The sequence below is a fragment of the Polynucleobacter sp. Fuers-14 genome (assembly GCF_018882045.1).
Classification (GTDB): domain Bacteria; phylum Pseudomonadota; class Gammaproteobacteria; order Burkholderiales; family Burkholderiaceae; genus Polynucleobacter.
Window position 1 is genome coordinate 226,897 of the sequence record NZ_JACVPG010000003.1, and the last position, 57,427, is coordinate 284,323.

Sequence of the window (57,427 nt, forward strand, 5' to 3'; positions counted from 1 at the left end):
ATTGCCAGTTCTTGCAAACCATTTTCAAAAAATAGAAGTGGGCTTGTATTGGGCGAAGGTGCAGCTGCATTAATTCTGGAGAATCTAGAGGATGCTCAAAAACGGGGGGCTAATATTCTTGCTGAAATTGTAGGTTACGGATCTTCATCAGATGCAATGCATATTACCAAACCTGATTTTATGGGACAGGCTAGGGCAATGCGTTTAAGTTTAGAGGATGCACAAGTAAATCCGGGGCAGATTGTCTATATCAATGCTCATGGCACTGCCACCGGTGTTGGAGATATTTCCGAAACGCAATCAATTAAGGCGGCATTTGGTGATGACTTAGCAAGAAGCCTTCATATTAGCTCGACCAAAGCAATACATGGGCATACATTGGGGGCTGCAGGCGCGCTTGAGTTATTAATTACCGTGCAAGCCATGCAAAACAATATTGCCCCTGGTACTGCGTTCTTAAAAGTGCCAGACCCAGAGTGCGATCTGAATTACCTGCCTGAGAAATCGTTGGAATTACCTATTCCGTATGCAATGTCAAATTCATTTGCTTTCGGTGGGTCAAATGTATCCCTCTTGTTGGCAAGAGAAGTTGGCTAATTTAAGAGGCTTTGGTAAGCCTCTTGGTGAGTTCGTAATGCCAGAGTGCGCCTAGCGACATCCCAGTTAATAGCACCTCGGAATCACTTATAAAGCCATGAAAGTTATCGGCCGCATAGGAATCGGCAGTTGCATTAATGGCTATTTCCACAAAGATCAACGTTAAGGTAAAGACTAAACGTATTTTTTTGATCTTAGGGCTTAGATCCCCATAAAGCTGGCGATAGTGAAGTATCAAAAGTGCGCATGAAGCAGAGTTAATAAGCCAGAAAAAGACTATTGCGGCATTTAAGTTAAAAGGGGACGTTAAATAATAGACGGCCGAGGCAATTAGTTGCAAAGCCAGCAATAGTCTGATCATCGATATTTACTTTTTAGGAGTTGTGATAGAGGCGGCCATTGCATCGTAGTAAATGACTTTAACCTGCTCACCAACATTAACATCTGCTAGTAACGCGGGATTTTTGACAGTTACAACGGTGATTTTGCCGCTAGGCCCTTTTACCGATACCAGTTTTTTTTCGCGATTAACTTCAACAATATCCGCAACAATAGTTGTTGTATTCGCGATTTTTTCTGAAGGCTTCTCATCCGCCTTTGAGCGGGTAACGGTATTGGTTTCTACTTTGGTGCGAACACCATCACTCTTAGTCTTAATTAACTCAATGGCAACAGCTAGTTCATAACTCACGCTAACGCGGTCACCCTTTTTGATTTGTGCAAAATTGGTAATTTCAGGACCAGCAATAAATTTAGATTCACCCTCTTTATTTTTGAAGGTAATGGTGCGAGTCTTCTTATCGACCCTCACCACTTCACCTTCGTATAGCTGGAAGTGATTATCAGTAATCGCTGCATCAATTACCGCTGGCTTGGCCGTTCCCATTGCTGGAGTCGATTGGGCATTCACAGCGGATGTTCCAGCAAATAATGTAGCAAGCATCAAGGCAATTGGGGCATATTTCATATTGATTATTTCCTTATAGTAAAAGTGACTAAATTCAATCTTAGCCTATTTTTATGGTGAAATTGCCATAGATGCTGAGATATTGTGCTGTAGAGCCCAAATACACTTCTTTTGTTAAGATCCCTCACTACTTTGATTTGCCTATAAGGATTCGAAATGCCACAGTTTGCAGCAAACCTCACCATGCTATTTAATGAGTTACCTTTTATGGATCGATTCGAAAAGGCCTCAAGCTCTGGTTTTAAGGCAGTTGAATTTCTCTTTCCTTATGCATATTCTGCGCAAGAAATTTATCAAAAGCTAGTTCAAAATAAACTGGTATTAGTCCTTCATAATTTGCCGGCAGGGGACTGGGATGCTGGCGAGCGTGGCATAGCTTGCCTGCCAGATCGAGTGGAAGAATTTCAGGCTGGCGTGACTAAGGCGATTGACTATGCAAAAGTTCTCGGTGTGAATCAACTTAATTGTCTGGCTGGGAAAATGCCGAACGGAGTTGACGCTGACTCATTGCGTAAAACATTAGTTGCGAACTTACGTTATGCAGCTGCTGAACTTAAAAAGGCTAATATTAAACTTCTGATTGAGCCTATTAATACTTTCGATATTCCTGGATTTTATCTATCTAAAACCCATCAAGCTTTAGATATTCTGGATGAAGTAGGTTCTGATAACTTGTTCATTCAGTATGACATCTATCACGCCCAGCGGATGGAGGGCGAACTCTGTAAAACCGTTGAGGCAAACCTTTCTAAAATTGCCCATATTCAATTAGCCGATAACCCTGGGCGCAATGAACCCGGTACAGGGGAAATTAATTACATGCATCTATTCGCATTCATTGATAGCATCGGCTATCAAGGTTGGATTGGGTGTGAATACAAACCAGCATCCAATACGGAAGCTGGATTGGGCTGGATGAAGTCAATCAAATAACAATACGGAGACAAAATGAGTAATCAATTAAAGTTAGGATTTGTTGGTTTAGGCATCATGGGTGCCCCAATGGCTGGGCATCTGTTGAATGCAGGTCATGAGGTATTTATCAATACCCGCAGTAAGGTACCAGAAGCTTTGGTGTCCTCAGCCGCCATGCAGTGTGCCTCACCGCAAGAGGTTGCCAGTAAAGCCGATATTATTTTCATCATGGTTCCTGATACACCTGACGTAGAGAAGGTGCTTTTTGGAGACAAGGGCATTGCTGCGGGATTATCCAAGGGTAAGGTTGTGGTCGATATGAGCTCTATTTCTCCCATTGCTACAAAAGAGTTTGCACAGAAAATCAATGCTTTATCTTGTGATTACCTAGATGCACCTGTATCTGGTGGTGAGGTTGGTGCCAAGCATGCAACTCTTTCTATCATGGTTGGTGGTGAAGAGGCGGTTTTTGAGAGGGTTAAGCCTGTACTCGAGTTAATGGGGAAAAATATTAATCTTGTGGGCCGAAATGGTGATGGCCAGACAGCAAAGGTAGCCAACCAAATTATTGTCGCCTTAAATATTGAAGCAGTTGCGGAAGCTCTCTTATTCGCCTCCAAGGCTGGAGCAGATCCTGCAAAAGTGCGTCAAGCCCTCATGGGTGGGTTTGCTGGATCCAAGATCCTGGAGGTTCACGGCGAAAGAATGGTCAAGCGCACCTTTGATCCTGGCTTTAGGATTGAACTGCATCAAAAGGATCTTAACCTGGCCCTGAATAGTGCCAGAGCTTTAGGGGTAGCACTACCCAACACAGCAACAGCGCAAGAATTATTTAACTCATGTTCAGCGCATGGCGGTAAAGCTTGGGACCATTCTGCCATGGTACGAGCTCTAGAAAAACTGGCCAATTTTGAAATTGGACAAAAAGCTTAATCATCAATATATGTCTTTAACATTATTTGTTTATCTACACGGCTTTCGTTCATCCCCTCGCTCTAGCAAGGCGGTAATGACGGGGGAGGCAATTAAAGCCTTAACAACCGAAGACCATGCTGTTCAATGGTATTGCCCACAACTCGTGGCGTCACCAAAAGACAGTATGGATACGGTTTTAAAGCATATTGAAAACACTGCTTACGATCGCTTAGTGGTGATTGGATCCTCATTGGGTGGCTACTATGCGAATTATCTTGCTGAGAAATATGGGTGCAAGGCCGTAGCCCTTAATCCGGCGGTAAGAGCCCCGAAAGAATTAGCTTCGCATGTTGGCATGCTGACTTCCTATGATGCTGACGAACCATATGATTTTCGCCCTGAATATATTGATGAATTAAAAGCGCTGCAGGTCCAGAGCATAAGCAACCCCTCACGTTATTTTTTAATGGCTGCCAAGGGTGATGAACTCCTAGATTGGCAAGAGATGGTTGATTTTTATCGGGGTGCTGAACAACTAGTGCTCGAGGGCGGTGATCACGGTATTACTGATTATCCCACCCACCTACCCAAGGTCCTAAAGTTCATTTCTGACTAGTTCGATTGATTGCTGAGGGCTTCTTCTGTAGTATGAACTGAACATCTGCCGACCAATAGGCGTTGTTAAAAAAGGAGAGTTTGTGCTGAGCATCTTGAAACTAGACGCAGGTGGAATTCCCCAAGGTTGGGTGACTGCAGAAGAGGCTACTAAGCAGTATGCCGATAATAGTGTTTTGTGGACGCTAGGTGAACCCATTTTTCAAATGCGCGGCGGAATATCTCGCGCCACCGGCATGCAATCTATCATCGAACTTCATTCCATTATTGCCGTTAAAGGTAGCGCGAAGATCAATCTTTTTGATATGGTGCCTGTTATTACAAAACATAAACTCTTCAAACGTGATCGAGGCTTATGTGCATATTGCGGTGACTTCATCCATGAGAATCAAGCAGAGGCTGAGCACATTACTCCCAATAGCCGAGGCGGAAAATATAGCTGGATGAATTTAGTGATTTCCTGCAGGCCATGCAATCAACGTAAAGGCAATAGAACGCCAGAACAAGCAGGAATGGGGTTGCTATACACCCCGTATTTATTGAGCCTCTATGAAGATATGATTCTGAAAGGACGCAACATTTTGGCTGATCAAATGGGCTATCTAACTGCAAATCTTCCAAAAAGTAGCCGCCTTCTGGAGTGTCTGTCCTGAGACTGCAGCTAGGGCGAGACAGCATTATTAATTTACCCCGTTTTAAATCTCTACGAATTATTGCTGCAGCCTTACTACTTTCAGTAGTTGGCCATTTCATTCTATTTTTTGGTCTTCCGTTTATTTCCTATCATGAGGTGCAACCTACTGCTGATGATCTTATTATTAGGACGCATTTAAAAGTAGAGCTACCTAAAAAAATTGCAATGTCCAAAATGCCAATTAAGAAGGTCGAAAAACAAACCTTGGCGACTACTGGAAATGATATTAGCAATCGTAATGGGCTGGGTGAGCAGGGAGTCGTGGGAGATCAATCTGGGGTTGCGTTCAAGCTTCCGCAGTCAGGAATTATTTTCTATGACTCTTATGTTGATGGTCAACAATATCAAACTGGTGAGATTGATTGGATTGTCGAGGGGAATAACTATCGACTCTATGTCAATATTGCCTACGCATTTGTTGGCCCCTTTATTTTTGAATCCCGCGGTTCGGTAGATGCTTATGGGATTGCCCCTAGCGTTTATTGGTCACAACGAGGTACTAGGCAGCCACGGTATTCACGCTTTGATCGAAATGAAAAAGGGGAAGGGCAGATGTTCTTTTCTGAAAAACCCGAGTTCACACCCCAAATATTGCCAGGCACTCAGGATCGCTTTAGCCTCATGTTTCAGTTAGCCGCACTATTAAATGGAGACGGCAAAATGGATGAGGCGGGGAGTATTAGGGGAATCCCAGTGGTTGATTACAACACTCTCGAAATGTGGAATTTCAAGAGTTATGGAGAGTCGGTCTCTGATGATATTCCAAGTCTCGGGAGGTCTGTAAACCGACATTACGCCTTAATGCAGCGTGAAAATGACCCTTATAAGCGTCAAGTGGACATATGGCTTGCAAAGGATTTGGAATGGCTGCCTGGTCGAATTCGGTCGCAAGAGTCCAGTGGCAGGGTGCTTGAGCTTGTTTTTAAGCAAAAGAACCCCGTTCCCGTAGGAATAATGCCTTAGGGCTGGGCGCTATCCTCGGATTTTGAACTTGGATTTGTGTGCCCTAATAACGCGCCCATCATGGAATAAAGTGCGGCACCTGACATGGATACTGCGAAAATACCCGAAAAGGAAATGATGATGGGCAGAATTCTCCAATGCTCTGAAAGCGTGTAGTCACCATATCCTACCGTTGTGTACATTTCACCAGCAAAGTAAAAGGTTTGCGGGTTAGTTGCGAAAACCTTTAGTGCAACGCAAATATAGGCCCATGCAATGATTTCAATGAAATGGGTGCCGATGATCATGAGGATCGCAATAAAGTAGGAAAGGAAATTTGCCCCATGAATGCGTTTGTTTTCTAATTTGCGATCAATCCAATGAAATGCTCCTGCAACTAACAGAACCGCTACACCATGAAAAGTGAGCATTAAGCATGCAATGATTAATACAATCCAAATCTGGCTATTGCCCATATCCGTATTGATCTGGGAGAAAAGACTATGGAGGCTAGGGAGATCTGCGCTCTCTAATAGATTAACTACAGGGGTCTTGCCGTCATGAAGAAAGTGAATTGCCATAGGAAATAGTGGTTTGTACTACAAAGATATCTTATTTGACATAATAATGATTATACGCAGATTGGGATATCAGGATTTGGGTTGGGCAAGGACCTTTGGAGCAACATAAGGCTGCTTATAAAGCTTCTGCCAGCGTGAAATCAAGCCCTCAGTAATCCATGGTTTCTCATAAATCAGTGCGATATCAATGGCCGTAAATCCTTGCGAGTTACGCACCTGTAGATCGGCCCCTTTATCTAGCAATAACTTAACCAATGCTTCATTGCCAGACTGAACAGCCATCATTAGCGGCGTAGTATTGCCAGGGCTAGGAGCATCAACAAATGCTCCGTTGGCGAGCAAATACTGGGCAACCTCTAGATGACCCCTTGAACAGGCGTAATGTAAAGGAGTCCAGCCTATGTGATTAAGTTGAGCCTTTTGTACCTGTATGAGACTCTTTACAAGAGGTAAATTGCCTTCAATGGATGCAATCATGAGTGGTGTTTCACCAAATTTATTGGAAATATCCACATCAGTAGCCTTATTGGCCACTAGAAACGTGATGACATCCTCAGACTTGTCCTTTATTGCTAGATTCAGCATTAATTCGCCCTTGGAGTCGATTGAATTCGGGCTAACACCTTTAGATACTAGAGATCTTATGGTGGAAACATCGTTGAATTTTGCTGCTTTAGCGAAATCATCAAGTTCGGCATCTGATTGGGCCAAGGCATTGTTATTTAAATTAACTGAAACGATAAAAATACAGACAATTTTATTAATTTTATTTCTCATGAAAATTTCCTATCTATTTGAAAACATTCATAAAAATTACTTGAGGTTTGTTTGGCTAGATCTTCAATAAGTACACCTTTAAGATCGGCAATATATTCACCGACCTTAGATACCCATGCAGGCTCATTTGTCTTACCGCGATATGGGATGGGTGCTAAATAAGGTGAATCCGTCTCAATGAGCATTCTATCTAAGGGAACCTGTTTACAGGTTTCTTGGAGTTCTTTAGCGCTTTTGAAGGTCACAATGCCCGAAAAAGAGATGAAAAATCCCATTTCCATAGCTGCTTTTGCAACATCGTAGGATTCAGTAAAGCAATGCATCACCCCGCCAATTTGTTGGGCACCCTCCTCTTTGAGGATTTTGATAGTGTCCTCAGAGGCGGCCCTTGTGTGGATGATGAGAGGCTTCTTAGATGCGATGGAAGCTCTAATATGGGTTCTAAACCGGGCTCGTTGCCACTCCATGGACTCATAACTACGATCTCCCATACGGTAGTAATCAAGTCCTGTTTCGCCAATTGCAACGATTTTAGGGTGCTTTAAAGCCGTCCCAACCAGAAAATCAAAGGTAGGTTCAGGAGTGTCTTCGTAATCAGGGTGAACGCCAACAGAAGCAAAGAGGTTGGGATGATCTTGCGCCAATTTGAGTACGTTAGGAAAGTCCGGCAAATCAACCGATACACACAAAGCGTGACTCACTTTGGCCGACTGCATATTGCTCAATACTTCCGGTAAACGGGATTGAAATTCCGGGAAATCGAGGTGGCAATGGGAGTCTATGAACATGACTCGTTATTTTAGACTGCCTGGGTTGATTCTATGAGCCAAAAATCTGCTGGTATTGGGAAAGTAATGCTTCTAATTGGATGCGGTTGGCTAGAGGATGATTCTCATGACGACGAGCCTGTACCAGAGACTTCCATAGCTGGAGCATTTTTTGAACGTTCACTCCTTTTGAAAGGCCCTGAAGCGTAGATACGTGCTTTGGGTAATACCGTGGCGCACCGCCTTGGGCAACTGACTGCAAATCTGAAACCCAGCGTTGCATGCTTGCCAAAAGAAAGCCATATTGAGCCTTGTATGTCTTCTCGGCTGTATCTAACCAATTTATTCTCGCACCCTGAGCCATCGATTGCAATAAGTAGCGTGATGCCTGAATTGATATCGTGAGCTCATCCTTCTCATCTTTATTATGTCTTGCGATCAAAGAGCTCAACACTGAGAATGGCGCCCCACCCTGCTCATCGTAAATGGTCTCGACATCCCCATCATTCACTTTTAGGCCGTCAATATTATTCAACTGGGATTTTAGCCAAGCCAATCCTTGCACGCGATCAGGGCGTGGCGCAGTCAGAAGTCGGCAGCGCGATCTAATCGTAGGTAAGACGCAATCAACACGATCGGCTAACAATATAAAGATAGTGTTGGCTGGAGGCTCTTCAAGAGATTTTAATAAGGTGTTAGCGGAGTCCGTGCGCAACATTTCTAAGGGGTAAATCAATATCACACGATTACCACCACGATGTGAGCCAATCGAAAGATTTTCTATGGCATGACGGGTTTCTTCAATAGAGATATTTTTCTTCTCCTTTTTTTCGCTTGAATCACCGTCATCATCACGTGCCGCTTTACCTCTTTTAGGTGTGTCGTCACCCTCATAATCAGCGTGAGGTAGGAGTTTTCGATGCGTTTCAGGAACTAAAGCAATAAAGTCCGGATGGTTGCCCGTATCAAACCAGTGGCAGGCTTCGCATTGATTGCAGGGTTTTATTGCTGCATTTAAATTCTCGCAAAGAAGTGCCTTTGCAAGCTCAACAGAAAATGCAAACTTACCGATACCAGACTGGCCATGCAGCAAAATCGCATTGGGAAAGTTGGCAAAATCCAAGCTTTCCCATAATAGCTTAAGCCAAGGCGCCATAAAATTATCTTGCTTCACTTAAATCGCAATCTGAATAAGCTTCAGACCGTCCCAAATGGCTTCAGGGGTTTTCGTTGCATCGACTAGATGAAAGCGCGATGAATCATCCTTGGCTCTTCTCAAGTATTCCTGACGAACTCTTTCGAAAAAATCTAGATCCATCTTTTCGAATTTATCTGGGGCACGAACCTTGGAGCGACGGGCCTCTGCAACCTCTCCAGGTAAGTCAAACAGGATTGTTAAGTTGGGTTGCAAAAGTGAACCATCGGGGCGACCCTGAACCCAACGCTCTAATTCATTTAACTTTGACAAGCTCAAGCCGCGGCCACCACCTTGGTAGGCGAAGCTAGCATCCGTAAAGCGATCGGAAATAACAATCTTTCCTGCTGACAGCGCTGGCTCAATAACCTGTGCAATATGTTCACGACGTGCAGCAAACATTAATAATGCCTCAGTCTCCAAATTCATGGGGGCATCTAAAAGTAGATTGCGCAATTGCTCACCCAAACTAGTTCCACCAGGCTCACGTGTCATCACCACCTCTTTGTTTGGGTAGCGTTCTTGCATCAAATTTCTAAAGGCGTCGACGTGCGTACTCTTTCCTGCGCCATCGATGCCTTCGAAACTAATGAAATATCCGTTTTGTGCTGATGTCATAGTCAAATGAATTTAGTTGGCGCCCTTCCCAGGCGCAATTTTGCGTTGATACCGGTCTACTGCTGACTCATGCTCTTTTAAGCTTTGAGAAAAGTGACTACTGCCATCGCCCTTTGCCACGAAAAATAAGGCCTCACTTTTAGCAGGATGCGCAGCTGCCAAAATAGACTCTTTACTAGGCATTGCGATGGGGCTAGGAGGTAAACCTTTATGCATATAGGTATTGTAGGCAGTGTCTTTGCGTAAATCCGCTTTCCGCAAATTTCCATCAAATTTAGGGCCTATTCCGTAGATAACCGCGGGATCCGTTTGGAGAGGCATTCCTTTATTGAGACGATTTATAAATACAGCCGAAATCTTATCCCGATCGCTGGAGCGGCCAGTTTCTTTTTCGATGATAGAAGACAGAATTAAGAGTTCATAGGGTGTTTTTAAGGGATGCCCAGGCTCCTTTTGCTCCCAAGCCTGGTTTAGCTGCTTTTGCATGGCTTGTGCGGCTCTGCGATAAATATTTAAATCCGGTTCATCTGGGTCAAATATATAGGTATCAGGAAGAAAAAGTCCTTCGTCGCTGGGATAGCTAAGATTGAGGGATTGCAACAAGTCCTTATTGCTCATTCCCTTAGTTTGGTGAATTAGAGCTGCGTGCATATCGATGATGCTCCGCAGTTGCCAAATAGTCATACCCGGAATAATCGCAATACTTTCCCTCACCCGGTCACCGCGTGCTATTTGCAGCAACACTTTACCGAGACTTCCTCCCACTGGGAGCATATAAGTGCCTGGCTTTAGTTTTGATCCTACAAAAAGACTTCTAGCTCCTACCTGGATAGTGAATTTATTGATCGATAAGCCTTGTTCACCCAACTGATCGGCAATGCTAGAAAGGCTGGAATTCGGATTAATCTTCACTTTATAAACAGGTACGCTATCGACATTGGGGGTGTTGGGCACCACTGGCAGTAAAAAAATACCGCCATAAATGAGACCTAGGAAGATTGACAGAAGGGCAAACCAATACTTGAGACCTCGATCTTTTGACTTTTTCTTAATAAATAGAGATCTGCTCTGAATTTTTCTGCTCATCAGGCTATGATAAAAGGGTCATGATAAATACCCCCAAAATTGAGCAAAACTGGCTAAATAACCCCACTTCCCTGCCCTGCAATTTGCAGCAGTGGGGGTTCATCCTGGTTGAGGGCTCAGATGCTGCAAGTTTTTTACAAAATCAATTAACAAATTCAGTGTTGGGGCTTAGCCGCACCCTTCCCGGTCAAATGGCCCAAAATTTTTCGGGTGTCCGCCTAGTAGGCTATTGCAGTCCTAAAGGAAGGTTGCTTGCAAGTGCATGGCTTGGATTATTTCCATCTGGCGAGAATGCCGAAGATCGGTTTGCTTTATTTATTTCAAAAGATATTGCCGCAAGTACAGCAAAACGTTTATCCATGTTTGTACTGCGCTCAAAGGTCAAGGTTACCGATGTATCCGAGGATTGGATTATTTCTGGGCTGCATGGTTCCGAGGAGCAGATTGTCGAATTTAAGCTTGATCCTAGCGCTATAGCTTTACGCATGCCCGATGTTTTGGCAAACAATCAATCTGTTGCACGTCTTTTGTTAGCAATGCCCATTGATAAGCAATCAAGTGCACGCGACTCTAATGAAATGCTTGAAGCATGGAATGAGCTTGAGGTCTTAAGTGCTATCCCTAGAATTGTTCAAGCAACACAGGAGCAATTTGTTCCCCAAATGATTAATTTTGAATCTGTGGCCGGCGTTGATTTTAAAAAAGGGTGTTATCCAGGCCAAGAAATCGTTGCTCGTAGCCAATATCGTGGCGCCATCAAGCGTCGACTGCAAATTGCCCATATAGATAGAAGTAGTTCAGATGAAAAATTGGCCGTGCCGGGCGCTGAACTTTTCCACTCCAATGATCCCTCCCAGCCAGCAGGAATGGTTGTTTTATCTGCACATTCTCCAGAGGATCGGGAGCGCATTGACCTTCAGATCGAGTGCAAGCTAGAGGCGCTTGAAAATGGGGAAATTCATCTTGGTAGCGCTGAAGGACCTGTGTTAAAAATAGATGTATTGCCCTACCCTTTGCGCGAAATTTAATAACCCTTATGTGCCTTATTCTCTTCGCTTGGAATTCTCACCCAGAATATTCGCTGGTCGTAGCAGCGAACCGTGATGAGTTTTATGAGCGCAATACCGACGGCGTTTCATGGTGGTCTGAACATCCTCATGTTTTAGCAGGCAGAGACCGCGCTGATGTATTGGGTAGTCCTGGCACCTGGCTTGGGTTTACCAAGACCGGAAAATTTGCAGCCTTAACGAATGTTCGAGCGCCTAGCGAAAAAAATCCCGATTCTAGAACGCGTGGTGAACTATCTTTGATGTACCTCACCGGCAATGAGCGCCCCTCTGAATTTATCCAAGGCAATGCAAAACGTTTTCAGCAATACAACGGTTTTAATCTTTTGATGGCGGATTTAAGTGATCCAGCCAATGCCGAAATGCATTGGGTAAGCAACCGCATGATGATGGGGCAAAGTATTCGTCCACGCAAAGTTTTTCCACAGCAGACGTTAGAGCCAGGGGTTTATGGTTTGTCCAATGCCATGCTTGATACCCCGTGGCCAAAAGTAAATCATCGTGTAGCCGCATTTGCTCAGGCTTTGGCTATGGATCAAGGGCAACTTAAAAATGCAGATCCGTATTTAAAGCTATTAGCGGACACCCATCACGCCAGTGATAACGAGCTTCCTAACACGGGGGTTAGTCGTGAATGGGAGAAGGCACTTTCCCCTGCATTTATTAAAACCCCCGCTTATGGAACGCGCTCAAGTACAGTTTTACGGGTGCGGAAAGACGGTCAGTTTGAGATGGTGGAGCGTCGCTTTGATGCTTCAGGAACTGTAGGCCATGACGTTGTTACAGGTGCCCTTAGCTCTGCATCAGATTCAAATTTATCCGTCTAGCATTACTCAAAGCGACCATCATCGTTTATAACTCGATCACCATCCGCATTACGAGCTACTAAGCGCTTCAGATACTTAAAGGTGCCGGTAGACATGCAGCAAATTTCACCTTGATCGTTATAAAGCTTGGCTTCACAAAAAGCCATTGTTGCAGTTCTGCGAACCGTATCAGCCTTCACTCTCAGCACACCGGTTGCAGCTTGCATGAAATTATTTTTCATCTCAATTGTCACCACACTGCGATCACCGGGATCGCCGGAACGTGCTGCAACAGCCATAGCCACATCCATCAGCGTTAACAAAACACCTCCATGTGCAACTTCCCAGGTGTTGTTATGCTCAGGTTTGAGGGCCAGCAAAATCTCCCCTTTGCCCATTTCAGCGCTTAAACAACGAACACCCAAAAGCTTTAAAAAAGGCACATTCAATTCCTCGCCTAAATTAGCTAATTGGGTTTGTGGATTCATTTGGACTTGTTTGTTCATAGATTAATTTTAGAGCCATGCACGTGATTTAGTAAATCCACCTAGAATACCTCTATGGTCTTTACTTTAGGCGGCGATGATGCCTGCCAAGCAACCCTCCCCACCCCGATACCCAATCCCTACTGGGTCGCATTTTCACCCACATCCGCCAAATTGGTGGGTATCGACCTGGACGAAAATAATCTGCCCGTAGATAAAACATGGCTAGAGGTATTGTCTGGGAACGGCTTAAATACAACCAATCATCAATTTCCAAATCCTATAGCAACAGTCTATAGTGGACATCAATTTGGGGTGTGGGCTGGTCAACTGGGTGATGGACGCGCAATATTGTTAGGCGATATTGCTGAGCAAGAATTACAGCTCAAAGGAGCTGGGATAACGCGATTCTCCCGCATGGGTGATGGTCGCGCTGTATTGCGCTCATCTATTAGGGAATTCTTATGCAGCGAGTCAATGCATGCTTTGGGAATTCCAACTACAAGAGCGCTATCAATTGTTGGCTCAGACATGCCTGTCAGAAGGGAAACTTTAGAGACTGCAGCCGTTTGTGCTCGCTTAGCACCAAGCTTTATTCGAGTTGGTCACTTTGAGCATTACGCTTCGCTACAAAACCATGCAAGGTTAAAAGAGCTCGCAGATTACCTCATAGAAATACATTACCCAGAATCCCTACAGGCTAACGAGCCCTATTTAGATCTATTCAAAAGAATTAGTGCGCGCAATGCCAAATTAGTCGCTCAATGGCAGGCTGTGGGCTTTTGTCATGGGGTTCTCAATAGCGACAATATCAGCGTACTTGGATTGACTATTGACTATGGCCCTTTTGGATTTTTAGACCAGTTTCAGATCGATCATATTTGCAACCATAGCGATCAAGGTGGTCGTTATGCCTACCATCGTCAACCACAAATCATGCATTGGAATATGGCTTGCTTGGCCAGCGCTATGATTCCATTGCTCGAGCTCCGCCATAGCGAAAAAGAAGCGCAAGAGCAATTACGTGCTGCCCTTGAAGAGTTTCCGGTTATTTATGCGAAAAATTGGCAAGCATTGTTTCGTAATAAATTAGGATTGAGTACGGAGCAAGATGGGGACGTTGCCCTGATTGAACGGTTATTGCAGGCAATGCATGATTCGAAGGTGGATTTCACGAACTTCTTTCGCAACCTTGGAAAGCTCAACTCAGATCTGTCTATTTCGCAGATTTCCTTAAGAGATGATTTTATTAACCGTGATGCAATTGATCTTTGGTTTGTTGATTATTTAGCTCGCTTACAGAGTGAATCTAGCAATGATTCAGAGCGACACCTAGCAATGAATCGGGTAAATCCAAAATATATTCTACGAAATCATCTCGCCCAGTTTGCCATTGAGCAGGCGCAGAAAAAAGACTTTTCTGAGATATCAAAGCTTCTTAAGGTTTTAAGCAGTCCCTTTGATGAGCAGCCAGATTTTGCTTCTTACTCACTAGCTCCACCACCTGATATGGATATGGTTGAAGTAAGCTGCTCCTCATAGGCGTTTTATAAGAAAATCATATTATTGGAGTCAACATGAAAAAAACAGATCAAGAATATAAGCAGTCATTAAGTGATATAGAGTATCGAGTCACTCGAGAAGCAGCAACCGAGCGACCTTTTACCGGCAAGTACTGCGATCATTGGGACAAGGGTCGCTATCACTGTGTTTGCTGCAATACGCCACTCTTTCTATCAGAGACCAAGTTCGATGCTGGTTGCGGATGGCCAAGCTATAACGCCCCAGAAGTTGCATCCTCCATTAAGGAAATTCGAGATACTACTCATGGCATGATTCGCACCGAAGTCCGTTGCGCAAATTGCGATGCCCATTTAGGTCATGTATTTGAGGATGGCCCTATGCCAACCGGTTTGCGCTACTGTATTAACTCGGCTTCCTTGAGTTTTGAGCCAAGTACCAACGCCATACCCGCAAAAAATGAAGAATAAATAAATAGCTGGATAATCACTTTATGAAATTTTTATTCGACTTATTCCCCATTATTCTCTTCTTTGTCGCGTTTAAGCTGGGTGACATATACACAGCAACCATCGTAGCCATGGTGGCCACTATCGGACAGATTCTTTGGGTCTATTACCGCCATCGCAAGATCGATGCCATGCAATGGATAAGTCTTGTCATGATTGTTGTGTTTGGGAGCCTCACAATCTTCTTGCATAACAAAACATTTATTCAATTAAAGCCGACAGCTCTTTACTGGCTCTTCTCAGGCGCTCTATTTATCAGCGCTCAGTTTTTTCAAAAGAACTGGATACAGGTGTTAATGGGAAAACAGGTCACGCTCAAAGCTGAATCCGCTCATTCGGTTTGGCATAGTCTGAATATTGCTTGGGCCCTTTTCTTTTTCTTCATGGGCGCACTTAATCTGTATGTTGCTTTTGAGTATTCAGAAGAAACCTGGGTTAACTTTAAGTTGTTTGGAAGTACTGGCCTCCTATTGGTTTTTGTCATTCTTCAAGGAGTTTGGCTCTCCAGGCACATGGAGCATCCAAGCGAATGAGCATCAATCAACAACGGATTGCCGCTTTCGATGAAGATCTTCGCAAAGCTTTTCAGGTACAAGCCTTAAAGATTGAAGATGAAAGTCATCTTCATGCTGGCCATGCAGGCGCGGCTAGTGGCGGCGGCCACTTTCGACTTGAAATCATCGCCCCAGAGTTTAAGGGTTTGAACCTAGTGGCACGTCATAGAGCTGTTTATGCTGCCTTGAATCGCCATATTCCCAAGGAAATTCATGCTTTAACCATTGCCGCCCTAGCCCCAGACGAAGTTGCTGTCTAGGGCTACTTTAGAATGGCGCTATTCCCTTTAATTTAATTATCAAAACCATGGTCAATAAACGTCAAATACTCTCAATAAGCCTTCTTGGAGCCGCTCTTTTATCTGCAAATGCAATCGCACAAAATGCCGTCATCGTGAATGGCAAAGCGATTCCTAAAGCGCAATTAGATAAGCTAGTTCAACGTTCAGGACAGCCCGATAACCCGCAGGTACGCGATCAAGCTCGTGAGATGTTGGTAACCCGTGAATTGGTATTGCAGGAGGCTGACAAGCGCGGCGTCATTCATAATGAAATGGTGCGTGAGCAATTAGAGCAAGCACGCATGGGAGTTTTAGTTGGCGCTGTATTTGAGGATTATGTTGAAAAAGAAGGTGTTGCAGAAGCGGACCTGAAAGCCGCTTATGAATCTGCAAAGGCGCAATACAGTGGCAAGGAATATCACGTAGAACATATCTTGGTAGAAAAAGAAGCGGATGCCAAGGCAATTACTGCGCAGCTTAAGGCAGGCGCTAATTTCGAAGAAATCGCTAAGGCAAAGTCGCTCGATACTGGCTCTGCTAAAAATGGCGGCGATCTAGGCTGGGTTAGCGATAAAGCATTAGTGCCAGAGTTTTCTAAAGCAATGGTTCAACTCAAAAATGGGCAAATTACTGACAAGCCTGTGAAATCACAGTTTGGTTGGCACGTCATTAAGGTGATTGACTCTCGTGATATTCAAGCCCCAAGCTTTGAAGAAATGAAGGCTCAGTTGAAGCAGATGATCATCTCTGATAAGAATTGGCAAAAGGCGAAGTTCTCAGAAATGATGCAAAAACTACGCGCTAAGGCAAAGATTCAATAAAAAGCTAAGTAGTTCTATCTGGCGGGATAACGTCGCGGTCTGAGTTTTTGGATCGCCATACCCGCCAGTCCGCATGCAAACGCGGACATTACAAATACATCTCTTGGTTGAGATGCTTCCCATATCCAGCCAGCACATAACCCTCCGAGCGTTCCGCCAAGGCCGTATGAGATGGTGGCCATCAAAGCTTGACCTCTAGCCTGTACCGGGCCTGTGAACCAGCGTTGCAAAAGTTTTGTAGCGGCACTATGGTGCGCAGCAAATGTGCCTGCATGCATTAATTGCGCCACTATCAACACAGAGGTTATTGGTAAGAAAGCTATTAAGGCAAATCTGACGACCCCAATTCCAAAAGCGGCCTGCAATATCACCTCGGCGTCTAACCTGCTCAATACTTTACTTTGAAAGTAAAAGAAAATGACTTCGGCAAAAACACCTAGAGCCCAAAACAGACCAATCTGAAATTTGTTGTAGCCAAGGTTAGAGAGATAAAGAGAGTAAAAAACATATAAAGCGGCGTGGGCAAAGATCATAAAAAATCCAGACACTAAAAACCACCGAACATCTGGATTAAAAAGTACAACTAATAACTCCCCTTTAACCATTTTGCGACGCTCCATCTTGGGCTCGTGTAAACAAAAAGTAATAAGAGCTAAGGCTAGTAAAACAACGGTACCGACAATGGGATAAAGCCAAATACTCTTGCGCTGGAATAGCTCTCCTGCGGCAAGAACCATGGCAATAAAGCCGATAGATCCCCACAGACGCAAGCGTCCGTAACGCTTATCGAAGGAATTATCTTTATATAGAGCATGAATAGTGGCTGACTCACCAAGTGGCATCAAACTACTCAAAATGGTGTGCAACACAAACATCCAAATAAAAAACCCGATGTAGCTATGCAAGAAATAAATGCATAAGAAAACAACCGCCGCAAGACATGCGCAGAATCGAATAATGCTAATCCGATTAGAAAGGTAGTCTGATAACCAACCCCAAGAGAATGGGCCAACAATGCGGGTGATCTGCAACATAGACATCAATGCTGCAATTTCTATCACGCTAAAGCCCCGATCTAAAAAGAACAGGCTGGCATATGGAGAAACCAGTCCAACATATGCAAAATATAAAAAGAAAAAGGACCCGAAGGCCCAGCGTAGCGAAGGCGTCATCTATGAGCCCATTAATCGCGGAATGCGCCTGGTTGAGAGGCTGGAATAGACGCGGCATCCGGAACATCAGCGCATTGGGCGCGATGGCGTAGAGCGTGATCCATTAAAACAAGCGCCAACATTGCTTCAGCAATTGGTGTTGCACGAATGCCAACGCAAGGATCATGTCTACCTTTGGTTTGGACTGTTATGGGCTTTCCATCTAAATCAATGGATTGCTTCGGGCTCATGATGCTAGAGGTTGGTTTGATCGCAATGGAAATACGGAGATCTTGGCCACTACTAATGCCGCCCAGGGTACCGCCAGAATTATTCGTTGCAAAGCCATCGGGATGAAGCTCATCTCCATGCTCACTGCCACGTTGAGACACTGATTTGAAGCCAGCACCAATCTCAACACCTTTCACTGCATTGATACCCATCATGGCATGCGCAATATCGGCATCCAATTTATCGAACAAAGGCTCACCCAGGCCCGCAGGCACATTACGAGCTCGTACCTCGATACGTGCGCCACAAGAGTCCCCTGCTTTACGCAAGTCATCCATATAGCCTTCAAGCTGAGGGATGATTTCTGCATTTGCGGCAAAAAATGGATTCTGATCAATCTGAGTGATATCTTTAAATGGAATTTCAAGTTCACCTAATTGACTCATATAGCCATAAAACTCAGTACCATATTTCTCATGCAACCATTTTTTGGCAATCGCAGCTGCAGCAACAGCCGGCGCTGTTAAGCGAGCCGATGAGCGACCGCCACCACGTGGGTCACGAATACCATATTTATTTTGATACGCATAATCTGCGTGACCAGGTCTAAAGGTCTGCAAGATGTCACCATAATCCTGACTGCGTTGATCTGTATTGCGGATTAATAGCGCAATAGGCGTACCTGTTGTCTTGCCTTCAAACACACCAGAAAGGATCTCAACTTTGTCCTCTTCTTTGCGCTGCGTCACGTGACGGGATGTGCCTGGTTTGCGACGATCTAAATCTAGCTGAATATCAGCTTCGGAAAGATTCATGCCTGGTGGGCAACCATCAACCACCGCCCCGATTGCGGGACCGTGGGATTCACCAAAAGTGGTAACGGTAAAAAGGAGGCCTAAAGTATTTCCTGACATATCGACATTATGTCATTTGTCGGAAAATGATGGCTAGAACGACTTAGGAAGCTGCTTTTTCAGTATCTTCTGGCCAATCGCGAATATAGGCCTTAAGCATCGTATTTTCAAAGTCCTGGGCTTCCACTACCGATTTTGCTACGTCGTAGAAAGAGATAACGCCCATCAACATCTTTTGATCGACTACTGGCAAATAGCGCGCATGGTCTACCAGCATCATGCGCCGAACCTCATCAATCTCGGTTTCCATATTGCAGGTCAAAGGTGTTTGATTCATCACAGTATTCACTTGAAGACCTTCAAGCTTGCCGTGATGCTTGGCTAAAGCGGCGATGACTTCACGGAAGGTCAGAATACCAACTAGCTTGTCATACTCCATGACCACTAATGAACCAATGTCGTGTTCACTCATTACTAGCACTGCAGTTTGCAGCGCTGTATCGGGGGCTACTGTAAAAAGGGTGCTTCCCTTGACGCGTAATATGTCACGAACTTTCATTTGGTCTCCGAAAACAATGTATTTATAGATCCAATATAGACTCAAGACCTCTGCGAATCAAGAGCTTAGGCGATACTTTTAGTAACGAATAACCCTAATGACACCGCTTCGTATATCCGGCAAATTGGCCACCAGTACAGCGCCAGTTAAGGTAATCCACCAGGTCATATAGATCCACGTTAAACCCAGGGGCAAGATCGCAAAAGCGCCATATACGGTCTTATAAAAGGCTGTATTTCCTAAAAAAATTGCAAAACCAAACTTCATTAGCTCAAAGGCAAGTGCTGCTACAAAAGCTCCTGCAAAGGCGTCTCGCCACAATATCTTGGCGTAAGGAAGAATTTTGTAGACCACTGCATAGACCAGAATCGCCAAAAAGATTGGGGCAATGGCAGCCACTAATTGAAAACCAAAAGATACCGCGCTGATCCAGCCTTCTGAAGCACTAAATAAAACACCACTCAAGTAAATGCCAACGCCAAGCAGGATTGGACCCAGGATAGTAGCTGCACTATAGATCACAATTTTTTTATACAAAGGGCGTCTTGCAGTGACCTTGAATATTTGGTTAAAGGCACCCTCAATCACCGCTAAAGTCATGATTGTCGTGATGATCAGTCCGGCCAAGCCCACATAGGTTAAGCCTTTTGCTTGGGATGAGAATTGCTCTAAATAAATAAATGCCTGCTGATTAATGCCGCCTGGCATATAGGTATCCAAAAGCCAGGATCTAAAGGTATTTTTAACTTGGATGACGCTTGGGAGGTGACCAATCAACATGGTGGCGATTGTCACCATCGGTACCATGGATAAAGTTGTTGTAAATGCTAGGCTGGCTGCAATTTGCTTCAAATTTTGACCGCGATTACGCTCCCAGATCTCTTTAGCCAGAGAGAGCCATAATTGGGGGTTACGAATAAGGCGCATCGCCGTATCATAAGAGATCAATATGAGCCAACACGATATTTTAGTTTTGTACTACTCCCGTTATGGTGCAACCAAGGATCTGGCGCGCCTGATTGCCGAGGGTATCGAGAGCGTACCAGGGGCAAATGCCCGCTTGAGAACCGTGCCCCCCATATCTGCGGTTTGTGAAGCTACTGAGGCAGCCGTTCCCCAGGATGGAGCGCCTTACGCTGAATATTCAGACCTAAAGGAGTGCATTGGTCTTGCTTTAGGGTCTCCGACTCGTTTTGGCAATATGGCAGCGCCGATGAAATACTTTTGGGACGGTAGTTCTTCCGAGTGGTTGAATGGCGCTTTAATTGGTAAGCCCGCCTGCGTCTTTACGAGTACCGGTAGCATGCATGGCGGTCAAGAAAGCACCCTGCTAACCATGATGATTCCACTGTTGCATCACGGCATGATGCTGATGGGCATTCCTTACAGCGAGCCTGACCTAATGTCTTCCAATACAGGCGGTAGTCCTTATGGAGCGACTCATCTCGCTCACGCCGATGGACGTGCACCTATTAGCCCTGAAGAGCAACGCCTGGCAAAGGCGCAAGGCAAACGCCTAGCTGAAACTGCCTTAATGCTTTTTCAAAATAAAAGGTAATTTATTCAGCCGTCATCATGATAAAAAAGATTCTCAACAAAAATCCATACCAACTTATAGCAACAGCCGCTTTTATTGATTTATTTATCTTGTGTGTCTGTTGGGAGTGGTTCATCTCCCCTCTCCGACCTAATGGGTCTTGGTTAATCCTAAAAGGCGTACCTTTGCTATTCGCTATTCCTGGGATATGGAAAGGTAAGGTTTACACAATGCAGTGGGCCTCAATGTTGATACTGCTATATATAACTGAAGGCTTGGTTCGCATTCTTGAAACAGGGACCAACTTTTGGCTTGCGTTGCTAGAAACTATTCTCTCAACAATCGGCTTTGTTTGTTTACTTATGTATTTAAAGCCCATCAAAAAAGAAGCCAAGGCTCTGAAGAAGGCGGCAGCGGAGTAAGAATGCAAAACTTCATCAATCAGCTATTCACAGTCCTTGAGACAAAATATATTCTGACTCAAGATGAGGATAAAGCACCCTACTTAACTGATTGGCGTAAACGCTTTACGGGAAAAGCGCTTGCAGTTCTTTTACCTGGTAATGCTGCTGAAGTAGCGAATATCGTCAAGCTCTGCGCCGCAAGCCAGGTTGCTATAGTCCCTCAAGGCGGTCATACCGGCTTTTGTGGCGGCGCTACACCCGATAACAGCGGTAAGCAAGTCATCCTCAATCTCAAGCGCATGAATCAGATTCGTGAAATCGATAGTGCCAATCAAACTATCACACTCGAGGCGGGATGTATTTTGCAAGCCGTGCAAGAAAAAGCTGCTGTACAGGGATTTTTATTCCCCTTAAGTCTGGGTGCTGAGGGTAGTTGCATGATCGGCGGCAACTTAGCAACCAATGCAGGCGGAACTAATGTGCTTCGCTACGGCAATGCACGTGATCTATGTCTAGGTCTTGAGGTTGTTACGGCCAACGGTGATATTTGGAATGGCATTAAAGGTTTGCGCAAGGACAATACGGGTTACGATTTGCGTGACTTGTTTGTTGGATCTGAAGGTACTTTGGGAATCATTACCGCTGCAGTCATGAAGTTATACCCGCTACCGATCTCTCAATGGACCACCCTTGTCGCATGTGAAACCATCGCCTCTTCAATTGCACTTTTAAATCTTTTTCAGAAACGGGCAACCTCATTGCTCACCGGTTTTGAAATGATGACGCAGGAGTCTTTGGAGTTAAATGAGAAGCACTTTCCTCAAATGGCAAATCCACTGCAAGGTAAGCCACCATTTACCGTGCTGATTGAATTATCAGATCATGAGAGCGAGGACCATGTCAGACAACTTCTTGAAACCATTTTGGAGGAAGCCTTCGAATCTGGCCTTATCAGCGACGCCGTTATTGCTAGTAACTTAAGTCAAGCCAATGCTTTTTGGCATATGCGGGAACACATCACGCTAGCGCAAGCCGAAGAAGGTGCAAACCTCAAACATGACATCACCATTCCCCTTTCATCGCTTGATTGCTTTATCAAAGAAACCGATGCCTTGATGAGGACAAAGTTTCCGGGTGTCAGAATCATCAATTTTGGCCATTTAGGGGATGGAAACCTGCACTACAACATTGCCCCACCCTTGGGCACAGACCCCAAGACTTTCAACGAAATCAATGAAAAACCGATTCATGAGCTCGTATATGCCCAGGTCGAGCGCTGTAATGGCTCCATTTCTGCAGAACACGGTGTAGGACAGCTTAAATTGGATGGCTTAAGGGCTCATAAGGGTGAAGTGGCCCACGAGCTCATGAAGACCCTCAAAAGAGCTTTAGATCCCCAAAATATCTTTAATCCCCATAAAGTTGTCTCTATTTAAGAAAAACAGCTGTTTTTTGATAAATATTTTGTAATTCGTGTCATCTCGACCGCTTTTCTATGCGTTGTATAGCCATGGAGGTGACAAATATGTCAACAAGACTCAAACGTTGGGCCCGTGCAATTCAAGAGATCGACTTGTCCACAAGGACGCCTGAAGTAGCTATAGGCTACCTGGACAGTAAATACCGCGATATTGCTTGGCGTTATATCCGTATTCTTGGCTTCGAACGCACTATTAGCTTTATGGCAAGCAATAACTTTCACCCTGAGTGATTGTTAAAAACCCTAAATATATGATTTATTTAGGGTTTTTTGTTTTAAAGCTTACTTATTGAGCTTTTAGCCAAAGAATTCCCTGGCCTCTGCCAGCAAAACGTCAGGAATCTCTTCTGGTATGTAGTGACCACTGGGAACAGCCTTTCCAGCAACATCCTTGGCCACAACCCTCCAGTCCTCTATGGGTTTAAAGCACTGGTTTACTAAACCATGTTCACCCCACAACACCCTCAGTGGCATCTTCAGCATCTTGCCTGCAGCACGATCCGAGCGATCGTGGATGAGGTCAATCGAAGCAGCAGCGCGGTAATCTTCACACATCGCGTGCATGCTTTCTGGACGACTAGCCCCAGCAAAATATTCCGCCCATCGATCTGGGGAAAATATCCCTGTGCCCGCATGGCGACCCATATGGTTTTTTAACCAAAACTCAGGATTAGCGCCAATTAAGGTTTCTGGAACTGGCTCTGGCTGTATTAGGAAGAACCAATGCCAATATCCCTTAGCAAATTCCATAGTGGTCTTCTCATACATGGTTAATGTTGGAGAGATGTCCAGAACCATTAAACGCAAAACACTCTCAGGAAAGTCCATTGCCAGGCGATGAGAAACCCTTCCGCCTCTGTCGTGCCCAAGCAAGAAGAATTGGTTAAAACCTAAACTTTTCATCAATGCATGTTGATCTGCGGCCATAGATCTTTTTGAATACGTTATGTGATCACTTCTGCCATGAGGCTTTGATGACGCTCCGTAACCCCTTAAATCTGCAGCAACTACCGTAAAGCTTTTGGCTAACTCCGGCGCCACTTGGCTCCAGATTGCCTTTGTTTGTGGGAAGCCATGAAGCAACAACAATGGAGGACCGCTGCCACCGATGAGATATGAGATCTCAATAGAGCCATCTTCAGAGTCAGCGTGAAATGTTTTAGCTTCAAAACCAGGAAAAGATACAGACATTATTCACCTAATAAAAAAGAGCCTCCTAAGAGGCTCTTATATTTTAAATATTAACGATTAGCCTTAGACTGAATTTCAGCGACGGTCACATAGCCCTTATTAGTAGAGTCGATGTAACTAAAGTGGCCATAAATACGAGGCATGCAACCATTAGCCTCTTCTCGAGTTAACTTGCCATCATGATTGACATCGCATTTAGCAAATCGCTCGGCAATTTCTTTATCGCGAGAAGCATCATCAGCCAGGGCTAATAATGGGATTGCCACCAGAGATGACAAGGTAATGACGATTATTTTTTTAATGGGTGATTTCATAATGGAAGCTTATTGACCAGTTGGCACTGGGTTGGCGGATGTTTCTAATGCAGAGCGGACCACTTTCTTTGCCATTGCGACAAATGAATCTGCAGAGCCAGCGTTAGTTCTAAAGGATTCACCTTGAATGGTAATCAAACCTTCACCTAATAATTGGTTTGATTGACTATCCGTAATTTTGCTCTCAACTAAGAGCGCTGGTGTTTTAGAATTAACACCGCCAGCATAAGCAGCAGCATTCATTGCTAAACCAATTGGAGTGAAATTCCATGGTTGCAAGCTATCGGCTGAACTTTCGGCACCAGTGATGCCAACAGAGATGCGTGCAACACCAGGTCCTGGTCTATTCACTATCCTGATAGTGCCGCGAGAATTAACAGCCTCAACCATAGATGCTTGGAGTGCAGCTTTTGCCTTATTAATGTCATCCATGCTGGCTGACTTGGTGGCATTTTGATTCAGGTAAATCGGGTCCAAGATGACCGCAGTATATGAACCAGGGTTCACACCTGAAATACGATATCTCCAAATACGAGTATCTTTATCGGAACTAGCCATTGGGACCAGAAGATTGTAATCAGGCAAGAATCCAGATCTAGGCATTGGCTGCGTAGCCAATTTAGGTGCATTGCTACATGCAGCCAAAGTCATTGCTGTAGCAAATGATGCTAACAGTACTTTCATTTTATTCATGGCGATTCCGAGTGGTGGGTTAAGTTACTTTGTAAGACTTCTATTTATAAAGATTATCATGTCTAGATCAATTTAGTGCGGGGCTGGGCATGGCAAGGTGCCACCTGTCTTTTTATGAATCTGGGGTTTGCATTCAACTTGGGCAGGAGTCGTCTGCGGTAGTCCAGATGGTGCAGACGTTTGAACATTATTTAATGGTGCTTGCACTGTAGTTGCTGCCGTTGGCGACGAAGCGATTGGATTGCTCACTTCCGGAGCTGGCTTTGCTGGAGCTAAACCGACCTCTCTATAAAACGCCTTATCCGATCCAGGGCAAGGCATTAATGCACCCGACTTGGCATTCACTATATCTTTGCATTGGGGGTTGGCCTCAAAGCGTGCCCCTAATTCAGCTGTTGAACAAGCTGCTAGAAAAAAAGTGGTGCTTGCGAGCAACAAGAAGTTTGTAATTAATTTGATATGCATTGAAACATTCTAAGACAAGATGCGCTCAAAATATCTACACCATACTGTTTAATAGCACTCAAAAGGAAAGCGATTAAAAACTGTAGATCAGGAGCAAGAATTGGTTTGCTAGTTCAGATGATTATGATTCATCAATTAAGTGCGTAGGCAGAAATCAATAGATCAGTATATTAATTAATAAAGCCTCATGAGCCAATTCAGGTATTTCTTGCCAACGAAATACCTGAAGAAAGTAAATATGAGCATAGAAACAATTTTGGGCTTACTCAGAGGGGCTACGTATCAATGTTTTTTATTCTCGGATAAAACCCGTGGAGTAAATTAGAAATTGATGGTAGCCGACAACTGGGGACCCGCATTAGTGAAATTGGTATTGCTATTCGAGGATTTCATATGAAAGCCCATTGCTCTGTAAGTCAAACTAATATCCCCCCAGCTAAAGGCATCCCCTACGCCAATCGACGACTGCCAAGTACCATTATTGGAGCCAGGGCCCTTACCTGCATCAAGATAGAATGGTACAAACCAAGAGCTATCCACAATTCTAGCGCGACCTTTTAAACCAATCACGGGATCAGTTGTTTGATTGGAATGAGACGCATAGTTGGTAGATGTTGCGGCCCTGTTTCCTAAGCCATCTAAGACAAAGTTAGAGGTTACGGTGGTGGTATTGGAGGCATATCTTGCTCCTAGTAATCCATCTAAGTAGATAGTCGGTGTATCGTATACCGTATAAGTCCCTGCGAGGGTAAGCATGGTTTGAGTTAACTGACCGTTATAGCCTCCATACAAACTGATTCCGTCATGGCCAGGTAGGTAGCGAGTTGCGCCGCCGCTACCGGATAGTTGCCAGTAAACCAAATCCCCCATTACACCCCAGTTACCTTTATGCGCCTCTAAGGTAAACATGGCTGCAGCACCAGTATTGCTGAGATTTTGATTTATTGAGGTGTCAGAGGTAGCCGTGTGCTTGCCAACACTGGTCGTTGTCCAAGAGGCAGGTGCCCACCCAGAAATAGTTCCTGAAAAACGCCAATCATCACTTACTGTTGGCATGGGATTTACTGTTTGAGCTTGGGCGTTCAGCGCCAAAAGCAAAAGCGATATGAAGAAGGCTAAAAATTTCATGACAATCCTATGGTGACTAAGTTTTATTTAAATTCAATAGATTATTAACCAATTTAATGGATTACCAAACCATTTTTGCGCAGATACACTTCACTTTTGAATTAATCGATTCTTTTTTGGGGAAGAATACCTAGAGCGAAACTCTAAATAAGCTCTTAGTTTAATGTTAATTTGGAATTTGGCCTGCCCAGCACGATTCGAACGTGCGACCTACGCCTTAGAAGCTTTAAAAATGAGCTAAATCAATAGCAGAAACAATGAGTTAAGCCTTACTAGATCAGGCGTGGCATACGCACCGAGATCATTGGAATCATGTGGAATTAAATAGTTTTGATATGGCATCTACAGAAGTGAAGTCAGTTAAACCGACGCTGGATGGTGTCGTGTTACGTGACAGTCAGTTACTCTGCATCACCCGACCCACCAGTTATACGAAGGATCACAGCAATGTGGTTCCTTTTCTTTTGGGTAGATGGAATTTATTAGCAACTGTATAAACTCAATAGAAGATCTATCGGGCCGTGATGGGTCAGGATGGTGGGCGCTGGCTGACCGTGAGCGTCCTAGATATTCCATTAATTTGAATTTAAGTAATTGCGATCAATCGCGTTAAATCGGCTGAATTTCAGAAATCTCAATTGCAAATGGCTCGGAAAAGACTTCTTGATAAACCTCCAAAAACTCTGGTGTTGATCTGAATTCGCGGAATATTGGCCAGTCCTCGTAATCTCTTTTCTTGACTGACCCATTCGAACCAATATTGCGCATTAAGGAAGCGCTAGATAACCAATCTCCTTTTAATACTGCATTCCCAAGCTGAAACGAATCAATGAGTGCAGACCAATCATATTGGCTTAATATTTCATTGCACTTATTAGAGTCTCCAGCCCATTTGTAAGCTTGTGCCCGATTTAAAACTAAAGCAATTCTGTATCATTCAGAATGAAAATTCTTGAGCATATTGCATGCAAAGTCCAGCAACTTAATGGCCGATAAATAATCACCTCTAACCAAGCCTACTTCAAAGAGATGGCATAAGCCATTGTTCATTATTTGACAGAGGTTTAGGACTGATCACCCGCCTCTGCTTTTACCCAATTAGAAAGGAAATACCATGAGCTTCGCACTCAAATATGCACCTAAGACTCTCGATGAAGTTGTTCTAGGTAGCATTACTCTCAAAAACAAGCTAGCTGAATACATTAATGGGCGAGACTTAAAGCCTTTAATACTTCATGGCGGGGTTGGCACTGGCAAAACCACCATCGCCAATCTATTACCCGATGCCATTGAAGGAAGGCCTGCTGAAATCACCCGCCTAAAGGCAGTGGAATTTGGATCCTTTAGCGATGTCACCGAGGTCTTTGGTGGTCCGCCGATGTTTTACAAACTCTTCACCACCAATGATCAAAAGCGTAGTTACATTGTTTCTAATGAAATCAACTTCACCCAAAAAGCAGCCATTGCCTTTAGGGATATTGTTGATGACATGATCAGTCATACCCAGTTCATCTTTACAACGAACTACATTGACCAAGTGGATATTGCCTTACGCGATCGTAGCAGCTGCCTGGTAGTACCTCCAGTAACAGCAAAAGACTGGTTACCCAGAGCGCAGTGGATCTTGCAGCAAGAAGGCATTGCCCTGTCCGACGATCAGCTACTCAAAGTCCTATCAGCGCAATTGCAGGTGAGTTCTAGCAATCGTAAGTTATTGGAGCGTCTTGAAGACTTTGTTAGATCGGTACGCAATCCTCCAAGCAATCCTGGTGGAGTAATTGTAGAAGTACCAACGCCTGAGCCAATTAACCCGCTCATGGCAGCTTAAGCTAACTTGGCGGCCGCCATCATAGGAGTGAGCTTTGAGTAATGTTTTTCAATCATTAAAGTCGAAGTACCCATTTGCCTAGCTAAGGTATGTATATCAATACCTTCAGCTAGAGCAAAGGTTGCATAAGTATGGCGTAGGCTATACAGGGTTCTGTTTTTACCAGTAGCATCCTTTAATAAATTAGATTCAATCATTAGCCGCTCAAAGACATCATCTAGACTATGCGGAGCATCCCCTTCTGGAAATACAAATACTTTCTTATCCAATTTGGCCTCAATCACAGCCTCTAGGTTCTTATAAGGTAGCTTTTGCCAAGCAATTAAGCGCTCTAAAGCCTCAATCACAAAATGCCTTGCTATTAGGTATCTAGGCCCCGTTTTGCCTGATACCCAAATTCTTAGGTAACGCTGCTCCCCAATCCAATGCCACTGCAGGGCCTTCCAGCGAATTGGCATACTCTCCGTTCCTTGTCTAATGCCTGTTCCTAACAAGAACTCCACATACACACGGCACAACCTTCTCATATGGTTACTGCGTTGATTGCGGCCAAAACGCTCCCAGTCCCGCATGTATTCCAATAGGTAATTGACTTCTTGTTGATTAAAGGCTGGCCTGATTTCTGCCCTATCGGCAGCGACATCTAATAATGGAATGGGTCGATGTCGATGGATTAGACCTTGCTCCCTTGCCCTTTCAATTACTCGCTTATAAAGCCCCGCATGGCGCCTTTGGGTATAGGTCTTGGGATTCTTACCCATCTTGGATGTGCGCCAGGCCACATAGTCATCTACTAGCTCTTGGGTAATCTCATTAATTTGGTAATTGCCAAAGAATGGAATCAAGTACTTGGTATAGATATGAATATAGTCCGCATGAGTACGTTTATTAGGATTGGCTTGGACCACTCGCGCAGCAGCAGCTAGTTCTTGCGCGGCTAGCTGGCGAAAGGTTCGTGTCTTAATGGCTAGATCGCTGGCTAGCTTGACCTTAACGGTTTCATATATGGCAATTGCTTGGGTGGTGGCTTCAGCTACTTGATCAGATCCAGTACTGGCGGAATGCCAAGAGCCAGTAGACAGCTTAAAACGGCATTGCCATTGGTGACTATTAGGTCTCTTATAGAGAGTGACGGCGCCATCAAGGAGTTTGACGGGCTCTTCATCAGTGGTGGCGGTGGAAAATAACAGGGATAAATTATTCATTACAAGTGTCTCGAAACACGACACTTGTTAGCTTAATTTCAGATTTACGTTTGGGCGACCTGAATTATTTACGGTCCGTTATACCTGACACTTCGGGATCAGGGCTGTGATGGACTGTTGCTTATCACACAGCAGACCTTCACCTAAATTGAGTATTGCAGGCAGAGATCGACCCATAAGCGGCCATAGCCTTAATGGAAAACAATCAAAAGAGTTAAATGAAACGCTCGAGGTTTCCTGATGTCATCCATCCTCATTATTGAAGGCTGTAATTTGCGCTACCTGAAAAACATTCTTCAAAGAACCTAATTCAGCCTCGTGCAATGATACTAAACGCTTAAGTCGATGTTCACCCTCGGGCAGTAGATGCACCTCTACTTGGCGGCGGTCTACGTCACTCTTTCTTCGCTCTACCAATTTAAGGCCCTCGCATCTTGTAAGCAAGGCAACGGTGCCGTGATGCTTAATCTGCAACCTTTCGGCAATCTCCCCCACCGTTGCCCAGTCACGCCCAGGAAAACCTCTAACGTGCAAAAGTAATAAGTACTGTAGAGGGGTTAAACCCTCCGATTTAACAGCCTCTTCGCTGAAATGAAGAAACCTTCTTAACTGATAGCGAAACTCTGATAGCGCTTCATACTTAAATTTTTTCATAGTTTAAGAATAGCCTATCTCGCCCCTAAATTATTACATCATATTATGATATAATTGAAAGAATCTTAAGGGGCAAGAGTGCGAAATCAACCAAAATTATTGAATCAACGAATACTGTGGATTAGCGGTTTGTGTATCGTTTTGGGGGTTGTGTCGGCATTTACAGCGCATGCTCTTATTGAATTAATTGGATTAATAACTAATATCACTTTTTATGGGCGACTCAGCACATCATTTATTAGTCCCGCAGCCAATCATCTAGGGTTATGGGTGATTCCCATACCAATGATTGGAGGGTTAATTGTTGGCGGTATGGCAAGGTGGGGCTCTAAAGCTATTCGCGGTCACGGCATCCCTGAAGCGATGGAACAAGTTCTACGCAATGAAAGCCGAATTCCCGCCCGCATTACTTGGCTTAAACCACTCTCTTCCGCCATTGCAATTGGCACTGGTGGTCCATTTGGCGCAGAAGGCCCGATTATTGCCACAGGTGGAGCGCTAGGGTCTGTATTGGGTCAACTAATTCACGTTACAGCTGATGAGCGCAAGGTATTGTTAGCTGCTGGTGCAGCAGCAGGAATGGCTGCAATATTTGCAGCGCCCGTTTCTGCAGTGCTGCTAGCAATAGAGTTACTTCTCTTTGAGCGCCGCGCTCGCTCACTTGTACCAGTTGCATTGGCCACAGTAACCGCAACTAGTATCCGCTACCAACTGGAAGGTGATGGTGCAATATTTGCCATGTCCAATTTTGCCATCCCTGGTATTGGGGCAATTATTGCGTACACCATTCTGGGTGGCTTAATTGGCTTGATTAGTATTTGGATTAGTAAATCCATTTACAGCATTGAAGATATTTTCGAGAAACTACCTATCCACTGGATGTGGTGGCCCGCATTAGGCGGTCTTGCAGTTGGCATTATTGGCTATATTAATCCCCATACGCTTGGTGTTGGCTATGAAAATATTGCCTCCATACTTAATGGGCAATTAGCAATAGATGCACTAATTACCCTCTGTTTTCTAAAATTGATTTCTTGGTCTATTGCCCTGGGAAGCGGGACATCCGGCGGTACACTAGCACCCCTCTTTACAATTGGAAGTGCCTTGGGTGCAATCTATGGCTTAGCCATTGTCCATTGGCTACCTTGGCTTAATTTAGATCCTCGCATCGCCGCTTTGGTTGGAATGGCGGCCCTATTTGCCGGCGCCTCTCGCGCTCTACTTGCATCCGTTGTATTTGCATTTGAAACTACTTTGCAGCCCCATGGCTTACTTCCTTTGCTTGGAGGCTGTACGGCTGCGTATCTTGTATCGGCGTTAATAATGCGAAATACTATCATGAGCGAAAAATTGATTCGGCGCGGTGTTAGAGTGCCGTCCGAATATAGCGCAGACTACCTTGAGCGAATTACAGCTGGAGAAATCAGCAGTCAAGATGTTATTTCTTTGCAAAGCTCTCAATTGGTTGGCGAAGTGCGGACCTGGCTAGCGCAAGAATCTACAGAAGCACAACACCAAGGGTATCCAGTGTTAAATAAGAGCAATGATGTCGTTGGTGTCGTAACCCGCAAAGACTTAATGAAATCAGCGATCCCTCCAGACGCCTCTATTGGCGATTTGATTGCTCGAAGCCCACTAACAATTCCAGAAAGCCATACCGCAAGAGAGGTTGCTGATCAGATGCTAAAACATGATACAGGCAGGATAATTGTTACAAAAGATACCGACTCAAATTGCATGCTTGGAATTATTACCCGGAGTGATCTCTTGTCGGCTCATTCACAAAGATTAAAAGAAGCAAGCGAGGTTACTCGCCACTTATCACCCAAAAAAGCTATTTAATCAACTAAGCGAAGGATATTGGTCAAATGGACCTACATATCAATTTCAAAGAATTAGTGCATTCTCTTGGCGATGGCATGGTCATTTCTGATGCTCAAGGCACGATTGTATACTGGAACCCAGCAGCCGAGCGTATATTTGGGTTTACGCAATCCGAGGCTCTTGGTCAAAGCTTGGATCTCATCATTCCAGAACGGCTACGGAAACGTCATAACGATGGATATAACCACTCCATGGAAACGAGAACTACCAGCTATGGAGATAAATTGCTTGCTGTGCCAGCTACACATAAATCTGGACGCCCTTTATCGATTGCATTTACGGTATCAATGATTTTTGATGCTGAGAAGAAAACAGTTGGCGTGGCAGCCGTCATTCGAGATGACACCGCTCGATTTTCTGATGAACGAAATTTACGGAAAAGAATACTTGAGTTAGAGGGTGCAAACAAATAATCTCCATCGTCATAAATAAACCGAGCAATCAGGTTACCCTTGCCGATCAAATCGGAAAAATATCAATAGATAGAGTTGTTGATGTCTTCTACAGCCTTGTTCAAACACATCCAACCTTGGCTAAACCATTCTCATCCGTAGATGATTGGCCAAACCACAAAGATAGGATTGCTCATTTTTGGTGGGTAGCATTGGGTGGACAACCACAGAAATCCTACCGATATGATCCTGTCGGGAAGCATTTTTCTGCCGCTTTTAATGCAGAGCTGCTAGAGGACTGGAAGCAACTATTTAGAACGGTTATTAGCTCTCATATTAAAGCTGACTTAGACGAAAAATGATTTTCACGAGTGGAAATGATTGGTGAGAATTTATTAACCCAAAATGATCGCTTAATGGGGAAATAATTAAAAGTAATCTCATAGGTAAACATGCTGCCCATAAAAGTAGGCGCCCAACCAAGACATCATGGGTATGTTGAAATTGGCAATTGCTTTTAAAATAAGCGAGTCCAGGTTGGTCAAAAAAAGTACTAACCAGTAATTTTCACCAATATTGATGAAGCCTACTTATTTAATTTTTTGGAGTTGATGATGAGCTTTAAGCAAATTTTGAAACAAATGGCGCAAAATAAAAACCCACATGTTCCGTGGTCTGAACATTTCCGCTCTGCTATTGGCGGAATCGTTGGCGGTGGGTTCGTTGCCTTTATAGCCAAATTTGCAAGCGAATACACCGAAATTAATGAATGGGCAATGGCCTCCTTGGGGGCAAGCGCACTACTTGTTTTCGTTCTTCCATCCAGTCCAATGGCGCAACCAAAAGCAGTCATTGGCGGGAATATAGTTTCTGCACTTGTAGGCGTTACCTGCGCAATCCTGATACCTGACCCTAGACTTGGTATGCCGATAGCGATTGGCGTATCTATTTTAGGCATGCTTTTTTTCAAGTGCTTACATGCTCCTGCGGCAGCTACAGCACTTAGCGCGATACTAGGACATATCGTTACCTATAGGTTTGCTTTATTTCCAGTGCTGATGGATTCCCTATTGCTTGTACTAGCCGGCATCTTTTATAACCGTATCACAGGAAAACAATACCCCCATACGGAAAAATCTCCTGGCAACATATCCAGCAAATCCCCATCCGCTGAAACAATGAGCTTAATTGAGGATAAGAATGCCATCGCTCAAGTGCTAGCGAAATACAAAGAATTCATTGACATCAATCCAGGGGACTTAGCAAATATTATTCGCGATGTTGAATTACATGCATACCAACAAAAGTTAAAGTCCATTACTTGTTCCGCCATCATGAGCTCTCCAGTCATCTCCGTTGAAATGGCAACCCCTCTGGAGGAGGCTTGGATAAGGATAAGAAAAAATCACATTAAATCACTACCAGTGGTTGATAGAAATGATCGAATAGTTGGAATTATCACCTTAGAACATTTTTTAAAATATGCAGCAGTTGATTTTGATAAAACTTTTGGGCAGCGCCTACAAGGTTTTATGCGCCAGAGTTTTAGCAGGGCCTCAGTCAAGCTATCTGACGCCTACCCAAATGCTGTTGGGCAAGTTATGCAAAAAACTGTTCGAGTTATCAGCACGAATCGCAATCTTCTCGATTTAGTTACGATATTTGAAGGCGATGGCCATCATCACCTTCCAGTTATTGACGAACACCAGAAATTAGCAGGCATGATCACACAGTCAGATTTTGTCAGGGCAATTCATAGCTCGATGGAATAAAAAAGTAGTGGATAAATTAAAAAGCTGGTGCTCAAAAATTTATGAGGCACCCAAGCACCGCCAATTACCCAGTTTTGAGCGTTCGCATTACAACAAATACCCGCCTTAAGAGCCACCCGACCGTCACGTAACCGGACACCCCCGAGTCGGGCTGAACCGACACTCGATCGTCAGGGTCTTGATAGGCTGTTGCTGATCACAAAGCAGACCCTCGCCTTACTTACCGATGGCAAGCTCAAAACGACCCATAGCAAACACTCAAACGAGTAAAGCGCCCAGAGGTGGTTTAGGTGTTTCTTGGTGGCCCGGGGCGGAATCGAACACCGACATAAGGATTTTCAATACTCTGCTCCATCGGCCGCTATTGGCCGTTCTCTGCCACCCAATCTGCCCTATTTCCGATTTTTCAATGTCCGCATAACCTTTGATAAGAGCCACCTGACCGTCACGTAACCGGACACACTGCAGTCGGGTCAAACCGACACCCGATCATCAGGGTCAAAAATTTCGACTGAGTTGCTGATAGTCAACTGGATCAACTTACGCCCTACCAAAGGTGAGCTCATACGCTAGCCAAGCTAGATCATGATTAATCACAATCGAGCCAATGAAACAGCCTGAGACAACATTAATTTAAGAGATTTGTGGCCTGCCCAGCACGATTCGAACGTGCGACCTACGCCTTAGAAGGGCGTTGCTCTATCCAGCTGAGCTATAGGCAGTATGTGTGTACTGGGACTAAATGGTGAAACTTGAGAAAGTGGTCGGAGTACAAGGATTCGAACCTTGGACCCCCTGCTCCCAAAGCAGGTGCGCTACCAGGCTGCGCTACACTCCGACGGAATCGATATTGTACACCGACATGTTGCTGAGGGCCAAATCCTGTAATATTCAGGCCCATGAGCACCCTTTTTAACGGCAAAGTTAGCAAGCAAACGCGAGCGTTAATCGCTCTTGGCTTTTTGCTATTTAGCCTCTTGGGCACCCAGTATTTAGGCTTTGCACATAGCGTTTCGCATGCCGGCTTCCAGGGCGTTAATTTAGAGTTCAACACTGGCGATCGCACTTCCTTTGGCATATCTCATGCTGCAGCCGATTGCCATTTATTTGATGCCTTAACCCTCGCCAGTTTTATTGCGCCAGATGTTCAATCTTCTATCGGGGTGCTTTCTTATTCAGGCACTTTTACCCCGCTCTTAGTGGTAACGGTTTTCCAGGCTCTTGCCTCACCCTATCAATCTCGAGCTCCCCCCAGCATCACTCTTTAATTACATTGCCCTCGCCTTATTAGCGAATTTATGTGCATTTACCTGTTGAAATAGTTCAATAGTTTTAAGAGTGAAGTATGAAATTTAGAATCCCCTATCAATTGGCTTTATTAAGCGCTTTGGGCGTAAGCCTTCCTTACTCCGCAAGAGCGGAAGATCCGAATGGCGGCTTAGTGATTGAATCGAACGCCATCTCCGAAAATAATCTTATGAGCCCGAGCAAAGTTTTGTCAGGCGATGAGTTGCAAAATAAGCTGGGTAACAACCTGGGCGCCACCCTCTCCAATGAACTGGGGGTTTCTGCAACCGGATTTGGAGCGGGCGCTTCCAGACCAGTCATTCGTGGGCTCGAAGGTGCGCGGGTACAGATTTTAGAAAATGGCCTATCGGTGAGTGACGTATCGAGTATTTCGGCAGATCATGCTACCGCCAACCCCTTACAAAGTACGCGTCAAATTGAAATCCTACGCGGCGCATCTGCATTGATGTATGGGTCTGGCTCGAGCGGCGGCTTGGTCAATGTGATTAATGATCGCATTGCCACCTCCCTCCCAGGGGAGCCAACGGGGTCAGTAAATACGAGCTATGAAACCGTCAATCAAGACAAGACCGCCAGCGCAGTAGTCGATACATCCACCGGACCAATTGCCTTTCATATTGATACCGCCATTAGCAATGCCAATAACTATCAAATCCCTGGCTACGCAGAGCAAGGTGGGCCGAATGCTAACTGGGCAATCAGCCCCGGCGTTCCGCAAAATGTGCCCTACTCTAGCAAGCTACCCTTCTCCTTTAATAATGAGAATAACTTAGGGCTGGGCGCTTCTTATATTGGTGATCATGGTTATACCGGGGTCTCACTATTGCGCCTTAATCATGACTATGGCGTTCCTACTGCTGATGGCGGATTTATTAACCAATCGCAAAATCGCTATGATTTGCAGCATGAAACCCGCGATCCTATGGATGGTTTTAGCGCTTTCAAATTCAGCATCTCTAATAGCCATTACATGCACAATGAATTTGATAACAACGGCGTGCCGCAAACTAATTGGGTAAATGATGCAACAGAATTACGCGCGGTACTAGATCATCAATCCTGGATGGGCTGGAAAGGTAGTGTTGGCTTGCAATCCTCTACCGCCAAACTAACGGCAACCGATATCGCTAGTGGCAATGCAGATATCGTTCCGCAAACAGTCACCAATTCCAATGCGCTATTTTGGGTGGAGCAAGGTAATTTTGGTGACTTTAAAAATAGTCTTGGTTTGCGCTACAACTATGTTACCCAGAACCCCAATCAGGCCAGCGTTTACGCCGACTCGATTTCTACTTATAGCCCACCTTCATTAATTAACCGTCAGTTTAATTTGGGCTCCTACTCTTTGGGAACTATTTACGAAGTGACTAAAGGCTATGGACTAGCTGCAGCCTACACCGTTTCACAAAGGGCACCAAGTGCACCCGAGCTTTACGCTTTCGGTCCACACGATGCTACCGCCACATACATAGTGGGTAATTCCAATTTACAAATAGAGACTTCGCACAACATTGAATTGGGTATACAAAAAACGATTGGACTCATCCAAGGTAAAGCCAACATCTATCAAAATCAGTTCAGTAACTACATTTATGGCTTCTACACTGGAAATACAGTCTCTGGTGATGGATATACCAACTATCCAGTAGTAGCCTCCCAACAAGCAAATGCCACCATTAAAGGGGTTGAAGGAGAATTAACCTACAACTGGCAGCAAAATGGCGTTGGCACTCGCCTATTTGGTGACGCCTCTCAAGGGACTTTTAATAGTGGCGGTAATTTACCCCTGCAACCAGCCCCACGCTTAGGGGCTGAAATTGCCCAACAAGTAAATCAATGGAAAATGAATGCTACTTACATCCATGCTTTTGAGCAGACGCGCTTAGCTAGCTTTGAGATTGGCCCCACGCCGAGCTACAACCTACTCAATGCAGGCGTGTCATACACTGAAAGAATTAACAGCATCTCTTGGACAGGCTATCTGCGTCTGACAAACTTATTGAATCAAGATATTCGTTATGCCACAACGCCAGAGACGGTACGCTTATACGCACCCCAACCGGGTCGCAGCGCCATGATTGGGGTTCGAGCTGCTTTTTAAAGGAACTTGGTGATGAGGGTTGCCACCAAACCCGAGCCCAGAATCACAATGACAGGGTTAATTTTGGTACGCAAAATAAGATAGAGGGTAATCAGCGCCAGTCCAGCAGTTAGCGAGCTAACAATCGAAGCCTTGCCAACGGCATAAACACCCGATGCCATGAGTCCGACTGAGATGGGCTCCAAAGCATTTTGGATGGTTCTGCGCCAAGGGCTTTCACCAAAGCGATTCCAAATACGACCAGCATAAAAGCACAAAATACTCGATGGCAAGAAAAATGAGAGCAGAACAACTCCCGCTCCTACTAGGCCAGCAACCTGAAATCCGATCACCAAGACCATCAACATATTAGGGCCTGGTGCAATTTGTCCGATACTATAAATATGTACAAAACGCAGGTGATCAATGCCAAATTGATGAGCTAGTAAGGATTGCATCTCCGGTAATACAGCGGTCCCGCCACCTACCGCCAGGAGTGACAGTAAGCCAAAGCTGAGTGCTAATGAAACTAAATGGTTCATGAGCTAACTCTTGGGCGATAAATATAAATTGCTATCGGAGCCATTATTAATAGGACGATGGGTAGACTTAGCTTTACCAGACTCATCAAAATAAAGGTTGGCACAATAATGAGAAGTGACTTGAGACGCTTCCAGTGCTCGTCACCGATCCGATAAGTAATTGCCGCCAGTAAACCACATGCAGCTGCTGCAACTCCAGACAAAATGATATTTGCTAGTGGGTGATCTGTATTCGTGGTGTATGCAACACCGATAATTAGTACAAATAGAGATCCAGGAAGTATTAGGCCGATGGTTGACACGAAAGCACCTAACATGCCGCGCAAATGATCTCCGGCTAACACCGCTAAGTTCACTGAGTTTAAGCCTGGCATAGTTTGGCTAATTGCAAGATAGCCCATGAATTCATCGGCAGTAAGCCAGCGTCTTTTTTCAATTAAAAGAATGCGTTCATAAGCAATGATTCCTCCACCAAAACTTACTGCGCCGATGAGTAAAAACTGGAAAAAGAGGTCATGTAAACATACTGACAAATCTTCATCAGTTAATTTTGCGGAGCTCATTCAGGCTTTCCATAGATTAATGCCGTTTTTGTACTACCAATTTCTAACCAATCAGCCAATTCAGTTTGAAGCTTTTTAAAAAACTTATCCGCCCTCTTATGAGCCTTGGCTTGTGAGCGATTTTCATCGTTTACGCGATATGAAAAGGCAAGCTCGCCTACAATAGGGTCGCCAGCAGTCCTCATCCAAATGGCAATTTCACAATGCGCTTGCACACCATCTCCAAAAACCAGGTTTCCTAATGGCAAGCAGGCTTCAAGAATCTTATTGGTAGGACCGCCAACAATATGTACGGGAGTTTTTTTATCTATCGAAAGATTTGCCATGCCTGGAAAATACTCACAAATCGCACTAATTGATCTGTCAAATAAACTATCAATTGGAACGGCATCCAAAATTGCATTGTTTGAGAATATTTGACGTTTAGAACCCAAGGCATCGCCACGTAAGATTTCCTCTTTAAAGCGAGCCCTGGATTTTATTTTCTTTTGTGGGGCTGGATTAAATTTGGACGCATGCTCCATGTCATGGGTTCGACACTTGAGGGTGACTTCTGCATAGTCATCAACCCACACGTTTTGTCGTGACTCTCGAACTCGCAAAATAATATTATTTAAACGGAAATCTTCACCGGGAGTATCGTAAAAATAAATATTTCGTAGCCCGGTATTTGCATTATCAAGGTGAAAAAAATCCACCTTACTTTTCTTGCAAAACTTCACAATTTGTTCGCTAAGAAGCAAAATTCTGCCGTGACGATCAAGACCCTTTGGCTTGATGAGTAATTTAAATTCTCTATTGGTAATGGATGGATGCAGCTTCATAAAATAATCCTTTTTTCTTGAGCTTATCACCAACTCGTGAAATTAAATCAGTTCATGAGGTTGTAAGTGGGTAAACCAAGCTCTTAGCGAATTGAGTGGGTTAGGCAGTGCGAACCAAATCAGCAATACTTTTGGCTGCACTCATTGCAATATCAGCATCTTTAGTCTCCACCATAACGCGCAATAAAGGCTCCGTACCGGATGCACGAATCAGAACCCTACCAATGTTTTGGAGATCAGTCTCAACCTTGGTGATTTGGTTTTTTAGTCTTTCGTCGCTCTTCCAGTCGTAACCGGGTTTAAACTTCACATTCAAAAGTACCTGCGGGAATATTTTGACAGCATCCAATAATTGCGCAAGGCTCTTTTTGTTTTGACTCATTGCCGCTAACACTTGAAGTGCCGCAATTGTGCCGTCACCTGTGGAGTGCTGGTCTAAGCAAAGCAGATGACCTGACCCTTCGCCACCAATGATCCAACCATTTTGTTTGAGTAATTCCAAAACATAGCGATCACCTACATTGGCGCGCTCAAAACCGATGCCTAGATCTTTAATAGCGTTTTCAACTGCAAGATTAGTCATTAAAGTGCCTACAGCACCACCAATCTGCTGTCCACGATCCAAGCGATCTTTTGCAAGTACATACAAAAGCTCATCACCATTAAATAAACGACCAGAAGCATCAACCATTTGCAGGCGATCAGCATCACCATCTAGAGCAATACCGAGATCTGCATTCACTTCCTTAACTTTAGCAATTAAAGCTGCCGGTGCCGTTGCTCCGCAACCATCATTGATATTGCGACCATCAGGGCTAACGCCAATTGGGATCACTTCAGCACCTAGCTCATGAAAAACATGGGGAGCTGTGTGATATGCGGCTCCATTAGCGCAATCCACTACAAGTTTCAATCCCTTGAGATTTAACTCACCTGGAAATGTTGATTTACAAAACTCAATATAGCGTCCTGCAGCATCATCTAAGCGAAAGGCTTTACCAAGTTCTTTTGAATTTACACAACCCATAGGTTTTTCTAATTCAGATTCAATGGCAAGCTCAAACTCATCAGACAACTTATCGCCTTTTGCAGAGAAAAACTTGATACCGTTATCTTGATAAGGGTTATGAGAAGCAGAAATCACTAAGCCAGCAGACAAACGCAATGCCTTAGTAAGGTACGCAACGCCAGGGGTTGGAATGGGGCCACAAAGCATGACATCCACCCCTGCAGCTGCAAACCCAGCCTCCAATGCAGCCTCCAACAAATATCCTGATACGCGCGTGTCTTTACCTATAAGAATTTTGCAACGCTCGCCCAGCTTGGCTTCGCGTGTTAATACTTTGCCAGCAGCATAGCCAAGGCGTGTCATAAATTCAGGGACGATAGGAAATTGGCCTACCTCCCCTCGAATGCCATCAGTGCCAAAGTATTGTTTTTTCATGGGTTTCATTATAAAACTTAGATGCGTTACTAAGTATTTATAGCCTCCCAAAGCTTTAGAGCATCAACAGTCTCGGGAACATCATGAACCCGGACAATTTGAGCACCACGATCGGCGGCCATAATTGCTGCGGCAATGCTTGGGGCAAGTCGCTCGTCAGTATCTTTGCCAGTAATTTTGCCAATCATCGATTTACGTGAAATTCCTGCCAATACAGGAAAGCCTAATGTCGAGAAGTCAGCAAAGTGTGTCAGCATATTGAGGTTATGTTCCAAGCTCTTACCAAAACCAAATCCCGGATCAATAGCAATACGGTCACTGCTGATGCCTTTCGAAATTAAAAGCTTCGCTCTATCATTTAGAAACTGCTTGACCTCGGCAATGACGTCCTGATATCCAGGGTTAAATTGCATTGTTAAGGGGTCGCGTTGCATGTGCATTAATACAATGCCACAGTGATGACTTTCCATCACAACCTCTAAAGCCCCTGCTTGTCTGAGGGCCCAAATATCATTTACACAATCTACGCCAGCATGCAACGCTTGGCGCATTGTTTCTGCTTTATAAGTATCTATTGATAAAGGCACACCGCAATCCTTCAGTGCCTCAATGACCGGAAGCACTCTATCCAACTCTTCTTGCAGCTCAACCGGTTCAGCACCAGGACGAGTTGACTCCCCTCCAATATCAATGAGATCAACCCCGTTTTCGATCATTAACTCCGCTTGTGCAATAGCATCTTTAGCGCTTCTGAATTTACCACCATCAAAAAAAGAATCCGGCGTTGCATTCAGAATGCCCATCACAATCGGGCGCTTGCGTTTGGAGAAATCAAAAAGAAAACGCCCACAACGCCAAGTTGTGGGCATCTCTTGAAGGCTTTGATAATGCATCAAAGACTACAGCTAAATAGTGTAATTAAGCGGTAGCTGGAGCGCTGCCAGTAGCAGGGCCAGGAGTACCAGCGGAATTACCAAACTGAGTTGCTGGAGGTGGCTTAGGTGCACGTGGTGGGCGACCTTCCATGATGTCATTGATTTGCTCTGCATCAATAGTTTCCCATTCCAGTAAAGCTGCAACCATCGCTTCAACCTTATCTCGGTTTTGTTCCAAGATCGATCTAGCTAAAGCATACTGACTATCAATCAACGTACGTATTTCAGCATCTACCTTTTGTTGGGTTAGTTCAGAAACTGTTTTGGTGCTGTTGCGACCAAAAATACTTTCTGATTCGGTATCAACATAAACCATGGTGCCCAAGCTATCACTCATGCCATAACGAGTCACCATATCACGGGCCATTTTCGTAGCACGTTCAAAGTCATTGGATGCGCCAGTACTTGAAGAGTGCAAGAACACCTCTTCAGCAGCACGACCACCAAACAAAATAGCCAACTCTTCCATCATGCGATCTTTATACAGGTTCACACGATCAAATTCAGGTAGCTGCCAAGTCACACCCAACGCCATACCTCGCGGCATGATAGTGACTTTATGAACAGGGTCGGCCTTAGGTAAAACCTTAGCTACAACAGCATGGCCAGACTCGTGATATGCGGTGTTGCGACGCTCTTCTTCGCGCATCACAGCAGACTTGCGCTCAGGCCCCATATAGATCTTGTCTTTAGCATCCTCAAAGTCTTTCATGTCTACTGCACGTTTATTACGACGTGCCGCAAACAATGCAGATTCATTTACCAAGTTCGCTAAATCTGCTCCTGAGAAACCGGGAGTGCCGCGAGCCAAAACAGCAGCATTAACGTCAGGATCGATTGGAACCTTGCGCATATGTACTTGCAAAATTTGCTCACGACCACGGATGTCTGGCAAACCTACGTGCACTTGTCGATCAAAACGTCCTGGACGCAACAAAGCTTTATCAAGCACATCAGAGCGGTTTGTAGCAGCAACTACGATCACGCCACTATTACTTTCGAAACCATCCATCTCAACCAGCATTTGATTTAGTGTTTGTTCGCGTTCATCATTGCCGCCGCCCATGCCGGCACCGCGATGACGACCAACAGCATCAATCTCATCAATAAAGATGATGCAAGGAGAATTTTTCTTGGCATTTTCAAACATGTCACGAACACGTGATGCACCAACACCAACAAACATCTCCACGAAGTCAGAGCCGGAGATCGAGAAGAATGGCACCTTAGCCTCACCCGCGATGGCGCGAGCCAAAAGAGTCTTACCAGTACCTGGAGGCCCTACAAGCAACACACCATGCGGAATACGACCGCCGAGCTTTTGAAATTTTTGGGGATCTTTTAAGAAATCAACAATCTCAAAGACCTCCTCTTTGGCTTCATCGCAACCTGCAACGTCGGCAAAGGTAACCGTATTGCTATTCTCATCAATCAAGCGCGCTTTAGATTTGCCAAAGGAGAATGCACCGCCCTTACCGCCACCTTGCATTTGGCGCATCATGAAAAACCAAAAGCCAATAATTAATAAGGTAGGGCCAAGATAGTACAAAGCAGAAACCAACATATTCGGTTCGTCATCAGCTTTGCCGGTAACTTGAACTCCATATTTCATGAGGTCACCAACCATCCAGATATCACCTGGAGAGATGATGGAGTATTTAGTGCCGTCAGCAGGCGTCACTTGTAATGTGCGACCTTGTACATCTACGCGCTTTACTTTGCCGGCCTTAGCGTCATCCATGAATTGGGAATACGTCACCTGAGTTTGGTCCTTAGGCTTATCAAACTGTTTAAAAACAGTGAAAAGCACCAAGCCCACAATGAGCCACACGCCGATTTTTTGGAACATATTGCTGTTCAAAATGAGTCCTTTTCTGGAGTGAACCAGGAGTTAAAGCGATTTGCTTCCTAAGTATTTGATTCTACTACCACCCTTTTTCAAGAGCTAATGGCATATATATTTGATAAAACCCTATAAAAACGGGGGTATTAGCCAGTGTTTAGAGCCTATTTAGGAGGTTTAAGGTTTCTACCCAAAAGGAAGATCTCAGAAGACTTTGCTCTAGATGCTTTAGGTTTGCGGGAGGCAACCGTTTTGAAGACCTTTTTAAAGGATTCCACTATTTGGCTATAGCCACTACCGTTAAAACATTTAATTAAAAGCGCACCTTCAGGCTTCAGATGAGCGGTAGCGAAGTCTAGGGCTATCTCTGCTAAAAAAGCCATTCTGGCTGCATCAGCAACACCAACCCCAGAAAGATTTGGCGCCATGTCCGATAGAACTAAATCGACTTTGCCTTCGGCACTCTTCGGTAAAAGCGCCTCTAAAGCAGCCAGCCCCTCTTCCTCCCTAAAATCACCCTGAATAAAGCTTACGTCAGCTATATCTTCCATTGGCAAAATATCGATGGCAATAATCTGACCATCTGGCTTGCCTGACTCAATTTTGGGATTGCTTTTACCAAGCTCAGTGAGGCGATTGCGGACGTACTGAGACCAACTCCCGGGAGCGCTCCCTAAGTCCACAATAGTCATACCTGCCTTGATAAGATGATCTTGCTCGTCAATTTCACTGAGCTTATAAACCGCTCTAGCGCGGTAGCCCTCTTTTTGAGCCATCTTCACATAGGGATCGGATAGATGATCCTGCAACCAACTTTTATTAAATTTATTCTTTGCCAAAACTTACCTACTTTCGCCGTCTATTTTCCTAGTTTCTGAGCTCTAAAGCAAAAGGAATCGATCAAAATACAGGCAAATTCAAGCTAAAAGGGCAATTTAGACCCTCAATGCTCTATCATCAACACCATGACTGCACTCACTATTACCCCTGTACAACGTAAATCCCTCAAAGCTGACGCTCACGACCTAAGTCCTGTTGTCATGATTGGTGGCGATGGCTTAACACCTGCTGTAATCAAAGAAGCTAAATTAGCCATCAATCATCACGGATTAATCAAGATCCGTGTTTTTGGTGATGAGCGTGAGGCACGTATTGCTATGTATGAAGAGCTTTGCGACAAACTTGATGCTGCTCCAGTTCAACATATCGGCAAGTTACTTGTGTTGTGGAAACCAAAAGATATGGTGGATGAGGCTTTTAGTAATCTAGGTAGATCAAGTAAGCAAACTAAAAAATCTTTGCAGGCTCCTCGTACGAAACGCCAGCCAAATCGTGCTCCAGCAAAAGCCGGTGTCCGCACGAGTACCTCTGAAAGATCGGATCGTCGCTCTGCTTCAAATGCAGCCCCCTTTGCACGTGCTGCCGCAGTCAAATCGGCAACACCTAAGAAACGTGTTTTGCGCTCTGAAGCGGCTGAGTCAAAAATTGGCTGGTCTTCTCCCGGCTACAGAAAAGCGGTTGCTGCGCCAGCACCGATTAAGAAGCGTAAAGTCAGAATGAGCAGCACTAAGAAAAAGTCACTTGGCTCTTAATTCAAGCAAGTGAAATGCAAAAACGCCGCTAGTCGGCGTTTTTTGTTGCCCGCCAAACCAAGGCTAGGCCAAGTGCCGCTTGAATCATAAAGATTGCACTAGAAACACCATGGAGGCGTGAAAATAATGTGGCATTAGTGGACTCGCGAACTGACAAGCCTAAATAGAGCGCTTGATCCCTCAACGAATCCATCCAAGGAATAATGATGAATGCTGCAGCAACAGTGCATGCGAGCATTCCCAATAAGATCCAACGAACGATGCGGTAACGGTCGCCACCCCGTCTTACTAGGTGATTTGCCATCACCATTAGAAATGCGCTTAAGGCGACACCGATATAGGCAGTGGTTTTGAAGAGATTTGCTGCAATCATACCGGCAACCTGTCTGTCTCCCAAACTAGAGAACAAAACAGGCACCACTAGAAATCCAATGGCGATGAAACTACCAACCCAAAGACCTGATATCAGGCTAAATATTCTTTGGGTGCGGATGTGGCGCATTAGACGTAACGCACAGCCAAGATTTCAACTTCGCGATTGCCACCTGGGGCTTGTACAGCAACAACGTCACCCTCTTCTTTACCTATTAATGCACGAGCTATCGGTGAGCTGATGGAGATTTTCTTAACGGCAATATCCGCCTCATCATCTCCAACGATTTGATAGGTGAGCTTAGTGCCATCTTCTAAATCCTCAAGATCAACAGTAGCACCAAATACTATGCGGCCAGCAACATCCAAAGTAGCAGGGTCAATAATTTGAGCTGCCGATAACTTGCCTTCTAATTCTTGAATGCGGCCTTCAATGAAGCCCTGCTTCTCTTTAGCAGCATCGTATTCAGCATTCTCAGAGAGATCACCTTGAGCGCGAGCCTCGGAGATGGCATTGATAACAGAAGGACGTTCAACATGTTTAAGACGGTGCAGCTCCTCTTTGAGAAGTTCTGCACCGCGCTTAGTAATCGGAATTGTGCTCATGAAACTAACCTAACTTAAATTCTTGCGCAAAATCGCGCGTATAAAAGTTAATTTTAGATTAAATGAGCTCCCGATGTAAGTTTTGCAAGGAATAAACCTCGAGGGAGTCGAGTCGGCCATTTTCAGAGGCCAACAAACCATCCATCACCGCTCGTGCGGCACTGATGGTTGTGTAATACGTAACACCATTAGCCTGAGCGCTGGTTCGAATCGATCTAGAGTCAGCAATCGCCGTCCGGGTTTCATCCACAGTAGTAAAGACAAGCGAAATCTCACCATTCTTAATGAAATCCACAATATGGGGGCGTCCATCCTTTACTTTGTTGACTACTTTTACGGGTAAGCCAGCCGCTTCAATTGCTGCCGCAGTACCTTTAGTGGCAACCATCGGGAAGCCCAGTTGATGTAACAACTTAGCGACTTCAATTGCTTTTGGCTTGTCGCTATCTTTGACGGTCAAAAGAACTGTTCCGCTCTTCGGTAATTTGATGCCAGCGCCCAACTGTGACTTAAATAAAGCCTCGCCAAAGGTCTTGCCAACACCCATCACTTCGCCAGTGGAGCGCATTTCTGGTCCGAGAATTGGATCAATGCCTGGGAATTTATTAAATGGAAATACAGCCTCCTTAACTGAGAAGTATGGCGGCTTCACTTCAGCCTTAATACCCTGCTGCTCTAGAGTCTGACCAACCATACAACGTGCAGCAATCTTCGCCAGCTGCAAACCAGTGGCTTTTGATACAAACGGTACGGTGCGTGAGGCGCGCGGATTTACTTCCAAGACATAAATGACGTCTTTGCCATCTACATTCTGAATCGCAAACTGGACGTTCATTAAGCCAACTACATTCAGACCTTTAGCCATCGCCGCAGTCTGACGCTTAATCTCTTCTACCGTTGCATCGGATAACGAATATGGAGGCAACGAGCAGGCAGAATCACCCGAGTGAACACCGGCTTGCTCGATATGTTCCATGACGCCACCAATAAATACAGCTGTACCATCACTGATGCAATCGACGTCACATTCGATAGCATCATTCAAGAAGCGATCTAGCAGCACAGGAGAGTCATGGGATACCTTAACGGCTTCACGCATGTAACGCTCAAGGTCGCGACCATCATGAACGATTTCCATTGCACGACCACCCAAGACATAGGAAGGACGAACCACTAATGGATAACCAATTTCCTCGGCAAGCTTGAGAGCCTCTTCTTCAGTACGCGCTGTACGGTTAGGTGGCTGACGCAATCCGAGATCCTGTAGTAGCTTCTGGAAGCGTTCGCGATCTTCTGCTGCATCAATCATATCTGGTGAAGTGCCGATAATTGGAACACCATTGCGCTCAAGATCTAAAGCCAATTTCAAAGGAGTTTGACCGCCGTATTGAACAATGACGCCCTTTGGTTTTTCTTTAGCAACAATCTCCAATACATCTTCAAGAGTTAGAGGCTCAAAGTACAGGCGATCTGAGGTGTCGTAGTCAGTCGATACGGTTTCAGGGTTGCAGTTAACCATGATAGTTTCGTAGCCATCATCACGCATTGCTAAAGCAGCATGCACACAGCAATAGTCAAACTCAATTCCTTGACCGATTCGATTAGGGCCGCCGCCCAAAACCATGATCTTTTCTTTATTGGTCGGCTGTGACTCGCACTCACCATGCTCTGCTTCATAGGTTGAATACAAATAAGCAGTGTTAGTCGAGAATTCAGCAGCACATGTATCAACACGCTTATAGACTGGAACAACTTTCATTCGATGGCGCGCAGCACGAACGGATGCAGCGTCAACTTTGAGTAACTTTGCTAAGCGGCGATCGGAGAAACCTTTTTGCTTTACAAAGCGTAACTCTGGGGCTGTTAGGCTATCGATCTTGCGCTGCTTAAGCTCAGTCTCAATGGTGATCAGTTCTTCAATTTGCTCCAGGAACCAAGGATCAACTTTCGTTTCACTATAGATCTCATCAAGACCCATACCCATGCGGAATGCGTCTGCCAAATACCAAATGCGATCCGGACCAGGCTCATTGATTTCATTAATGATGTCATCAAGGTCTGTGGATACTTCATCCAAGCCGTCAACACCAACCTCAAGACCGCGGAGCGCTTTTTGGAAAGACTCTTGGAAAGTCCGGCCAATGGCCATGACTTCGCCAACTGACTTCATCTGCGTTGTTAGGCGGGAATCAGCCTGCGGGAACTTTTCAAATGCAAAACGTGGAATCTTGGTAACAACGTAATCGATTGAAGGCTCAAATGATGCTGGTGTAGCGCCGCCAGTAATATCATTCTTGAGTTCATCAAGGGTATAACCCACGGCCAATTTAGCCGCAATCTTTGCAATTGGGAAGCCTGTAGCCTTTGATGCTAAAGCCGAGGAACGGGATACCCTTGGATTCATCTCAATGACGATCATGCGACCATCTACTGGATTAATTGAGAACTGAACGTTAGACCCACCGGTATCAACGCCAATTTCTCTCAGAACCGCAATCGATGCATTACGCATGATTTGATATTCTTTATCCGTCAACGTTTGCGCAGGCGCTACGGTAATTGAGTCACCGGTATGCACACCCATTGGATCCAAGTTTTCAATCGAACAAACGATGATGCAGTTGTCATTGTGATCACGCACGACTTCCATCTCGAATTCTTTCCAGCCCAAGAGAGACTCTTCGATCAAGAGCTCACGTGTTGGCGATAAATCGAGACCACGTTTACAAATTTCTTCAAACTCTTCACGGTTATAGGCAATACCACCACCCGAGCCACCCATGGTGAATGAGGGACGAATGACTACCGGGAAACCTGAGCTGCCAGTTTGCTTCTGAATTTGCTGCTGAACCTCGTGAGCCTCATCCATTGAGTGCGCAATGCCGGACTTTGCAGAGCCTAAGCCAATTTTGGTCATGGCCTCTTTAAACTTTTGACGATCTTCTGCTTTGTCAATGGCTTCTGGTGAAGCGCCAATCAATTCGCAGCCGTATTTCTCTAAAACACCATGACGGTGCAGATCTAACGCGCAGTTAAGTGCAGTCTGACCACCCATGGTTGGCAAAATGGCATCAGGCTTTTCAGTAGCAATTATGCGCTCAACTACTTCCCAAGTAATCGGCTCGATGTATGTAACATCAGCCATCTCTGGATCAGTCATGATGGTTGCAGGATTACTGTTGACCAAAATAACTTTGTAGCCCTCATCACGCAATGCCTTACAAGCTTGCGCTCCAGAGTAGTCAAACTCACAGGCCTGTCCAATGACAATCGGACCAGCTCCAATAATCAGGATGCTCTTAATGTCGCTACGCTTAGGCATTATTTGCCCTCCTTCTTGGCAGCATTCATTAGCTCCACAAAACGATCAAATAAATAGGCAATGTCATGAGGACCTGGTGAGGCCTCAGGATGTCCTTGGAAACACAGTGCTGGCTTGTCATTCCATGCCAAACCTTGTAATGACCCATCAAATAAAGACACGTGGGTTACGCGAATATTGCTTGGTAATGTATTGGCATCAACAGCAAATCCATGGTTTTGAGAAGTGATGGCAACACGACCTGTATCCAAATCTTTCACAGGGTGATTAGCGCCATGGTGGCCAAATTTCATTTTTAATGTCTTGGCGCCTGCTGCAAGACCCATGATTTGATGACCTAAACAGATACCAAAGGTTGGCACACCTTTCTCAATAATTTCTTTTGCGGCAGCAATAGCGTAGTCGCATGGACCAGGATCGCCAGGGCCATTTGAGAAGAACACGCCATCTGGATTCATGGCCAGCACTTCTGCTGCACTAGTTTGCGCAGGCACAACTGTTAATTCACAGCCACGCTCAGTCAGCATGCGCAAGATATTGCGTTTCACACCAAAGTCGTAAGCAACTACCTTTTTGATTGGCTTGCTAGTATCTAATGTTCTATAAGCAGGCTTGCCATTGGGCCCATGAAGATCCCATTCTGCCTCGCGCCACTCATAGGCTTTCTTGGTAGTCACTACCTTTGCAAGATCTAGGCCTGACATGCCAGGAAAAGCTTTAGCAAGCTCAAGAGCCTTCGCTCCCAAAGATTCACAGCTATCGCCTAATTTGCCAGCAACAATAGCGCCGGATTGCGCGCCTTTGTCACGCAGAATTCTGGTGAGCATACGTGTATCTATGCCAGCAATCCCTAAGACACCTGCTTTGGTAAGGTAGTCATCCAAAGAACCCTCTGAGCGGAAATTGGATACGCGTTTTGGAAGATCCTTCACTACCAAGCCTGCTGCATGAATCTGATCTGATTCCGCATCTTGAGTATTTACACCGACATTGCCGATATGCGGATAAGTTAAGGTAACAATTTGGCGTGAGTAGCTGGGATCAGTAATGATCTCTTGATATCCAGTCAATGCGGTATTGAATACGACTTCACCGGTAGTTTCGCCAGGGGCGCCAATGCTAAAACCGGGAAATAATGTGCCGTCGGCTAAGGCCAACACGGCTGGGGGAAAAGAAGGAAGCAAGGGTGACAAACCATCTCCAGTCCCTGCTCCATCCGACGCTCAAAACCCCAAAAAAGACTAGCCCGGGGATATTTTTGCGGGTGGTGAGTGTCTTTAAGCGCTAGGGTATATATTAAGTTTCGAACCTTGCAATCATAACATTTTTGCTCGTAAACCCTTGGATATACAGCCAAATGGGGGCTAGAAGGTAAAAAGCTCCCCTAGCCTAATGGCTGGGAGGGCAATTTATCCAAAAATAGGTGTTTTAAGCCTTAGCGCTTTGCTCAATGATGGTCTTAATTTGAGCTAAAACAGACTGGTCATCCATCGTGCTGATATCACCAGGATCACGCCCTTCGGCTACAGCCTGAAGTGCGCGACGAACAATCTTGCCTGAACGTGTCTTTGGCAACGCAGTAACTATATAAACTCGCCCGGGTCGCGCAATCGCCCCTAAGGTGGTATCGACAGTCTTCATACACTCTGCCTCTAAGGTAGCAGTATTGGAGGCATCTTTTGGAATCACAAAGGCAATTGCGGCTTGCCCCTTTAATTTGTCCTCAATACCAACCACGGCAACTTCTGAAACATTCGGATGGCTAGAAATACTTTCTTCGATTTCGCGAGTACCAAGACGATGTCCAGCTACGTTGATCACGTCATCTGTACGACCCAAGATGAAGAAATAACCATCCTTATCTTTAATGCCCCAGTCAAAGGTGGAGTAAATTAATTTGCCTGGAATTGTTTCCCAATAAGTGCTAACAAAGCGCTTGTCATCACCCCAAACTGTTTGCATACAACCAGGAGGCAATGGGCCTTCAATAGCAATGACGCCCTTTTGATCTGGGCCCAGCTCCTCGGAAGTAGCATCATCAAGCAACTTCATGTTGTAACCAAATGATGGCACGCCTGGCGAGCCAAATTTATGTGGCATGACTTCAACGCCACGCTGAATTGCCAGCATTGGCCAACCTGTTTCTGTCTGCCAATAGTTATCCACGATCGGCTTATTAATTGCACCATGAATCCAACTTGCAGTTGGTTCATCCAAGGGCTCACCCGCCAGGAACAGAGCGCGCAATTTAGAAAGGTCATACTTGGTTAAGAAAGCGGGATCTTGTTTCTTCAGAACGCGAACTGCTGTTGGAGCAGAAAACATGACTGACACTTTGTACTTATCTACTAGCTCCCACCAAATGCCTGCATCAGGACGCAAGGGAGTGCCCTCGTACATGATCGTAGCCATACCAGATAGCAATGGCGCATAAATGATGTAGCTGTGACCAACAACCCAACCAATATCGGATGTGCAGAACATGGTCTCACCAGCATTGCCGGTAAAAATATGTTTCATCGAGGCGGCGAGAGCGACTGCATAGCCGCCTGTATCACGCTGAACACCTTTAGGCTTTCCAGTTGTGCCGGAGGTGTACAAAATATAAGAAGGATGAGTTGCATCAACCCATTCAATAGGCACTACATCATTTAAATGCTTTTGGCGTTCGCTTGCGTAATCTAAATCACGTCCAGCAACGGTGGTGAATTCAGTCAAACCGCGATTCACAATCAAAACCTTTTCAGGTTTGTATTCAGCCAGAGTAATAGCTTCATCAAGCAATGGCTTATAAGGAACTGCTTTGCCACCACGTGCACCTGCTTCTGCAGTAACAATCAGCTTTGGTTTTGCATCATCAATGCGAGATGCCAAGCTGTGGGATGCAAAGCCACCAAATACAACAGAGTGAATGGCGCCAATGCGGGCGCAGGCAAGCATAGCAAAACAAGCTTCAGCAATCATTGGCATGTAAATGAGTACACGATCACCCTTTTTAACGCCCGCTGCTTTGTAAATTGCTGCCATACGATTCACTTCTTCGTATAACTCTTTAAAGGTATATACCTTCTCTTGATTGGTTTCTGTAGAAACCGCAACCAAGGCAATTTGATCTGGACGATCTTTTAAGTGACGATCAACTGCGTTGTAGCAAAGATTCGTTGAGCCACCCTCAAACCATTTAGCAAATGGTGGGTTGTCGTAATTAAGAACTTTGTTAAAAGGTTTTTCCCAATGTATTAACTGCGCTTGCTCACCCCAAAATCCATCCGGGTCTTTAATTGAACGTTCGTGGTGTGCTTTGTAGGACATGGTCAACCTGATCTCTTAAAAAGTTACTCAAATTATTGGCTCTTGCTCACCCCTTTACTAGCGTTGCTGCTGGTTGAGGCAGGTGAACTACCATTTTTCGCAGATTTTGCAAGCCCTGTCGATGCGGATTTATGCTGAGATGCAGCATTTTTTCCAGAAGAATTACCCTTAGAGGCGACCTTATCTACTGTTTTGGTGTTTCTGGGTGCTACACATTTACTTGATTTAGCCCCTTTTGCACCCTTTGCCGGTTTGGGGCATTTGGGTGCAGGTGGAGCTGGCTTTTCTAAGCTGAGGCTAGCATTTTCTGCCATGGCACTTGAAACATCACCCGGCCTGCGACTGGTTTTAGGGATCAGCACGGTAGAGCCCGACCGTATACGCATTCCCCTTGGAATGCCGTTGACCTCGCGCAGAGTATCTACATCAACCCCTAACGTTTTAGCTGCCTGATCAACACTTTCTGTTTTGGATACTTGAACAGCAGTCCACGACGAAAGAGGTTTAGGGTATTGCTTGAGGTTATCCTGAAAGATCTCAGCATGCGCAAACGGCAACAGAATTTGCTGGTTAGCATTACTTAAAATAACCGGCTTATTGAATGATGGATTCAGGCTATAAAATTCATCTGTTGGTATATCGGCCAACTTAATAACTAGGGCGACATCAATATCACTACCCACTTCAACCGCAACAAAGTATGGGTGATTTTCTAGTTCAGGTAAAACAATTCCATAAGCTTGTGGATCCAACACAATTTGACGATACGCCATTAATTTAGGAACGTAATTTCTAGTTTCGCGCGGTAAGGTCAAACTCTCATAATCTATAGGCAAGCCTGCAGCGGCATTGCGCTTTTGCGCTTTCGTAATATTGCCGGCACCCCAGTTGTAAGCAGCTAAGGCGAGCTCCCAGCTACCGAATTGATTATTCAAACGTTGTAGGTAATCCAAGGCTGCATCCGTTGACTGCACAATATCTCGTCGCTCATCTCTAAATACGTTTTGTGTGAGACGAAAGTCTTTGCCCGTGGCAGGCATAAATTGCCATAGACCCACAGCCTTTGCACTCGACTTTGCGCTGGTCACGAAAGCACTTTCAACAAAAGGTAGTAGCGCAATCTCGGTAGGCATATTGCGCGCATTTACTTCTTGAACGATGTAAAACAAATAGCGTGAAGAACGCGTCATCGAGCGATTCACATAGTCTGGTCTTGCCGCAAGCCAGCGAACCTGTTCAATCTCTAGCGGGGTATTCATGGGCTCCATTTGAAAGCCATCACGAATACGTATCCAGAGGTTGTCAGAAGGCGCATAAACCTTGCTAACGGATTGATTTTTGAGGTTAACCCTTGCGGCCCTGGAAGCTTTTGAATTCCCTTTAGTTGGCGTATCAGAAGACCAATCGCCAGTACTAGCGCAACCACTTAACAGAGCAGCAATAACTACTACTGCATACATCATTCGCATTAGAAGCGATCTTTCCAGCCACGAATAACTGCCAATACATGCGCTGGTGTTGGTAATGATGGCTGGCCAGAAATCTCTTTCGCCATTGCAATGACTTCAGCTTGATCACAGCGCATGAATGGATTAACTTGCAGCTCTTGTCCAATTGTCGTTGGAAGAGTTGGCAAACCCTGCTCTCGCAGAGCTTTAGCCTGCTCTGCCCATGAGAGTAGATTAAGGTTGTTGGGCTCTACAGCTAAGGCAAAACGAATATTCGATAAGGTGTACTCATGGGTGCAATACACCAAAGTATTTTTTGGAAGCGCGGCAAACTTAGCCAGCGACTCCGTCATTTGAGTTGGCGTCCCCTCGAATAATCTTCCACAGCCAGAGGCGAATAAAGTATCTCCACAGAACAGCATTGGTTCAACAACATTTGCTTGCATGTTTGCAAAATAAGCAATGTGACTTAAGGTATGCCCAGGAACTTCGAGAACCTTCAAGCTAATGCATGGGGAAGCAATTTCAAATTTATCGTCCTGCATTACGACATTAGTACGACCTGGAATATTGTCACCAACTGGGCCATAAACAGGCAGATCTGCACCCAAACTTTGCAATAAGTTGAGAATGCCACCCGTATGGTCTGCATGGTGGTGGGTAATGAGAATGCCCTTGAGGGTCAAATGATTTGAGCTCAGGTACTCCAAAACTGGTGCTGAATCACCTGGATCCACCACTAAAGCAGAGCTGCCATCGTGAATGCACCAGATGTAGTTATCATCAAAAGCCGGAATGGGCCAAACCTGCAATAAAGTATTCTTATCCATAGACCGATGATACCAACCCCACCCATACCCTCTCAGACACCTGCACCTCCCTGGAGCTCATGGGAAAAATGGCTCCAATCCCCTCCTGGACGCTATGTTCTAGCTTGGGAGCAACGGTGTTTTGACCAAATTGTTGCTGATGTCTTTGGCTTTCATGCAGTGCAAATAGGTCTACCCCAAATCAACTCACTAAGTGAAAATCGGATGCCTTTGCATGCCATCCTGATCCACTCTAACGATGGCCGCTCTCATGCAACTAATTGCAATTGGCATTTAATTGAAGGCGACTCTACAGATCTCCCCTTTGCCACTGACAGTCTGGATCTGGTTGTTCTGCCCCATGTTTTGGAATTTGCTACAGATCCCCATCAAATATTGCGGGAGGTCGATCGAGTGCTTAGACCCGAAGGCCGTTTAATTATTTCTGGCTTTAACCCAGCAAGCCTGTGGGGTGCCAGACAGTACCTCAGTAGATTGGTTGGAACCCCTTATCTACCTAGAGATGGTCAATTTATTAGCCTCATCCGCATAAAAGATTGGCTAGAGTTGCTTAACTTTTCGTTAGACCGTGGTCACTTTGGTTGCTATAAATTTCCCCTGCAGGGTGAATCTGCAATGGGCAAAATGAATTTTCTTGAAAAAATGGGGAATCGCTGGTGGCCTATATTTGGCGCTGTTTTTTTAGTTTCAGCCATTAAGCGCCAACAAGGAATACATCTTATTGGTCCGGCATCACTTGTACGCATACCAGCCATTAAGCAGCTAAGTCCTGCTGCCGAGAGAAGCAATCTGCAAAAAAGCCTCAAAAACGAGAATTCCAAGTAAATTATTGCCATGCCGCATTCAAAATCCCAACCTCACCACCCTCACATCGTGATCTACACCGATGGAGCCTGTAAAGGCAATCCTGGGCCCGGTGGCTGGGGGGCTGTTTTGAGATCGGGTGGCCATGAAAAACATATCCATGGGGGCGAAAAGCTCACCACCAACAACCGCATGGAAATTTGTGCCGTTATTTTTGCCTTAAAAGCTCTCAAACAACGCAGCACCGTCGAGCTATGGACGGACTCTCAATACGTCCAAAAAGGCGTCACTGAATGGCTAGAGGGTTGGAAAAAAAGAGGCTGGAAGACAGCTAGCAAAGATCCTGTGAAAAATGCGGATCTCTGGCAGGAACTCGATACCCTACTTCCTGGTCATGAGATCTCCTGGCACTGGGTCAGGGGACACAATGGGCACCCCGGAAATGAGTTAGCTGACCAACTGGCCAACAAGGGTGTGGAAGAGTTTTTGTATTAGGGCTGATAAGCCTGAACCTCTGAACCAAATAGCGCTCTTATGAGAGAATGGACAGGCTCCAAGAGGGGGCATAAACCGCATTTAAACTATAAAAAACAGAGAAAAGCGAGATTGTGTCAAAAATAGAAACTTCACTAGATCAGCTGGTTGTGAAATTGATTCAACTGAAAAACGCTGTTAAAAGTCGCTTGTGCGCGCTTTGGCAAAAACTCTCTCCGCAGGCTGCTAAATTCAAGAAAATAGATCACACCACGGCAAAAGTGTTCTTAGTGAAATTTAAATGGCGCATTCTGCTAGCGATGATTCTGCTGTACGCAGCCTCTAAAACATTTGATTATTTTTTTCCCGCAGCAGATAAGGCTGGCGGACCCATCACTGTGAGCACTGTTGTTGTAGAAAAAATGGATGTTCCTCTGATCATTGAGGCAACTGGAACTATTGTTTCGAATAACATCGTTGATATCCGCCCCATGATTACGAATACTGTTGCCAAAATCTTGGTGAAAGATGGGCAAGAAGTAAAAGTGGGCGATCTCCTCTTCCAGCTCGATGATCGCAACGATAAAGCTAACTACGAGAAGCTCAAGGCCTTAGCGGATGACGCGCAGGCACAATATCTTCGTGCCAAAGAATTAGTTGCTAAGAACTTTAT

General features: G+C 45.0%; 61 protein-coding genes and 2 tRNA genes (2 of these 63 running past the window's edge). 27 read left to right on the forward strand and 36 right to left on the reverse strand.

Annotation, left to right across the window (positions count from 1 at the left end; all coding sequences use genetic code 11):
- A protein-coding gene (locus tag ICN40_RS01860; RefSeq protein ID WP_216860701.1) for a beta-ketoacyl synthase crosses the window boundary here: on the forward strand, positions 1-597 show its final stretch. Its footprint begins 654 nt before the window's first position; the window shows 597 of its 1,251 coding nt (coding positions 655-1,251); the start codon falls outside the window, past its left edge; the stop codon is at positions 595-597.
- Positions 598-964: 367 nt separating this feature from the next.
- On the opposite strand, the gene ICN40_RS01865 is transcribed toward ICN40_RS01860, so the two are convergent.
- Positions 965-1,564, reverse strand: a complete 600-nt coding sequence (locus ICN40_RS01865; RefSeq protein ID WP_216860702.1) for a hypothetical protein — start codon at positions 1,562-1,564, stop codon at positions 965-967.
- Positions 1,565-1,720: 156 nt separating this feature from the next.
- Between ICN40_RS01865 and hyi the strand changes: the two genes are divergently transcribed.
- The 5 genes from hyi to ICN40_RS01890 all read left to right on the forward strand — a co-directional run bounded on the left by hyi (position 1,721) and on the right by ICN40_RS01890 (position 5,666).
- A complete protein-coding gene (hyi, locus tag ICN40_RS01870) occupies positions 1,721-2,497 on the forward strand; it encodes a hydroxypyruvate isomerase (protein ID WP_216241708.1) in 777 nt (258 codons plus the stop codon).
- Between the two features lie 15 nt (positions 2,498-2,512).
- On the forward strand, positions 2,513-3,412 hold the full coding sequence (glxR, locus tag ICN40_RS01875) for a 2-hydroxy-3-oxopropionate reductase (RefSeq protein ID WP_216241711.1): 900 nt from the start codon (positions 2,513-2,515) through the stop codon (positions 3,410-3,412).
- A 10-nt stretch (positions 3,413-3,422) separates the two neighbouring features.
- A complete protein-coding gene (locus ICN40_RS01880) occupies positions 3,423-4,010 on the forward strand; it encodes a YqiA/YcfP family alpha/beta fold hydrolase (RefSeq protein ID WP_216241713.1) in 588 nt (195 codons plus the stop codon).
- 82 nt (positions 4,011-4,092) lie between these two features.
- Positions 4,093-4,662, forward strand: a complete 570-nt coding sequence (locus tag ICN40_RS01885; protein ID WP_216241715.1) for an HNH endonuclease — start codon at positions 4,093-4,095, stop codon at positions 4,660-4,662.
- A 206-nt stretch (positions 4,663-4,868) separates the two neighbouring features.
- A complete protein-coding gene (locus ICN40_RS01890) occupies positions 4,869-5,666 on the forward strand; it encodes a DUF3108 domain-containing protein (RefSeq protein WP_255561089.1) in 798 nt (265 codons plus the stop codon).
- Here ICN40_RS01890 and ICN40_RS01895 read toward each other — a convergent pair.
- The 6 genes from ICN40_RS01895 to mltG all read right to left on the reverse strand — a co-directional run bounded on the left by ICN40_RS01895 (position 5,663) and on the right by mltG (position 10,669).
- Entirely contained in the window at positions 5,663-6,226 is a 564-nt protein-coding gene (locus ICN40_RS01895) for an ion channel (RefSeq protein ID WP_216241718.1), read from the reverse strand. The genes ICN40_RS01890 and ICN40_RS01895 overlap by 4 nt on opposite strands.
- Before the next feature lie 69 nt (positions 6,227-6,295).
- On the reverse strand, positions 6,296-7,003 hold the full coding sequence (locus ICN40_RS01900) for an ankyrin repeat domain-containing protein (RefSeq protein WP_216241720.1): 708 nt from the start codon (positions 7,001-7,003) through the stop codon (positions 6,296-6,298).
- Positions 7,000-7,791, reverse strand: a complete 792-nt coding sequence (locus ICN40_RS01905; RefSeq protein ID WP_216241722.1) for a TatD family hydrolase — start codon at positions 7,789-7,791, stop codon at positions 7,000-7,002. The genes ICN40_RS01900 and ICN40_RS01905 overlap by 4 nt, the downstream gene beginning before the upstream one ends.
- 31 nt (positions 7,792-7,822) lie before the next feature.
- Positions 7,823-8,944, reverse strand: a complete 1,122-nt coding sequence (locus ICN40_RS01910) for a DNA polymerase III subunit delta' (RefSeq protein ID WP_216241725.1) — start codon at positions 8,942-8,944, stop codon at positions 7,823-7,825.
- Positions 8,945-9,583 (reverse strand): dTMP kinase, encoded by a 639-nt coding sequence (gene tmk / locus ICN40_RS01915; RefSeq protein WP_216241728.1) that lies wholly within the window; start codon positions 9,581-9,583, stop codon positions 8,945-8,947.
- A gap of 12 nt (positions 9,584-9,595) precedes the next feature.
- On the reverse strand, positions 9,596-10,669 hold the full coding sequence (gene mltG / locus ICN40_RS01920; RefSeq protein ID WP_216241730.1) for an endolytic transglycosylase MltG: 1,074 nt from the start codon (positions 10,667-10,669) through the stop codon (positions 9,596-9,598).
- Positions 10,670-10,689: 20 nt separating this feature from the next.
- On the opposite strand from mltG, the gene ICN40_RS01925 reads away from it, so the two are divergent.
- Positions 10,690-11,697: a folate-binding protein YgfZ gene (locus tag ICN40_RS01925; protein ID WP_216241732.1), complete on the forward strand. Its 1,008-nt coding sequence runs from the start codon at positions 10,690-10,692 to the stop codon at positions 11,695-11,697.
- A gap of 8 nt (positions 11,698-11,705) precedes the next feature.
- Positions 11,706-12,563: an NRDE family protein gene (locus ICN40_RS01930; RefSeq protein WP_216241735.1), complete on the forward strand. Its 858-nt coding sequence runs from the start codon at positions 11,706-11,708 to the stop codon at positions 12,561-12,563.
- Between the two features lie 2 nt (positions 12,564-12,565).
- On the opposite strand, the gene ICN40_RS01935 is transcribed toward ICN40_RS01930, so the two are convergent.
- Positions 12,566-13,048 (reverse strand): PaaI family thioesterase, encoded by a 483-nt coding sequence (locus ICN40_RS01935; RefSeq protein WP_216241738.1) that lies wholly within the window; start codon positions 13,046-13,048, stop codon positions 12,566-12,568.
- A gap of 54 nt (positions 13,049-13,102) precedes the next feature.
- Here ICN40_RS01935 and ICN40_RS01940 point away from each other — a divergent pair, with 54 nt between their 5' ends.
- From ICN40_RS01940 to ICN40_RS01960, 5 genes are read left to right on the forward strand one after another with little or no spacing between them, the layout of a single operon-like run.
- Positions 13,103-14,569 (forward strand): YdiU family protein, encoded by a 1,467-nt coding sequence (locus tag ICN40_RS01940; protein ID WP_216241740.1) that lies wholly within the window; start codon positions 13,103-13,105, stop codon positions 14,567-14,569.
- A gap of 35 nt (positions 14,570-14,604) precedes the next feature.
- Entirely contained in the window at positions 14,605-15,018 is a 414-nt protein-coding gene (msrB, locus tag ICN40_RS01945) for a peptide-methionine (R)-S-oxide reductase MsrB (protein WP_216241741.1), read from the forward strand.
- Between the two features lie 23 nt (positions 15,019-15,041).
- Positions 15,042-15,590 carry a septation protein A gene (locus ICN40_RS01950; protein ID WP_216241743.1) on the forward strand — a complete coding sequence of 183 codons (549 nt, stop codon included), beginning with the start codon at positions 15,042-15,044 and terminating at the stop codon, positions 15,588-15,590.
- On the forward strand, positions 15,587-15,871 hold the full coding sequence (locus ICN40_RS01955; RefSeq protein ID WP_215356804.1) for a BolA family transcriptional regulator: 285 nt from the start codon (positions 15,587-15,589) through the stop codon (positions 15,869-15,871). The genes ICN40_RS01950 and ICN40_RS01955 overlap by 4 nt, the downstream gene beginning before the upstream one ends.
- 47 nt (positions 15,872-15,918) lie before the next feature.
- On the forward strand, positions 15,919-16,713 hold the full coding sequence (locus ICN40_RS01960) for a peptidylprolyl isomerase (protein WP_216241744.1): 795 nt from the start codon (positions 15,919-15,921) through the stop codon (positions 16,711-16,713).
- Positions 16,714-16,727: 14 nt separating this feature from the next.
- Here ICN40_RS01960 and ICN40_RS01965 read toward each other — a convergent pair whose 3' ends face one another.
- From ICN40_RS01965 to ICN40_RS01980, 4 genes are all read right to left on the reverse strand, one after another.
- Entirely contained in the window at positions 16,728-17,885 is a 1,158-nt protein-coding gene (locus ICN40_RS01965; protein WP_216241746.1) for an MFS transporter, read from the reverse strand.
- Positions 17,886-17,896: 11 nt separating this feature from the next.
- On the reverse strand, positions 17,897-19,009 hold the full coding sequence (aroC, locus tag ICN40_RS01970) for a chorismate synthase (RefSeq protein WP_216241748.1): 1,113 nt from the start codon (positions 19,007-19,009) through the stop codon (positions 17,897-17,899).
- Positions 19,010-19,052: 43 nt separating this feature from the next.
- Positions 19,053-19,508 carry a CBS domain-containing protein gene (locus ICN40_RS01975; protein ID WP_072582442.1) on the reverse strand — a complete coding sequence of 152 codons (456 nt, stop codon included), beginning with the start codon at positions 19,506-19,508 and terminating at the stop codon, positions 19,053-19,055.
- 78 nt (positions 19,509-19,586) lie between these two features.
- Positions 19,587-20,435 carry a YhjD/YihY/BrkB family envelope integrity protein gene (locus ICN40_RS01980; protein ID WP_216241750.1) on the reverse strand — a complete coding sequence of 283 codons (849 nt, stop codon included), beginning with the start codon at positions 20,433-20,435 and terminating at the stop codon, positions 19,587-19,589.
- Positions 20,436-20,457: 22 nt separating this feature from the next.
- Between ICN40_RS01980 and wrbA the strand changes: the two genes are divergently transcribed.
- From wrbA to ICN40_RS02000, 4 genes are all read left to right on the forward strand, one after another.
- A complete protein-coding gene (gene wrbA, locus ICN40_RS01985) occupies positions 20,458-21,066 on the forward strand; it encodes an NAD(P)H:quinone oxidoreductase (RefSeq protein WP_216241752.1) in 609 nt (202 codons plus the stop codon).
- A 17-nt stretch (positions 21,067-21,083) separates the two neighbouring features.
- Entirely contained in the window at positions 21,084-21,467 is a 384-nt protein-coding gene (locus ICN40_RS01990; RefSeq protein WP_216241755.1) for a DUF2069 domain-containing protein, read from the forward strand.
- A 2-nt stretch (positions 21,468-21,469) separates the two neighbouring features.
- The gene (locus ICN40_RS01995; RefSeq protein WP_216241756.1) at positions 21,470-22,885 is read left to right on the forward strand and encodes an FAD-binding oxidoreductase; all 1,416 of its coding nucleotides are present in this window, start codon (positions 21,470-21,472) and stop codon (positions 22,883-22,885) included.
- An 89-nt stretch (positions 22,886-22,974) separates the two neighbouring features.
- Positions 22,975-23,160, forward strand: a complete 186-nt coding sequence (locus ICN40_RS02000; protein WP_072582447.1) for a hypothetical protein — start codon at positions 22,975-22,977, stop codon at positions 23,158-23,160.
- Between the two features lie 66 nt (positions 23,161-23,226).
- On the opposite strand, the gene ICN40_RS02005 is transcribed toward ICN40_RS02000, so the two are convergent.
- From ICN40_RS02005 to ICN40_RS02030, 6 genes are all read right to left on the reverse strand, one after another.
- On the reverse strand, positions 23,227-24,120 hold the full coding sequence (locus tag ICN40_RS02005) for an alpha/beta fold hydrolase (protein WP_216241758.1): 894 nt from the start codon (positions 24,118-24,120) through the stop codon (positions 23,227-23,229).
- Between the two features lie 50 nt (positions 24,121-24,170).
- Entirely contained in the window at positions 24,171-24,434 is a 264-nt protein-coding gene (locus tag ICN40_RS02010; protein ID WP_255561090.1) for an EF-hand domain-containing protein, read from the reverse strand.
- 9 nt (positions 24,435-24,443) lie between these two features.
- The gene (locus tag ICN40_RS02015) at positions 24,444-25,127 is read right to left on the reverse strand and encodes a DUF3313 domain-containing protein (protein WP_216241760.1); all 684 of its coding nucleotides are present in this window, start codon (positions 25,125-25,127) and stop codon (positions 24,444-24,446) included.
- Positions 25,128-25,199: 72 nt separating this feature from the next.
- The gene (locus tag ICN40_RS02020; RefSeq protein ID WP_216241763.1) at positions 25,200-25,592 is read right to left on the reverse strand and encodes a hypothetical protein; all 393 of its coding nucleotides are present in this window, start codon (positions 25,590-25,592) and stop codon (positions 25,200-25,202) included.
- 321 nt (positions 25,593-25,913) lie between these two features.
- On the reverse strand, positions 25,914-26,720 hold the full coding sequence (locus ICN40_RS02025; protein WP_216241764.1) for a hypothetical protein: 807 nt from the start codon (positions 26,718-26,720) through the stop codon (positions 25,914-25,916).
- Between the two features lie 609 nt (positions 26,721-27,329).
- Entirely contained in the window at positions 27,330-27,488 is a 159-nt protein-coding gene (locus ICN40_RS02030; RefSeq protein ID WP_216241766.1) for a hypothetical protein, read from the reverse strand.
- A 346-nt stretch (positions 27,489-27,834) separates the two neighbouring features.
- Here ICN40_RS02030 and ICN40_RS02035 point away from each other — a divergent pair, with 346 nt between their 5' ends.
- Positions 27,835-28,548 carry a hypothetical protein gene (locus ICN40_RS02035; protein WP_216241768.1) on the forward strand — a complete coding sequence of 238 codons (714 nt, stop codon included), beginning with the start codon at positions 27,835-27,837 and terminating at the stop codon, positions 28,546-28,548.
- On the opposite strand, the gene ICN40_RS02040 is transcribed toward ICN40_RS02035, so the two are convergent.
- Together ICN40_RS02040 and ICN40_RS02045 are read right to left on the reverse strand one after the other, a co-directional pair.
- Positions 28,545-29,753, reverse strand: a complete 1,209-nt coding sequence (locus ICN40_RS02040) for a tyrosine-type recombinase/integrase (protein WP_216241771.1) — start codon at positions 29,751-29,753, stop codon at positions 28,545-28,547. The two genes, ICN40_RS02035 and ICN40_RS02040, sit on opposite strands and share 4 nt — an antisense overlap.
- A gap of 243 nt (positions 29,754-29,996) precedes the next feature.
- Entirely contained in the window at positions 29,997-30,407 is a 411-nt protein-coding gene (locus tag ICN40_RS02045) for a MarR family winged helix-turn-helix transcriptional regulator (RefSeq protein WP_076023104.1), read from the reverse strand.
- Positions 30,408-30,485: 78 nt separating this feature from the next.
- On the opposite strand from ICN40_RS02045, the gene ICN40_RS02050 reads away from it, so the two are divergent.
- The 3 genes from ICN40_RS02050 to ICN40_RS02060 all read left to right on the forward strand — a co-directional run bounded on the left by ICN40_RS02050 (position 30,486) and on the right by ICN40_RS02060 (position 34,455).
- Positions 30,486-32,249 carry a chloride channel protein gene (locus ICN40_RS02050; protein WP_216241773.1) on the forward strand — a complete coding sequence of 588 codons (1,764 nt, stop codon included), beginning with the start codon at positions 30,486-30,488 and terminating at the stop codon, positions 32,247-32,249.
- Positions 32,250-32,275: 26 nt separating this feature from the next.
- Entirely contained in the window at positions 32,276-32,704 is a 429-nt protein-coding gene (locus ICN40_RS02055) for a PAS domain-containing protein (RefSeq protein WP_076023102.1), read from the forward strand.
- A 590-nt stretch (positions 32,705-33,294) separates the two neighbouring features.
- A complete protein-coding gene (locus ICN40_RS02060) occupies positions 33,295-34,455 on the forward strand; it encodes an HPP family protein (RefSeq protein WP_216241774.1) in 1,161 nt (386 codons plus the stop codon).
- 645 nt (positions 34,456-35,100) lie between these two features.
- Here the strand turns inward: ICN40_RS02060 and ICN40_RS02065 are convergent.
- Together ICN40_RS02065 and ICN40_RS02070 are read right to left on the reverse strand one after the other, a co-directional pair.
- Positions 35,101-35,177: transfer RNA gene (locus ICN40_RS02065), tRNA-Arg, on the reverse strand.
- A 39-nt stretch (positions 35,178-35,216) separates the two neighbouring features.
- Positions 35,217-35,293 (reverse strand) — tRNA-Pro (locus ICN40_RS02070).
- A 61-nt stretch (positions 35,294-35,354) separates the two neighbouring features.
- Here ICN40_RS02070 and ICN40_RS02075 point away from each other — a divergent pair.
- Positions 35,355-35,723 (forward strand): hypothetical protein, encoded by a 369-nt coding sequence (locus ICN40_RS02075; RefSeq protein WP_215271596.1) that lies wholly within the window; start codon positions 35,355-35,357, stop codon positions 35,721-35,723.
- Between the two features lie 77 nt (positions 35,724-35,800).
- Entirely contained in the window at positions 35,801-37,864 is a 2,064-nt protein-coding gene (locus ICN40_RS02080; RefSeq protein WP_215271597.1) for a TonB-dependent receptor, read from the forward strand.
- On the opposite strand, the gene ICN40_RS02085 is transcribed toward ICN40_RS02080, so the two are convergent.
- From ICN40_RS02085 to ICN40_RS02115, 7 genes are all read right to left on the reverse strand, one after another.
- Positions 37,861-38,385: a chromate transporter gene (locus ICN40_RS02085; RefSeq protein WP_216155941.1), complete on the reverse strand. Its 525-nt coding sequence runs from the start codon at positions 38,383-38,385 to the stop codon at positions 37,861-37,863. The genes ICN40_RS02080 and ICN40_RS02085 overlap by 4 nt on opposite strands.
- Positions 38,382-38,948 carry a chromate transporter gene (locus ICN40_RS02090; protein ID WP_216241776.1) on the reverse strand — a complete coding sequence of 189 codons (567 nt, stop codon included), beginning with the start codon at positions 38,946-38,948 and terminating at the stop codon, positions 38,382-38,384. The genes ICN40_RS02085 and ICN40_RS02090 overlap by 4 nt, the downstream gene beginning before the upstream one ends.
- The gene (locus ICN40_RS02095; RefSeq protein ID WP_216241778.1) at positions 38,945-39,805 is read right to left on the reverse strand and encodes a hypothetical protein; all 861 of its coding nucleotides are present in this window, start codon (positions 39,803-39,805) and stop codon (positions 38,945-38,947) included. Before ICN40_RS02095 ends, ICN40_RS02090 begins: the two co-directional genes overlap by 4 nt.
- Positions 39,806-39,872: 67 nt before the next feature.
- Positions 39,873-41,216 carry a phosphoglucosamine mutase gene (gene glmM, locus ICN40_RS02100; protein ID WP_216241780.1) on the reverse strand — a complete coding sequence of 448 codons (1,344 nt, stop codon included), beginning with the start codon at positions 41,214-41,216 and terminating at the stop codon, positions 39,873-39,875.
- Positions 41,217-41,245: 29 nt separating this feature from the next.
- On the reverse strand, positions 41,246-42,085 hold the full coding sequence (folP, locus tag ICN40_RS02105) for a dihydropteroate synthase (RefSeq protein WP_216241782.1): 840 nt from the start codon (positions 42,083-42,085) through the stop codon (positions 41,246-41,248).
- Positions 42,086-42,134: 49 nt separating this feature from the next.
- Entirely contained in the window at positions 42,135-44,012 is a 1,878-nt protein-coding gene (gene ftsH / locus ICN40_RS02110) for an ATP-dependent zinc metalloprotease FtsH (protein ID WP_215356826.1), read from the reverse strand.
- Between the two features lie 146 nt (positions 44,013-44,158).
- On the reverse strand, positions 44,159-44,833 hold the full coding sequence (locus ICN40_RS02115; protein ID WP_072582460.1) for an RlmE family RNA methyltransferase: 675 nt from the start codon (positions 44,831-44,833) through the stop codon (positions 44,159-44,161).
- A 126-nt stretch (positions 44,834-44,959) separates the two neighbouring features.
- On the opposite strand from ICN40_RS02115, the gene ICN40_RS02120 reads away from it, so the two are divergent.
- Entirely contained in the window at positions 44,960-45,586 is a 627-nt protein-coding gene (locus ICN40_RS02120) for a YhbY family RNA-binding protein (protein ID WP_216241784.1), read from the forward strand.
- Between the two features lie 28 nt (positions 45,587-45,614).
- Here ICN40_RS02120 and ICN40_RS02125 read toward each other — a convergent pair whose 3' ends face one another.
- From ICN40_RS02125 to gloB, 7 genes are all read right to left on the reverse strand, one after another.
- Complete coding sequence (locus tag ICN40_RS02125) at positions 45,615-46,088, reverse strand: DUF4149 domain-containing protein (protein WP_216241786.1); 474 nt, start codon at positions 46,086-46,088, stop codon at positions 45,615-45,617.
- Positions 46,088-46,564 (reverse strand): transcription elongation factor GreA, encoded by a 477-nt coding sequence (greA, locus tag ICN40_RS02130; protein ID WP_072582463.1) that lies wholly within the window; start codon positions 46,562-46,564, stop codon positions 46,088-46,090. The genes ICN40_RS02125 and greA overlap by 1 nt, the downstream gene beginning before the upstream one ends.
- Positions 46,565-46,622: 58 nt before the next feature.
- Positions 46,623-49,886: a carbamoyl-phosphate synthase large subunit gene (gene carB, locus ICN40_RS02135; RefSeq protein ID WP_216241787.1), complete on the reverse strand. Its 3,264-nt coding sequence runs from the start codon at positions 49,884-49,886 to the stop codon at positions 46,623-46,625.
- Positions 49,886-51,070, reverse strand: coding sequence for a glutamine-hydrolyzing carbamoyl-phosphate synthase small subunit (gene carA / locus ICN40_RS02140; protein WP_216241788.1), 1,185 nt, complete (start codon positions 51,068-51,070; stop codon positions 49,886-49,888). Before carA ends, carB begins: the two co-directional genes overlap by 1 nt.
- Positions 51,071-51,314: 244 nt before the next feature.
- Positions 51,315-53,198 carry a propionate--CoA ligase gene (locus ICN40_RS02145; RefSeq protein WP_216241791.1) on the reverse strand — a complete coding sequence of 628 codons (1,884 nt, stop codon included), beginning with the start codon at positions 53,196-53,198 and terminating at the stop codon, positions 51,315-51,317.
- 32 nt (positions 53,199-53,230) lie between these two features.
- Complete coding sequence (locus ICN40_RS02150; RefSeq protein ID WP_216241792.1) at positions 53,231-54,667, reverse strand: transglycosylase SLT domain-containing protein; 1,437 nt, start codon at positions 54,665-54,667, stop codon at positions 53,231-53,233.
- Positions 54,667-55,476, reverse strand: coding sequence for a hydroxyacylglutathione hydrolase (gene gloB, locus ICN40_RS02155; protein WP_216241794.1), 810 nt, complete (start codon positions 55,474-55,476; stop codon positions 54,667-54,669). Before gloB ends, ICN40_RS02150 begins: the two co-directional genes overlap by 1 nt.
- 6 nt (positions 55,477-55,482) lie before the next feature.
- Between gloB and ICN40_RS02160 the strand changes: the two genes are divergently transcribed.
- The 3 genes from ICN40_RS02160 to ICN40_RS02170 all read left to right on the forward strand — a co-directional run.
- Complete coding sequence (locus ICN40_RS02160; RefSeq protein WP_216241796.1) at positions 55,483-56,301, forward strand: class I SAM-dependent methyltransferase; 819 nt, start codon at positions 55,483-55,485, stop codon at positions 56,299-56,301.
- 9 nt (positions 56,302-56,310) lie between these two features.
- Complete coding sequence (gene rnhA / locus ICN40_RS02165) at positions 56,311-56,775, forward strand: ribonuclease HI (protein WP_216241798.1); 465 nt, start codon at positions 56,311-56,313, stop codon at positions 56,773-56,775.
- A 113-nt stretch (positions 56,776-56,888) separates the two neighbouring features.
- Positions 56,889-57,427, forward strand: partial view of an efflux RND transporter periplasmic adaptor subunit gene (locus tag ICN40_RS02170; protein WP_216241801.1) — the beginning only. Its footprint extends 763 nt past the window's final position; only the first 539 of its 1,302 coding nucleotides appear in the window; the start codon lies at positions 56,889-56,891; the stop codon falls past the right edge of the window.

Coding starts and splice junctions, on each gene's coding strand:
- ICN40_RS01865 (WP_216860702.1), bottom strand. CDS start 1,564: ATGAAATATGCCCCAATTGCCTTGATGCTTGCTACATTATTTGCTGGA.
- hyi (WP_216241708.1), top strand. CDS start 1,721: ATGCCACAGTTTGCAGCAAACCTCACCATGCTATTTAATGAGTTACCT.
- glxR (WP_216241711.1), top strand. CDS start 2,513: ATGAGTAATCAATTAAAGTTAGGATTTGTTGGTTTAGGCATCATGGGT.
- ICN40_RS01880 (WP_216241713.1), top strand. CDS start 3,423: ATGTCTTTAACATTATTTGTTTATCTACACGGCTTTCGTTCATCCCCT.
- ICN40_RS01890 (WP_255561089.1), top strand. CDS start 4,869: ATGTCCAAAATGCCAATTAAGAAGGTCGAAAAACAAACCTTGGCGACT.
- ICN40_RS01895 (WP_216241718.1), bottom strand. CDS start 6,226: ATGGCAATTCACTTTCTTCATGACGGCAAGACCCCTGTAGTTAATCTA.
- ICN40_RS01900 (WP_216241720.1), bottom strand. CDS start 7,003: ATGAGAAATAAAATTAATAAAATTGTCTGTATTTTTATCGTTTCAGTT.
- ICN40_RS01905 (WP_216241722.1), bottom strand. CDS start 7,791: ATGTTCATAGACTCCCATTGCCACCTCGATTTCCCGGAATTTCAATCC.
- tmk (WP_216241728.1), bottom strand. CDS start 9,583: ATGACATCAGCACAAAACGGATATTTCATTAGTTTCGAAGGCATCGAT.
- mltG (WP_216241730.1), bottom strand. CDS start 10,669: ATGAGCAGAAAAATTCAGAGCAGATCTCTATTTATTAAGAAAAAGTCA.
- ICN40_RS01925 (WP_216241732.1), top strand. CDS start 10,690: ATGATAAATACCCCCAAAATTGAGCAAAACTGGCTAAATAACCCCACT.
- ICN40_RS01930 (WP_216241735.1), top strand. CDS start 11,706: ATGTGCCTTATTCTCTTCGCTTGGAATTCTCACCCAGAATATTCGCTG.
- ICN40_RS01935 (WP_216241738.1), bottom strand. CDS start 13,048: ATGAACAAACAAGTCCAAATGAATCCACAAACCCAATTAGCTAATTTA.
- ICN40_RS01940 (WP_216241740.1), top strand. CDS start 13,103: ATGGTCTTTACTTTAGGCGGCGATGATGCCTGCCAAGCAACCCTCCCC.
- msrB (WP_216241741.1), top strand. CDS start 14,605: ATGAAAAAAACAGATCAAGAATATAAGCAGTCATTAAGTGATATAGAG.
- ICN40_RS01950 (WP_216241743.1), top strand. CDS start 15,042: ATGAAATTTTTATTCGACTTATTCCCCATTATTCTCTTCTTTGTCGCG.
- ICN40_RS01955 (WP_215356804.1), top strand. CDS start 15,587: ATGAGCATCAATCAACAACGGATTGCCGCTTTCGATGAAGATCTTCGC.
- ICN40_RS01960 (WP_216241744.1), top strand. CDS start 15,919: ATGGTCAATAAACGTCAAATACTCTCAATAAGCCTTCTTGGAGCCGCT.
- ICN40_RS01965 (WP_216241746.1), bottom strand. CDS start 17,885: ATGACGCCTTCGCTACGCTGGGCCTTCGGGTCCTTTTTCTTTTTATAT.
- aroC (WP_216241748.1), bottom strand. CDS start 19,009: ATGTCAGGAAATACTTTAGGCCTCCTTTTTACCGTTACCACTTTTGGT.
- ICN40_RS01975 (WP_072582442.1), bottom strand. CDS start 19,508: ATGAAAGTTCGTGACATATTACGCGTCAAGGGAAGCACCCTTTTTACA.
- ICN40_RS01980 (WP_216241750.1), bottom strand. CDS start 20,435: ATGCGCCTTATTCGTAACCCCCAATTATGGCTCTCTCTGGCTAAAGAG.
- wrbA (WP_216241752.1), top strand. CDS start 20,458: ATGAGCCAACACGATATTTTAGTTTTGTACTACTCCCGTTATGGTGCA.
- ICN40_RS01990 (WP_216241755.1), top strand. CDS start 21,084: ATGATAAAAAAGATTCTCAACAAAAATCCATACCAACTTATAGCAACA.
- ICN40_RS01995 (WP_216241756.1), top strand. CDS start 21,470: ATGCAAAACTTCATCAATCAGCTATTCACAGTCCTTGAGACAAAATAT.
- ICN40_RS02000 (WP_072582447.1), top strand. CDS start 22,975: ATGTCAACAAGACTCAAACGTTGGGCCCGTGCAATTCAAGAGATCGAC.
- ICN40_RS02005 (WP_216241758.1), bottom strand. CDS start 24,120: ATGTCTGTATCTTTTCCTGGTTTTGAAGCTAAAACATTTCACGCTGAC.
- ICN40_RS02010 (WP_255561090.1), bottom strand. CDS start 24,434: ATGAAATCACCCATTAAAAAAATAATCGTCATTACCTTGTCATCTCTG.
- ICN40_RS02015 (WP_216241760.1), bottom strand. CDS start 25,127: ATGAATAAAATGAAAGTACTGTTAGCATCATTTGCTACAGCAATGACT.
- ICN40_RS02020 (WP_216241763.1), bottom strand. CDS start 25,592: ATGCATATCAAATTAATTACAAACTTCTTGTTGCTCGCAAGCACCACT.
- ICN40_RS02025 (WP_216241764.1), bottom strand. CDS start 26,720: ATGAAATTTTTAGCCTTCTTCATATCGCTTTTGCTTTTGGCGCTGAAC.
- ICN40_RS02030 (WP_216241766.1), bottom strand. CDS start 27,488: ATGCGCAATATTGGTTCGAATGGGTCAGTCAAGAAAAGAGATTACGAG.
- ICN40_RS02035 (WP_216241768.1), top strand. CDS start 27,835: ATGAGCTTCGCACTCAAATATGCACCTAAGACTCTCGATGAAGTTGTT.
- ICN40_RS02040 (WP_216241771.1), bottom strand. CDS start 29,753: ATGAATAATTTATCCCTGTTATTTTCCACCGCCACCACTGATGAAGAG.
- ICN40_RS02045 (WP_076023104.1), bottom strand. CDS start 30,407: ATGAAAAAATTTAAGTATGAAGCGCTATCAGAGTTTCGCTATCAGTTA.
- ICN40_RS02055 (WP_076023102.1), top strand. CDS start 32,276: ATGGACCTACATATCAATTTCAAAGAATTAGTGCATTCTCTTGGCGAT.
- ICN40_RS02060 (WP_216241774.1), top strand. CDS start 33,295: ATGATGAGCTTTAAGCAAATTTTGAAACAAATGGCGCAAAATAAAAAC.
- ICN40_RS02075 (WP_215271596.1), top strand. CDS start 35,355: ATGAGCACCCTTTTTAACGGCAAAGTTAGCAAGCAAACGCGAGCGTTA.
- ICN40_RS02080 (WP_215271597.1), top strand. CDS start 35,801: ATGAAATTTAGAATCCCCTATCAATTGGCTTTATTAAGCGCTTTGGGC.
- ICN40_RS02085 (WP_216155941.1), bottom strand. CDS start 38,385: ATGAACCATTTAGTTTCATTAGCACTCAGCTTTGGCTTACTGTCACTC.
- ICN40_RS02090 (WP_216241776.1), bottom strand. CDS start 38,948: ATGAGCTCCGCAAAATTAACTGATGAAGATTTGTCAGTATGTTTACAT.
- glmM (WP_216241780.1), bottom strand. CDS start 41,216: ATGAAAAAACAATACTTTGGCACTGATGGCATTCGAGGGGAGGTAGGC.
- folP (WP_216241782.1), bottom strand. CDS start 42,085: ATGCCCACAACTTGGCGTTGTGGGCGTTTTCTTTTTGATTTCTCCAAA.
- ICN40_RS02120 (WP_216241784.1), top strand. CDS start 44,960: ATGACTGCACTCACTATTACCCCTGTACAACGTAAATCCCTCAAAGCT.
- ICN40_RS02125 (WP_216241786.1), bottom strand. CDS start 46,088: ATGCGCCACATCCGCACCCAAAGAATATTTAGCCTGATATCAGGTCTT.
- greA (WP_072582463.1), bottom strand. CDS start 46,564: ATGAGCACAATTCCGATTACTAAGCGCGGTGCAGAACTTCTCAAAGAG.
- carB (WP_216241787.1), bottom strand. CDS start 49,886: ATGCCTAAGCGTAGCGACATTAAGAGCATCCTGATTATTGGAGCTGGT.
- ICN40_RS02145 (WP_216241791.1), bottom strand. CDS start 53,198: ATGTCCTACAAAGCACACCACGAACGTTCAATTAAAGACCCGGATGGA.
- ICN40_RS02150 (WP_216241792.1), bottom strand. CDS start 54,667: ATGCGAATGATGTATGCAGTAGTAGTTATTGCTGCTCTGTTAAGTGGT.
- gloB (WP_216241794.1), bottom strand. CDS start 55,476: ATGGATAAGAATACTTTATTGCAGGTTTGGCCCATTCCGGCTTTTGAT.
- ICN40_RS02160 (WP_216241796.1), top strand. CDS start 55,483: ATGATACCAACCCCACCCATACCCTCTCAGACACCTGCACCTCCCTGG.
- rnhA (WP_216241798.1), top strand. CDS start 56,311: ATGCCGCATTCAAAATCCCAACCTCACCACCCTCACATCGTGATCTAC.